Source organism: Nocardioides daeguensis, from assembly GCF_019192965.1.
Taxonomy (GTDB): Bacteria; Actinomycetota; Actinomycetes; order Propionibacteriales; family Nocardioidaceae; genus Nocardioides; species Nocardioides daeguensis.
This window is the reverse complement of sequence record NZ_JAHTKU010000014.1, coordinates 1-56,057: the sequence shown is the minus strand read 5'-3', so window position 1 is coordinate 56,057 and position 56,057 is coordinate 1. Positions and strand designations below refer to the sequence as shown.

Sequence of the window (56,057 nt, the reverse complement as noted above, 5' to 3'; positions counted from 1 at the left end):
CCGGGGCGGACTGGCGTTGGCCTGCACCACGTCGTCGAAGTTGCGGCACTGCCGGACGCGGACCCCGGGAAGCGGCGTGGTCCGCCCACCCAGTCGCACGACGACCTCGACCACCCGATCATCGCGCCGAGCGCGGCGCCCGGGACCGTCGTGTGCGCGGACCGCCGACCAGCCGTCCAGCGCGCCGCCACAGGCGAGGACGGCGGCCCAAGCGCGCTGCCGCCAGGTGAGGGGTCCCGTGTGGCTGACGTAGACACCAAGGTGGACGGCCACCCACTCCCGGCGGCGGACGCGACGCCGGACGTCTGCGGGAGTCTGGCCGCAGGCGAGCGCCTGGCGCCGAGCGATGACGCCGTCCTGGACGTCGAGAAGATGATGGAGGTCGTCCATGGGTGAACGCTCGCCTCCCGGCATCCTCGCGTCCACCGAGGATCGCGAGCCTGTGGACGGGACCGTGGGAGTCCGTCGGCGACCGCCCGCCGCGCCGAACGAAAGCGATCCGCGCAACCCGCTGCCGCTGATCGCTTTCGATCACCCGGTCAGCTCCCCCGCCAGCCCGTCCCGGCAGCCGGCCATCATCCGGTGGTGGTTCCACTCCAGCAGCCACCGCCCGCCGTACGACGCCAGCGCGAGCAGCCCGCGCACGGCGACCTCCTGCGCGAAGTCGAGCCGGGTGCCGGCGCCCTCGGGAGTCAGGGTGAACCGCGCGAACCCGTCGAGGTCGCCCCCGATCGCGACCTCCACCACCGGCGGCGTGCGGGAGACGGCGTCGAGGACCAGGTCGAGGGTGTAGGGCAGCGTCGAGCGGCAGCACACCCGGGCCGTGTCCGGCCCGAGCTTGGCGACGGCCCGCACCTGGGGCCACCAGCGCGGGTAGTGCTCGAGGTCGACCAGGGTCGCGGCCACGTCGTCCACCGGCGCGGCGACCAGCCAGGAGTCGGAGAAGGTGAAAGAGCGGAGCACGGACCCATCATGCGGGACAGCCGAAGAGCGCCATCGACGCGTGAGCGGGGACTACGGTGGCCCGGTGACCACGCCTGACACCGACGTCCTGCTCGCCCGGGCCCAGTCCTGGCTCGCCGAGGACCCCGATGCCCACACCCGGGACGAGCTGGTCCGGGTGATCGCGGCCGTCGAGGCCGGCGACGCGAACGCCCGGGCCGACCTCGCCGACCGCTTCCGCGGCACCCTCGAGTTCGGTACGGCGGGCCTGCGGGGCGCGCTCGGGGCCGGGTCGAACCGGATGAACCGGGTCGTGGTCATCCGCGCGGCGGCCGGCCTGGCGGCGTACCTCCTCGACACCGGCACCACCCCCGGCACCCCCGTCGTCATCGGGTACGACGCCCGGCACAACTCCGACGTGTTCGCCCGTGACACCGCCGAGGTGATGGCCGGCGCAGGCCTCACGCCGCTGCTGCTCCCCCGCCCGTTGCCGACGCCGCTGCTGGCGTTCGCGATCCGCGAGCTCGGCTGCGCCGCGGGGGTGATGGTGACGGCGAGCCACAACCCGCCGCAGGACAACGGCTACAAGGTCTACCTCGGCGACGGCAGCCAGATCGTGCCGCCCGCCGACACCGAGATCGCGGCGCGCATCGCCGCCGTCGGCAACCTGGAGTCGGTCCCCCGCCCACCACTGGAGACGACCGGCGGCCGGGTGCTCGACGACGGCATCGTCGACAGCTATCTCGACACCGTCGCCGCGATCGCCGGCGACGGCCCTCGCGACCTCGCGATCGTCTACACCCCGCTGCACGGCGTCGGCGGCGGTGCGCTGCCCGCGGTGCTGGAGACCGCCGGCTTCGCCGCCCCTCAGGTCGTCGCCGAGCAGGAGGCTCCGGACCCGGACTTCCCGACGGTCGCGTTCCCCAACCCGGAGGAGCCCGGTGCCATCGACCTCGCCGTCGCGCTGGCGGAGCGGACCGGCGCCGACCTGGTCATCGCGAACGACCCCGACGCGGACCGCTGCGCGGCCGCCGTACCGGGTCCCGGCGGCTGGCGGATGCTGCGCGGTGACGAGGTGGGCGCGCTGCTCGCCGACCATCTGCTGAGCGCCGGTCGCACCGGCGTCTACGCCACCTCGATCGTGTCGTCGTCCCTACTCGGCGCGATGGCGGCCGCGCACGGCCAGCGGTACGCCGAGACGCTGACCGGCTTCAAGTGGATCGGTCGGCAGCCGGAGCTCGTGTTCGGCTACGAGGAGGCCCTCGGCTACTGCGTCGACCCCGCGAACGTCTCGGACAAGGACGGCGTCTCCGCCGCACTGCTGCTGTGCGAGATCGCCGCCGAGGCCAAGGCCGCCGGCCGCAGCCTGCTCGACCTGCTCGACGACATCGCCGTCCGGTACGGCCTGTACGCCACCGACCAGCTGTCGGTCCGGGTCACCGACCTGGCGCAGATCGCGGCCGCGATGCAGCGACTGCGCAGCACGCCGCCGAGCACCCTCGGCGGCTCGCCCGTCACCGCGGCCGACGACCTCGCCGCCGGCTCGGCGGACCTGCCGCCGACCGACGGGCTGCGCTACCGCACCGAGGACGGCAGCCGGGTCGTCGTGCGCCCGAGCGGCACCGAGCCCAAGCTGAAGTGCTACCTCGAGGTGGTCGTCCCCGTGGTCGACGGCGACGTGACCGTCGCCCGGGCCGAGGCGGCCACCCGCCTCACCGCGCTACGCGCCGACATCGCCGCCGCAGCGGGGATCTGAGCGAGCCCTCGAGCCCGGCGCTCAGCTGATCGAGACGGCGTCGACCACGAAGACGAGCGTCTCGTTCGGCGCGATGCCGCCGCCGCCCTGCCCGTAGCCGAGGGCCGGGGGGACGACGAGCAGCCGGCGGGTGCCCTTCTGGACGCCGATCAGGCCCTGGTTCCAGCCGTCGATGACCGGCGCGTTGCCCAGGTCCTCCAGCGGGAAGGTCTCGCCGCGCTCGAAGGAGCTGTCGAGCACCTGCTTGTTCGACCAGGTCACCAGGTGGTAGTTGGTCTCGACGGTGTCGCCGGCCTTCGCGGCCGGGCCGGTGCCGGTGACCAGGTCCTTGCTCAGCAGGGTGGTCGGCGGCGCACAGTCGTCGGGGACGGTGATGGTCGGCACGGCACCGAAGTCGCCCTCGACCGTGATGTCGTCGGCGGTGCACTCCTCGCCGGCCGGGGCCACGGGGGCGTCGCTGCTGGGCGTCGTGGACGGGGTCGACGTCGAGTCCGACGCCTTCTCCTCCTCGGAGTCTCCGCACGCACTGGTGGCGAGCACGGACAGCGACAGGAGGGCAGCGGCGGCGAGCCGGACACGGGTCTGCATGGAGTGCAGCCTACGAACCGCTGGAAGCGGTCAGCCGAGGAGGGCCAGCACCAGGGTCGCGACGGCGAGTGCGCCGAGCAGCACGATCTCCGGCCACGCCCAGGCGTGCCGGGGTTTCGGCGTCGTGCCGGCGGCGCCCAGGTCGCGGGCGGACGCGATCCGGCGCTCGATCTTGTCCTCGATCAGCCAGGCGGTGGACCGTTGCGCCACCGGGGTGTCGTGGGCCGCCCGGCTGTCGTGACGGATGGCGCGCCGGGTGCGACCGAACCCGCTGCCGACGTAGCGCCGCTCCCCCACGCGGACGACGGTCACCTGGCTGACCTCCACGCTCGTGATGACGGCGAAGGGCACCCAGCGGGTGTGCAGGGCGTTGCGCAGCTCGAGCTCGTCACGGTGCAGTCGCAGGGCCGGCCGGATCAGGACGGCCCACACCAGCACGCCGAGCAGGAGACAGAACGGATAGGCCCACGGCGCGAAGCCCGCCTCCGGATCGAGCAGGCCGTAGGCGATGACGGCGGCCACGAGCAGGAGCCCGACGACGCCGATGACCAGTCCTCCGGAGCTGTACCGCTCGGGCTTGGCGACACCTTCGTTCTGCACAGTCCCCAACCCTATGCTGGGCAGATGCCGACCACTGCACCCACCGATCCCGCACCGGGACTCACGGCGTACTCCGAGGTGACGGCGAGCGAGGCCTCGCTGCGCCGGTTCCTGCACGGCCTGCCGGGTGTCGACCAGGTCGGCGCCGAGGCGCGCGCAGCCGGGCTCGGCACCCGCTCGATCAAGACGACCGCGAAGGCGTGGGCCCTCGACCTGGCGATCCGGATGGTCGACCTGACCACGCTGGAGGGCCAGGACACGCCCGGCAAGGTCCGGGCGCTCGCCAGCAAGGCGCTGCGACCCGACCCGGCCGACCCGTCGTGCCCGTCGGTCGCCGCGGTGTGCGTGTACGGCGACCTGGTCGGTGAGGTGAAGGCGATCGTCGGCGACCAGGTCAACGTGGCCGCGGTCGCCACGGCGTTCCCCAGCGGCCGGGCGTCGATGGCCGTCAAGCTCGCCGACACCCGCGACGCGGTCGCGGGCGGCGCCGACGAGATCGACATGGTCATCGACCGGGGCGCGTTCCTGGCCGGGCACTACCTCCAGGTGTTCGAGGAGATCGTCGCGACCCGCGAGGCCTGCGTCCGTCCCGACGGGTCGCACGCGCACCTCAAGGTGATCTTCGAGACCGGCGAGCTGCAGACCTACGACAACGTCCGCCGCGCGTCGTGGCTGGCGATGCTGGCCGGCGCCGACTTCATCAAGACCTCCACCGGCAAGGTGCAGCCGGCGGCGACCCTGCCTGTCACGCTGGTGATGTTGGAGGCGGTCCGCGACTTCCGCGAGGCGACCGGGGTCCAGATCGGCGTCAAGCCGGCGGGAGGCATCCGCACCGCCAAGGACGCGATCAAGTACCTCGTGATGGTCAACGAGGTCGCCGGCGACGACTGGCTCGACCCGGACTGGTTCCGCTTCGGCGCCTCGACGTTGCTCAACGACCTGCTCATGCAGCGCACGAAGATGACCACCGGCCGCTACAGCGGTCCCGACTACTTCACCCTGGACTGAGGGACCACGACATGGGTTTCGAGTACGCACCGGCTCCGGAGTCGCGGAGCATCGTCGACATCAAGGCGTCCTACGGCCTGTTCCTCGACGGCGAGTTCGTCGACGGGCGCGGGTCGTCGTTCAAGACGGTCAACCCCGCCACCGAGGAGACCCTCGCCGAGATCGCCGAGGCCTCCGACGCCGACGTCGACCTCGCGGTGCGGGCGGCCCGGCGAGCGTTCCGCGGCTGGTCGCGGATGTCGGGCAAGGAGCGGGCCAAGTACCTGTTCCGCATCGCCCGGATCATCCAGGAGCGCGGCCGCGAGCTGGCGGTGCTCGAGTCGATCGACAACGGCAAGCCGATCAAGGAGAGCCGCGACGTCGACGTACCGATCGTCGCCGCCCACTTCTTCTACTACGCCGGCTGGGCCGACAAGCTCGAGCACGCCGGCCTCGGCGCGAACCCGCAGCCGCTCGGCGTCGCGGGCCAGGTCATCCCTTGGAACTTCCCGCTGCTCATGCTGGCGTGGAAGGTCGCGCCGGCGCTGGCGTGCGGCAACACGGTCGTCCTCAAGCCGGCCGAGACCACCCCCCTGACGGCACTGCTGTTCGCGGAGATCTGCCAGCAGGCCGACCTGCCGCCGGGTGTCGTCAACATCGTCACCGGCGCGGGCGGCACCGGCCAGGCGCTGGTGTCCCACCCCGACGTCGACAAGGTCGCCTTCACCGGCTCGACCGAGGTCGGCAAGGCGATCGCGCGCGCGGTCGCCGGCACCGACAAGAAGGTGACCCTCGAGCTCGGCGGCAAGGCCGCCAACATCGTGTTCGACGACGCCCCCATGGACCAGGCCATCGAGGGCATCGTCGGCGGGATCTTCTTCAACCAGGGCCACGTCTGCTGCGCGGGCTCGCGACTGCTGGTGCAGGAGTCCGTCGCCGACGAGGTGCTCGCCCGGCTCAAGCGCCGGATGAGCACGCTGCGCGTGGGCGACCCGCTCGACAAGAACACCGACATCGGCGCGATCAACTCCCGCGAGCAGCTGGAACGGATCCGCGAGCTGTGCGAGATCGGCGAGGCCGAGGGCGCCGAGCGCTGGGCGCCGGCGTGCGACCTCCCGTCGTCCGGCTTCTGGTTCCCGCCGACGCTCTTCACCGGCGTCGCGCAGGCCCACCGGATCGCGCGCGAGGAGGTCTTCGGGCCGGTCCTGTCCGTGCTGACCTTCCGCACGCCCGCCGAGGCGGTCGAGAAGGCCAACAACACGCCGTACGGGCTCTCCGCCGGCGTGTGGACCGAGAAGGGGTCGCGGATCCTGCACATGGCCTCGCAGCTGCGGGCCGGCGTCGTGTGGGCCAACACGTTCAACAAGTTCGACCCGGCCAGCCCGTTCGGCGGCTACAAGGAGTCCGGCTACGGCCGCGAGGGCGGGCGCCAGGGCCTCGCCGCCTACCTGAAGGGGGCCGAGGCCTGATGGCTCGGATCGACGTGCGCAAGACCTACAAGCTCTACATCGGCGGCGCGTTCCCGCGCTCGGAGTCGGGCTATTCCTACGAGGTCACCGACAACAAGGGGAAGTTCGTGGCCAACGCGTCCCTCGCCTCCCGCAAGGACGTCCGCGACGCCGTGGTCGCGGCCCGCAAGGCATTCGGCCCCTGGTCGTCGCGGACGGCCTACAACCGCGGCCAGATCCTGTACCGGATCGCCGAGGTGATGGAGGACCGCCGCCCGCAGTTCGAGGAGGCCGTGCGGCAGTCCGAGGGCGGCTCCGCCGCACTCGCGCGGGGCCAGGTCGACGCCGCCGTCGACCGCCTCGTCTGGTACGCCGGCTGGGCCGACAAGCTCGCCCAGGTGATCGGCAACGCCAACCCCGTCGCCGGCCCGTTCTTCAACCACACCGCGCCCGAGCCGACCGGCGTGGTCGGCGTCCTCGCGCCGCAGGAGTCCTCGCTGCTCGGGCTGGTCTCCGTCGTCGCCCCCGTGATCGTCACCGGGAACACCGCGGTCGTCGTGTCGTCGTACGCGCGCCCGCTGCCGGCCGTGACGTTCTCCGAGGTGCTCGCGACCTCCGACGTCCCCGGCGGCGTGGTCAACATCCTCACCGGTGACGCCGCGGCGCTGGGCCCGTGGCTGGCCGCCCACATGGACGTCAACGCCATCGACCTGTGCGGTGTCGCGGGCTCTCCCGAGCTGGCGACCTCGCTCGAGGTGGCCGCCGCCGACAACCTCAAGCGGGTACGACGCGCCCCGGCGGCCGAGCCGGACTGGGCCCTCGACCCGGGGCTGTCCCCCATGACGGCGTTCGTCGAGCAGAAGACGGTGTGGCACCCGATCGGGATCTGAGCCGGCGCCGCACCTACCGGTGGCTCAGCGCCAGTCGAAGTACTCGCGATGGATGTTCCGCGCGCGGACACCGGAGGACCTCAGCCCGCGCTGGAGGTCGCGGAGCATGGCCTGGGGCCCGCACATGAAGACCGACAGCTCGGCAGGCGCTCCCTCGACGTCGGCCATGATCCGCGCGGTGCCGAGCCGTCCGTCGCTCGCCGAGTCGACCAGGTGGACGCGGACCAGCTCCTGGCCGGCCGCGATCGCGACGAGCTCGTCGGCGAATGGCGCGGGCGTCCCGGTGAACGCGTAGTAGAGGTCCACCCGCCCCTGCGGTGGGTTGGCCTCCAGCGCTCGCATCCAGCTGAGGAAGGGCGCCACCCCGACGCCTCCGGCGACCCAGACCTGGCGCGCGGTGCCCTTGGCGTGGTCGAAGCGGCCGTGCGGTCCACCGATGACGGCCGGCATCCCCGGCTCGAGGAGCTGCTCCAGCGACGAGGTGTAGTCGCCCAGCGCCTTCACCGTGATCCGCACGAGCCGCTCGTGCGGGGCGCTGGCGATGGTGAACGGGTGCCGGTGCCACCCGTCCTTGGCCTCGATGTAGACCAGCGCGAACTGGCCGGGGACGAAGGTCATCGCCTTGCCGAGCGGGCGAAGCGCGATCTCCACCAGCCCCTCTCCGGCCGCCCTGACCGCGTCGACCTCGTAGTCGTGCAGCGACCGGAAGAAGCGCGCCAGGAGCTCCCGGTAGAGGTAGAAGCCGAGGCCGATGCCGCCGATCGCCACGTAGGACCAGCGCAGCACCCCCGACTCCGGGAAGGGGGAGCCGTCGAGGAGTCCATGGACGAAGCCCGCCGCGACGAAGACCCCGGTCAGCCGGTGCACCTGCCGCCAGCGGTCGTAGCCACCGAAGACCCTGCGGACGTCGCGGACGACCGGAGCGTCCTTCAGCCCGCGGACGATGCCTCGCAACGGCCCGGGGACGACGGACTGCCACCGCGGCAGGATCGCCCACACCGCGAGCGCGATCATGCCGATCGCGCCGACGGTGCCGAGCGGTCCGCCCCAGCGCGAGTGGATCGGACTGGAGGAGAGCGGGATGTGCACAGCGAGCAGGAGCAGCCCGGTGATGGCCAGACGGCGGTGCCAGATGGCCGCGCGGTCGATCCCGTCGAACCACTGCTCGACCCAGGGCAGCGAGCTGATCAGCACCAACGCGACCGACAGGAGCAGGATCGAGACGGCTCCCACGAGCTGGCCGACATAGGCGCCCGCAGGAACGCTCGCGGGTCTCGCGAGCACCCACAGCGCGATGCATGCCACGACCGCGCCGGCGATCGAGACCGGTCCGACGTCGCGTGCCGCCAATGGAGGACGGATCTGCATGAGGGGACGCTACCGAACCCGGTGGGAGCGCGAGGCCTCCCGCGCGCGGCTACGGGAGCGTCGCCCGCATCACCCGCAGCGTGTTCCCGCCCATGATCGCGGCGATCTGCGTGCGGTCGTACCCGCGGTCCACGAGCTCCTGGGTGATCGCGGCCAGGTGCGTGGTGTCCCAACCGACCGTCGTGGCACCGTCGAAGTCGCTGCCGAGGGCGGCGGTCTGGATGCCGCCGACCTCCACGACGTGGTCGATGGCGTCGACCACTGCCTTCGTCGTGAGCGAGCAGACGGCGGCGTCCCAGTAGCCGACGCCGACGACGCCGCCGGTCGCGGCGACCCCGCGGATCTCCTCGTCGGTGAGGTTGCGGTTGACGTCGCAGGTGGCCTGGACGCCGCCGTGGCTGAGCACGACGGGCTTCGTGGCGAGCGAGAGCATCTCGGCGACGGCGTCGTGGCTGGCGTGGGCGATGTCGACGATGATGCCGCGACGCTCCATCTCGGCGAGCACCCGGCGGCCGAGGGCGGTCAGGCCGCCCTTCTTCTCGCCGTGCATGGAACCGGCGACCTCGTTGTCGAAGAAGTGGGTGAAGCCGGCCATCCGCATGCCGGCGTCGTAGAGCCTGTCGAGGTTGTCGAAGTCGCCCTCCAGGTTCTGCAGGCCCTCGACGGAGAACAGGGCGCCGGTGACCTGCTTGCCGTCCTCACGGTCGGCGATCAGCCGGTCGAGGTCGCGGCGGGAGCGGATCAGCCGGAGTGAGCCGTTCGAGCCGCGGGCGGCCTTCTCGAGCTTCTCGGCGTGGTAGAGCGAGCGCTGCAGGAGCGACGTCCAGGTCCGCGGCGGCTGCAGCTGGGCGAAGGTGAGCAGGGTGATGTTGTCGCTGTCGGCCGAGTTGCTGTCGTAGTTCTGCCCCTTCGGCGACTTCGACACCGAGGAGAACACCTGCAGCGCGACGTTCCCGTCCTCCAGCCGCGGCAGGTCCATGTGCCCGCGTCCCGACCGGTCGAGGATGTCGCGGTCCCACATCAGGGTGTCCGAGTGCATGTCGACGACCTGCAACGAGTCGTGCAGCTTCTGCGTCTCCGGGCTGACCTTCGGCAGGTCGGCCGGGTCGACCTTGTTCATCCCGTTCTCGACGATGCGCGGCGCGAACGTGAAGAACCCGATCGCGCCGAGGACCACGAGTCCCAGCAACGACAGCAACGTGATCCTGATCCAGCGGCGCGTGCGCCGTCCTCCCTCTCCCATGGACCGAAACCTACTGGTCGACTCGCACCGCCGGGGACCGTACGGCAGACTCGACCCCCATGACCGCTCGTGCCCGCGTGATCGTGCTCGCCGGCCCCTCCGGTTCCGGAAAGTCCCGGCTGGCCGGGCGGCTCGCGAAGGCCTACGGGTGGCCCACGCTGCACCTCGACGACTTCTACCACGACGGCGACAGGCCGGAGCTGCCGTTGATCAGCGAGGGCGCCAACGCCGGGCTGGTCGACTGGGACCACCCGGGCACCTGGAGCCACGAGGACGCCTTCGTCGCCCTCCAGGAGCTGTGCACCACAGGGAGGACCGAGGTACCGGCGTACTCGATCTCCGAGAGCCGGCGCACCGGCAGCAAGCGCCTCGACCTCGCCGGTGCCCGGCGGTTCTGCGCGGAGGGCATCTTCGCGACCGAGATCGTCGAGGAGTGCCGGCGGGCGGGCATCCTGGCGGAGGCGTACTGCATCACCCAGCACCCGGTGCTCACCTTCTGGCGTCGGCTCACCCGCGACCTGCGCGAGCACCGCAAGCCGCCGCTGGTGCTGGTCCGACGCGGACTCGCGCTGGCCCGCGCACAGCGGCAGATCGTGCGGCGGGCGACCGCGGTCGGCTGCCGGGTCGCGACCGGCGAGCGTGCCTTCGTCGAGCTCAGCGGGCTGCGCGGCGACCAGGAGGACGACCATGCGGTGGCCGGCTGACCTGGCGCCCGCCGCGCTGCGCCAGCCCGACCCGCGCAGCTGTGGCGCGGCGAGCGTGCTCGGCGCCCGCGCGCTGCTGACCGAGTGGCGCCCGGAGCACGCCGCGGCCGACATCACCGAGGAGCACCGCCTCCTCACCTCGTCACGCAGCCCGCGCGACCGCTTCCAGCTGCCGTGGCCGCGCGCCCTCGGCACCCCGCCGTGGGCGGTCGCCAACGCACTGCGAGCACTGTCCGGCGACCACGTCGCCACGGTGTTCGTGCGGCCCCGCCCCGCGATCGGGTACGACGTCCTGCGCGAGCAGCTGCGCGAGCGACCGGTCGCGGTCTACGTCGGCAGCCGCTGCCTGCCGCGGCACGTCGTGCTCGCGGTGCGCCCGCTGCCCGGCGGGGTCGAGGTGTTCGACCCCGCGAGCGGGCGCCTGGTCGAGGTCGCCGCCGACCGGTGGACCGGGCACCGGGTCGACGTCGCGGGCTGGGACTACTTCTGGTTCGTGGTCTGAGCGGCGTACCAGGGCTTGATGGTCTCGGTGATCAGCCGGTAGCGCTCGTCGTAGGGGATGAAGGCGGACTTCATCGCGTTGACGGTCAACCACTCGATCTCGGCCCAGCCATAGCCGAAGGTCTCGGCGAGCAGGCCGAACTCCCGGCTCAGCGTGGTGCGGCTCATCAGCCGGTTGTCGGTGTTGACGGTGACCCGGAACCGCAGCGACGCCAGCAGCCTGATCGGGTGCTCCGCCAGCGACGGTGCGGCGCCGGTCTGCACGTTGGAGGACGGGCACATCTCGAGCGGGATCCGCTTGTCCCTGATGTACGACGCCAGCCGGCCGAGCTGTGCGACGCCGGCGTCGTCGACCTTGATGTCGTCGACGATCCGCACGCCGTGGCCGAGCCGGTCTGCGCCGCACCACTGGACCGCCTCCCAGATCGACGGCAGGCCGAAGCCCTCGCCGGCGTGGATCGTGAAGTGGGAGTTCTGGCGCTGGAGGTACTCGAAGGCGTCGATGAACCGGGTGGGCGGGTAGCCCGCCTCGGGACCGGCGATGTCGAAGCCGACGACCCCGCGGTCGCGCCACGCGACGGCGAGCTCGGCGATCTCCATGGCGCGCGCGGCCTGGCGCATCGCGGTCAGCAGGTGCCGGACGTCGATCCTGCCGCCGGCCGCGGCCATGCCCTCCTCGAAGCCCCGCTGGACCGCGGCGACGACCTCCTCGAGGTCGAGGCCTCCGTCGACGTGGAGCTCGGGGGCGTAGCGGATCTCGGCGTACACGACGCCGTCGGCGGCGAGGTCCTCGACGCACTCACGGGCGACACGGGTCAGCGCCTCGGCGGTCTGCATGACGCCGACGGTGTGGGCGAAGGTCTCGAGGTAGCGCTCGAGAGAGCCCGAGTCGGCGGCCTCCGCGAACCAGTGCGCGAGCGCGGCGGTGTCGGTCGCCGGCAGGGCGTGGCCGACACCCGCGGCGAGCTCGATGATCGTGGCCGGCCGCAGGCCGCCGTCGAGGTGGTCGTGGAGCAGCACCTTGGGTGCCGCCCGCAGCAGGCTCTCCGACAGGCCGCGTGTAGGTTCCATGACCGAATCCTAGAGAGCACCAGGAGCAGGCATGCGGGTCTTCACCACCTTCGACGAGCTGATCGCCGCCAACGGCGAGGTCCTCGGCACAGGTGACTGGGTCGAGATCACCCAGGAGCGGGTCAACCAGTTCGCCGACGCCACCGGCGACCACCAGTGGATCCATGTCGACGTGGAGAAGGCGAAGGAGGGTCCGTTCGGGGGCACGATCGCGCACGGCTACCTCACCTTGTCGCTGATCCCGTGGCTCGGCGACGCCATCTTCAGCCTGGAGACCCCCGGCGCGAAGCTCAACTACGGCATCAACAAGGTGCGCTTCCCCCACCCGGTGCTGGTGGGCAAGCGGATCCGCCTGACCGTCACCCTGGCCGACGTCACCGCACTCGCCAGCGGCTACCAGGTCACCCTCAAGCACGTCATCGACATCGAGGGCGAGGACAAGCCGGCCGCGGTCGCCGAGACCGTGGTGCTGCTTCTGCCCTGATCGGGCGCCGGCTGTTGGCAACTGCTGCCATGTTGCGGACCTGCCGTCGTCAATAGCGTCGACGGCATGTCCACGACCACCTCCGCGCCTCTGGACGACGTCCTGGTCCTCGACCTCACCCGCGCCCTCGCCGGGCCGCATGCGGCGATGATGCTCGGCGACCTCGGCGCCCGCGTGATCAAGGTCGAGAGCCCGTCCGGCGACGACACCCGGACCTGGGGCCCCCCGTTCGTCGACCCGACGGCGGGGCGCCGCGAGTCGACGTACTTCCTCTCGGCGAACCGCAACAAGGAGTCGATCACCCTCGACCTGAAGGACCCCGCCGACCAGGACGTCCTCGCCCGGCTCATCGAGCGTGCCGACGTGCTGATGGAGAACTTCCGGGTCGGCGTCCTCGACCGGCTCGGCTTCCCGGTCGAGCGGCTGCACGAGCTCAACCCGCGGCTGGTCGTCCTGCAGATCACCGGCTTCGGCCACGACGGGCCCGAGGCGCAGCGCTCCGGTTTCGACCAGATCGCGCAGGGCGAGGGCGGCCTGATGTCGTTGACCGGCCTGAGCGAGCCCACCAAGGTGGGCGTCCCGATCGCCGACCTGCTGGCCGGCATGAACGGCGCCTTCGGCGTGGTCTCGGCCCTCTACGAACGCGGGCACACCGGCCGCGGCCGCGTGGTCCGCACGTCGCTGCTCGCCGGCATGGTCGGCGTGCACGCCTTCCAGGGCACCAAGTGGACCGTCGCCAAGGAGGTCCCCGGACTGGCCGGCGGCCACCACCCGTCGATCGCCCCCTACGGCATGTTCCCGACCGCGACCGCCCCCGTGCAGATCGCCTGCGGCTCGGAGAAGCTGTGGCAGGCGCTGTGTGCCGAGCTCGGCATCGACCCCGAGCGCGAGGGCATGGCGACCAACCCCGAGCGGGTCCAGAACCGCGACGCTGTGATCGCCCTCGTCGAGGAGCTGCTCTCGACCGTGTCCGCCGAGGAGATCCTGCACCGCCTCGACCGGGCCGGTGTCCCCGCCGGCAAGGTGCGCACCCTCGACGACGTCTACACGTGGGAGCAGACCCGCTCCCAGGGCCTGCTCATCGACGTCGAGCACGCCACGCTCGGCAACGTCCAGCTGCCCGGGCCGGCGCTGCGCTTCGACGACAACGCCTACGCCGGCGGCCGGGAGTACCACGTCGCGCCGCCCACCCTCGGGCAGCACAACGACTCCGTCAGGGCGTGGCTGGGCTTGTCCTGATCACGCGTCGGCGACGGCCAGCCGCGCCTTGAGCAGCGGGATGGCGGGGTGCCGCAGCCGGCCGTCGCGGCCGAGCTCGGCGAGGCAGGCCTCCAGCACCGCGGTGTCGTACGGCGCCAGCTCGCTGTAGTGCAGCACCGCGTCGGGCTGCGGGTCGGCGAGCAGCGCCTCGCGGACCGCCACGGCGACGTACTCCCCCATCTCGACCAGCGCCGGGCTCTCGGTGCCGGGCAGCAGGTCGCCGCCGTAGGCCTCGACGGCGGCGGCGACCTGGCCGCGGCGCAGCAGGCTGAGGACGTGGTCGACGTCGGTGGCGATCGGCATCAGCAGCCGGTAGGGCCGTGAGGCGAGCTGCCCGGCGAGGGCGGCGCGCAGGTGGGACACCTCGGCCTTGAGCGTGGAGAAGGTGACCGCGTGGTCGCCGTAGAGCATGGCGTGCAGCTGGTCGAGCGAGAGCCCGTCGGGGTGCAGCGCGAGCAGCGAGAGGATCTCGGTCTGCCGCCGGTTGAGCAGCAGCCGCTGACCGTCGACACGTGCCTCGGCGGTGCCCAGCAGGCTGAGCACCAGGCCCGGCTCGCTGGTCTCCTCCGGTGGTGGGGCGTCCTCGTAGAGGTGGGTCCGCGGCAGCGCGCCCTCGACCAGCCGGGCCAGCACGCGGGCGGTCGCGAGCCCGATCGGGTGGGTGCGCTCCCAGGTGGTGGAGATGTCGAGGACGCCGAGCTTGGCGCCGCTCACCGGGTCGTGCACGGGCGCGGCCCAGCACACCCAGTTGTGCACGATCGGGGCGTAGTGCTCGGCGCTGAACACCATCGAGGGCCGGTCCAGCCGGTTGGCGAGGTCGAGCGCGTTGGTGCCGACCGAGCGGTCGTCCCAGCGTCCACCGGGCACGAAGTTCACGGTCTCGGCCTTGCGGCGCATCACCCGGCCGCCGTAGGTCCACAGCACGCGGGTGTCGGGATCGGTGACGGCGAGGACGAGGTCGCCGTCCTCGGCGGTACGGCGCAGCTCGTCCTCGACCCGCTCGACGGCGATCTGGAGCGGCGAGCCCTGCCACAAGGAGCGAGTCTCCGACTCGTCGGCCAGGGGCGCCTGGTGCACGTCGCGGGCCACGCAGGCCCCCGAGCGGGTCCAGCTGTCAAGGATCTCGGGACGTACCTGGGTCAGGGCGCCGTCGCGCTCCTCGACCCACGTGGTCCAGGCAGCGAGCGCGCGCCGCCGCCGCTGGTCGAGCTCGTCCATGGCACGCAGACTACCCTCCACCTGTGACGCCGATCACGCGTGGATGCGGCCCCTCAGCGTTCCCAGCGGCTCCCCCGAACCACCCCAGCGGCCGGCCACGATCTCGGCGGCGATGCTGATCGCGGTCTCCTCCGGCGTGCGGGCGCCGAGGTCGAGACCGATCGGGCTGTGCAGGCGTCCCAGCTCGTCGTCGGCGAGCCCGGCCTCGCGGAGCCGTTCCATCCGGTCGTCGTGGGTGCGCCGCGAGCCCATCGCGCCGACGTAGCCCACCTCGGGCAGGCGCAGCGCCACCTCCAGCAGCGGGACGTCGAACTTCGGGTCGTGGGTGAGCACCGCGATCACCGTCCGGCCGTCGACCCGGCCGGCCTCCTGCTCGGCGGCGAGGTAGCGGTGCGGCCACTCGACGACGACCTCGTCGGCGCCCGGGAACCGGCTCGTCGTGGCGAACACCGGCCGGGCGTCGCAGACGGTGACGTGGTAGCCGAGGAAGCCGCCGACCCGCGCCACGGCGGCCGCGAAGTCGATGGCACCGAAGACCAGCATCCGCGGCGCCGGGGCGAAGGCCCACACGAAGACGCGCATCCCCTCGCCGCGGCGCTCGCCGTCGGGACCGTAGGTCAAGGTTCCGTTGTGGCCCGCGGCGAGCAGGCCGAGCGCGTCGTCGCGCACGGCGTCGTCGATCCGAGGGCTGCCGAGGCTGCCGGCCGGGTCTCCGTCGGGGTGCAGCACGACCCGCCGACCGACGTAGGCCTGGTCGGGGTGGTCGACGACGGTGGCGACCGCGACCGGCCGCCCTGCCTCGATGTCGGCGGCGATGGCACCGAGCTCGGGGAAGGTCTCGGTGTTCACCTTCTCGACGTAGACGTCGAGGATGCCGCCGCAGGTCAGGCCGACGGCGAAGGCGTCGTCGTCGGAGACGCCGTAGCGCTGCAGGGTGGGTGTGCCGGAGGTGGTGACCTCCCGGGCCAGGTCGTAGACCGCGCCCTCGACGCAACCGCCCGACACCGAGCCGACCGCGGACGCGTCGGGCCCGACCAGCATCGAGGCGCCCGGGGGTCGCGGGGCGGAGCGGAAGGTGGCGACGACGGTGCCCATGCCGACCGTCTCGCCGGCCGCCCACCAGGCGAGCAGCTGGGGCAGGACCTCACGCACGGCGTACCTCCTCCAACAGGTCGACGAAGGTCGCCAGCGAGTGGCCGGCGAGGAAGGCGTCGACGTGGGGCAGGACGGCGACGATGCCCTGCTGGACCGGGGCGTAGCCGTCCTTGCCGCGGTGCGGGTTGACCCACACGACCTTGTGGGCGAGCCGGTGCAGGCGGTCGACCTGCTCGGCCAGCAGCGCGGTGTCGCCGCGCTCCCAGCCGTCGCTGAAGATCACCACCACCGCGCCCCTGGCCATCCCGCGGCGGCCGTGCCGGTCGACGAAGGCCTTCAGCGTCTCGCCCAGGCGGGTGCCTCCCGACCAGTCCGGGACGACATCGCCCGCCGCCGCGATGGCCCGGTCGGGATCGCGCCGCTTGAGTGCGCGGGTCAGGTGGGTGAGCCGGGTGCCGAGGCTGAACACCTCGACGCCGGGGCCCGCGGTGACGACCCGGTGGGCGAGACGGAGCAGCGCGTCGGCGTACCCGCTCATCGAGCCGGACACGTCGACCAGCAGCACCACGCGGCGCGGCCGGGTCGCGCGCCGGCGGCGGTGGATCTCGGCCGGCTCGCCCATCCGCCGCAGGCTGGCGCGCAGGGTGCGGGAGGCGTCGACGTCGCCGCGGCGGTGCGGGGTACGGCGCGCGGTCGGCCGGGTGGGCAGCGTGACCCGGAGGGTGCTGAACATCGCCGCGAGCCGGATCCGGTCGGCCGGGTCCATGGTCGCGACGTCGCGGTGGCGCAGCACCTCGGTCGCGCTCGCCGCGGCCCGGACCGGGTCGTCGTCCTCGTCCGGACCGCCTCCTGCTGCCGACTGCTCGTCGGGCAGCAGGGACGCCGTCGGCTGCTGCCGCTCGGTGCGGGGCCGGATCGTGGGCGTGGTGTTGTCGCGGTCGAACCACTCCTCGAAGACCCGGTCGTGGCGCTCCAGGTCCTCCGGGGTCGCGCACAGCGTCGCGCGCCCGGCCGCGCGGGTCGCCGTCCGGTCGCCGATGCCGACGAGGGCGACCGCGTCGAGGTAGGCGCGGGTGCGGTCCTGGGTGACCGGTACGCCGGCCGCGCGCAGCGCGGTGGCGAAGCCGAGGAGGATCTCGTCGGGTTGGTGGACCAGGGCGGCGGTGCTCATCGCGAGAGCATCCGGTCCAGGGCGGCACGCACCCGCTCGGCGTCGTCGCGGTACTTCACCAGGGCGCCGAGGGTCCGCGCCGCGGTCTCGACGTCGAGGTCGGTCGTGCCGAGGTGCTGCAGGGCCCGCGCCCAGTCGAGGGTCTCCGCGACCCCGGGCGGCTTGAGCAGGTCGGTCCCGGCCCGCAGCTGCTGGACCACGTCGACCACCTGGCGGGCCAGGGTGGCGCTGACCTCGGGCGCCCGCGACCGGACGATCGCCACCTCGCGCTCCAGGCCCGGGTGGTCGATCCAGTGGTAGAGGCAGCGTCGCTTCAGCGCGTCGTGCAGCTCGCGGGTGCGGTTGGAGGTGAGCACGACGGTCGGCGGCGTCGCGGCCTGCACCGTGCCGAGCTCGGGGATGGTCACCTGGAAGGTCGAGAGCACCTCGAGCAGGAACGCCTCGAACTCGTCGTCGGCGCGGTCCACCTCGTCGATGAGCAGCACCGCCGGGCTCTGCTGCAGCGCGGCCAGCACCGGCCGCGCGAGGAGGAAGCGCTCGTCGTACAGGCTCTTCTCGGCCTCCTCGACGTCGCCCTTGGCGCTCCCCGAGAGCGCCTCCAGCGCCCGCAGGTGCAGGATCTGGCGCGGAAAGTCCCAGTCGTAGAGCGCCTGGGTCGCGTCGATGCCCTCGTAGCACTGCAGCCGGATCAGCGGCCGGTCCAGCGCCTGCGCGATCGCCTCCGCGAGCGCGGTCTTGCCCGTGCCCGGCTCGCCCTCGAGCAGCAGTGGACGCGCCATCTCCAGCGACAAGAACAGCACCGTCGCCAGCTCCTCGTCGGCCAGGTAGCCCGTCTCCTCCAGCCGGCGGGCGAGGTCGGCGACGCGGGTGTCCATGCACCCAGGCTAGGCCGCGGCCGTTGGCGCGAGGTTGGCAACTGTTGCCGAAGTCAACGCGGCGTGTAGAGCCACCGCAGGATCGTGCGACTGGTCAGGTAGCCGAGCACCGCGCCGGCGACGTAGCACGGGACCAGCACCCACGAGGGCGCGCCCAGGAGGTGGGGCACGAGGACGAGCAGCGCGGCGCCGAGGGAGTAGCCCGACATCGCGATCAGACCGGCCAATCACGGTGGCACGTTGCGCACGTCGGTTGCCGAGGAGCTCATCGCGCCATCATCGCCCGTCGACGTCCGCCCCCGTGGCGAGATCGCCGCACTCGACGAGCGCGACGTCGTGGGCGGCGAGGTAGGCCCGCGCGCCCCGGTCGCCGACGGCGCTCTCGGCGACGCCCGCCCAGTGGCCGCGGCCGAGGAGGACCGGGTGACCCGGCGTGCCGTCGTACGACGCCCGGGAGAGCGTCGTCGGCCCGTGACCGGCCGCCAGCACCCGCGCCACGACCGCCGCGGTGACGTCGGGCAGGTCGACGAGGTGGACCAGCGCGGCGTCCACCGGGGCGGTGTCGAGCGCGGCCAGCCCGGTCGCGAGCGAGGCCCCCATGCCGGAGGACCAGTCCTGCGAGCGCACCGCCGTCACCCGCGGCAGGCCGTCGAGCAGCGGGGCGGCCTCGTCGGCCCCGGCGCCGAGCACCACCACGACCTGCGCGCAGCCTCCGTCGAGCAGAACCTGCACCGATCGGGTCAACCAGGGTCCGTCGTCGCCACGGACCAGCGCCTTGGGCAAGCCCATCCGGGTGCCCGCGCCGGCGGCGAGGAGGAGTCCGGTTGCGGTCACGGATCGACCCTGCCACAAGAGGCCTGGGGATGGGCGGTTGCGGGTCCCCTGGCGCGAGCGGAGCCTGTGGCCCATGACAGATCTCGGATCGAGGAGGCACGATGAGCGTCGTGGAGACGTTGCAGGTCCCCGGGCCATGGACCATCGCCGAGCGCGATCAGCTGCCCGATGACGGGCACCGCTACGAGCTCGTCGACGGGACCCTGCTGGTGAACGCGGCGCCGGCTCCCGACCACCAAGAGGTCGGGCTCCGCCTGTGGCAGCTCCTCGACGCCGGTGCTCCGGTGGAGCTCCGGGTCCTCACGGCACCGCTGGACGTCGTGCTGGCCGACGACACCGTCGTCGAGCCCGATGTCGTGGTCGGACGGCGCGCCGACTTCACGGGCAAGAACCTGCCGGCGGTTCCCCTGCTGGTCGTCGAGGTGCTCTCGCCGAGCACCCAGGTGATCGACCGCAACATGAAGCTCGAGCGCTACCAGCGAGCCGGCATCCCGTCGTACTGGATCGTCGACCCGGAGGCGCTGCGCCTGGTCGCCCACGAGCTCGTCGACGGCAGGTACGTCGAGGTCGCCGACGTCTCCGGACCTGGGTCCTGGACCGCGGAACGCCCGTTCCCGGTCACGATCACGCCGGCCGCCCTGCTCCGCTGAACCCGACGGGCGCTGAGGAGTCAGTTGGCCACGGTCAGCAGCACGGCCGCGTCGGTGAGTGCCTCGAGGTCGTGACGCTGGGGCGGCAGCACGAGGTGGTCGCCGACACCGCCGCGCCAGGTCTCGGCGCCCGCATGGACCGCGACCTCGCCCTCGATCACCTGCAGGGTGGCCTCGTCGGGGGCGTCGTGCTCGCCGAGCCGTTCCCCCGCCCGCAGCGCGACCAGGGTCTGCCGCAGCCGGTGCTCGCGGCCGCCGTACACGGTGACGGCGGCGCGGCCGCTGGACGCCTCCCGCGCGGCGAGCAGCTGGCTCTCGGCCAACGCGGTCAGGCTCGTGGACTCCATGGCGTGCTCCTCCCTAGCCGCCCGTCGCGGCTGCGGTAGACGAGGTAGGGCCGGGTGAGGTAGCCGAGCGGCGCGCTGAACACGTGCACCAGCCGGGTGAACGGCCACAGCGCGAAGAGACCGAAGGCCACCAGCGCGTGCAGCCGGAACCCGATCGGCGCATCGGCCATCAGGGAGGCGTCGGGGGTGAACGCGAGGAACGAGCGGTACCAGACCGAGACACCCTCCCGGTAGTTGTACTCCCCGCCCAGGGTGAAGATCGACCCGGCGATCGTGTTCCACATGCCCAAGGCGATCACGGCGCCGAGGAAGGCGTACATCACCTTGTCCATCGGGGTGGTCGCGGAGAACACCGGCCCCACGGTGCGGCGCCGGTAGACCAGGATCGCCATGCCGGCCAGCGCCATCGCCCCGGCGACCAGCCCGCCCGCGACCGCGACCAGGTGGTAGGCGTGGTCGTCGATCCCGATCGCGTCGGTCCAGCTGCGCGGCACCAGCAGGCCGATCACGTGGCCGCCGACGACCCCGAGCATCCCGAAGTGGAACAGGGGCGAGCCGAGGCGCAGCAGCCGGTTCTCGTAGAGCTGCGAGGAGCGGGTGGTCCAGCCGAACTTGTCATAGCGGTAGCGCCACGCGTGTCCGAGCACGAACGTCGCCAGGCACAGGTAGGGCACGATCACCCACAAGAACACGTCCATCTCAGCTCCTCACGCTCAACGTCGCGGGCGCGATGAGGGCCGGCCCGTAGCCGTCCAGGCCGACCTCCTCGGCGGGCGGACCCTGCTCCACCAGGCGGCGCACGGCATCGGCCTCGTCGCCGCGCAGCTCGGGCAGGGTCGCGCACACGGCGTCCAGCGCGCCCGCCCACGGCGAGCCGGTCGAGCCGTCGTCGTTGCGCCAGGAGGTCAGGGCGAGCCGGAGCATCTCGACGCCGGCGCGGTGGTCGGTCAGCAGCCGCCGCGCGCGGTCGACGTCGACCGTGGCACCGAACTGCAGCACCGCGCACAGATGGTCCGGCAGCTCGCCGGTGGACTCGTCCCACGCGACGCCCGCCTCACGGTAGGCCTCCTTGAAGCGCACCAGCGCCTGTCCGCGGCGCCGGGTGTCGCCGTAGGCGAAGTAGGTCAGGTAGAGCGCGCACTTGCGGGTGTGGTCGAAGGTCGCGACGTACTCGGCCTGGAGCTCGGGGAGGGCACGGGTGCGCAGGTGGGTGACCAGGCCGGCCAGGTGGCGCTCGCCCGCGACCAGCGCCTCGACGTCGTCGAGCGAGTCGACCAGGCCGGCCGTCGGGTAGTCGAGCAGCACCGAGCAGGCCGCCCACACCGCACGGACGTCGACCCGCGCGCGGCGCCTCACGACTCGCCCTGCGTGGGTGCGTCGGGGCGAGGCGGGAAGAGCCCGTCGGGCAGCCCCTTGCCGTCCCAGTTGAGCAGGTTGACCCGAGAGCCCTTGTCGTCGGGTGCGGCCAGGGTGTCGCTGGTCTGTCGCGCCTGGAGCATCCGGAAGTTCTCCACCGCGACCGGCGTCGGGTAGCCGGACCCCTCGCCGAACAGGTCCTGCTGGCCGCCTCCGTACTCGGAGACCGGGCACTCGGTGACGAGCTCCTCGAGCGCGTGCGCCTGCTCGGCGTGCGCGGGTGGGATGACGTAGCGCTCGTCGTACTTGGCGATCGCGAGCAGGCGGAACATCTCGTAGAGCTGCTCCCCCGTCATCCCCACCGCGGCCGGGATCGCGTCGTCCACGTCGCGCCCGAGGTTGATGTCGCGCATGTAGGAGCGCATCGCCGCGAGCTTGCGCAGCACCCGGTCGACGGGGGCGGTGTCACCAGCGGTGAACAGGTTGGCGAGGTACTCGACGGGGATGCGCAGGGCGTCGATCGCGGCGAACAGGTTGCCGCGGTCCTCGGCGTCCTCGCCGGTGTCCTTGACGGCGTCGACCACCGGGGACAGGGGCGGGATGTACCAGACCATCGGCATGGTCCGGTACTCCGGGTGCAGCGGGAGGGCGACCTGGTACTCGTTGATCAGCCGCCAGACCGGCGACTTCCGTGCCGCCTCGATCCAGTCGGCCGGGATGCCGGCCTCGGCCGCGGCCCGGCGGACCTCGGGGTCGTGGGGGTCGAGGAAACAGGCCCGTTGGGCGTCGTACAGGGCGTGCTCGTCCTCGATGCTGGCTGCCTCCAGGACCTTGTCGGCGTCGTAGAGCACCAGCCCGAGGTAGCGCAGCCGGCCGACGCAGGTCTCCGAGCACACGGTCGGGATGCCGACCTCGACCCGGGGGTAGCAGAAGGTGCACTTCTCGGCCTTGCCGGTCTTGTGGTTGAAGTAGACCTTCTTGTAGGGACAGCCCGACACGCACATCCGCCAGCCCCGGCAGCGGTCCTGGTCGACGAGCACGATGCCGTCCTCGGAGCGCTTGTAGATCGCGCCGGACGGGCAGGAGGCGGCGCACGACGGGTTGAGGCAGTGCTCGCAGATCCGGGGCAGGTAGAACATGAAGGTCTGCTCGAACTCGAGCTTCACCTTGTCCTCGATGCCGCGCAGCATCACGTCGCGCGCGGCGTGCTCGTGCGAGCCGCCGAGGTCGTCGTCCCAGTTGGCCGACCACTCGACGTTCATGTCCGCGCCGGTGATCAGGCTCTTGGGGCGGGCCACCGGGAAGGTGTCGCTCTGCGGCGAGCTCAGCAGGTTGTCGTAGTCGTAGGTCCAGGGCTCGTAGTAGTCGTCGATCGAGGGCAGCTTCGGGTTGGAGAAGATGGTCAGCAGCTTCCTGATCCGCCCGCCGCTGCGCAGCGCGAGGCGTCCGTTGGGCTTGCGGACCCAGCCGCCCTGCCACTCCTCCTGGTCCTCGTAGGTGCGCGGGTAGCCCAGCCCGGGGCGGGTCTCCACGTTGTTGAACCAGACGTACTCGGTGCCGGTGCGGTTGGTCCAGGCCTGCTTGCAGGTGACCGAGCAGGTGTGGCAGCCGATGCACTTGTCGAGGTTCATCACCATCGCCATCTGGGCCATCACGCGCATCAGTACTCCACCTCCGCGCGGCGCTTGCGGATCATCGTGACCTCGTCCCGGTTGTTGCCGATGGGGCCGATGTAGTTGAAGAAGTAGGCCAGCTGGGCGTAGCCGCCGACGATGTGGTTGGGCTTCATCAGGATCCGGGTGAGGCTGTTGTGGATGCCGCCGCGCTTGCGGTCGCGCTCGGTGAGGGGTACGTCGATCAGCCGGTCCTGGGCGTGGTGCATGTAGACGGTGCCCTCCGGCATCCGGTGGCTGACGATCGCGCGGGCGGCGACCACGCCGTTGCGGTTGACCATCTCGATCCAGTCGTTGTCGCGGATGCCGACCTTCGCCGCGTCGCGGTCGGAGATCCACACGGACTGGCCGCCGCGGGACAGGGAGAGCATGAAGAGGTTGTCCTGGTACTCGCTGTGGATGGACCACTTGTTGTGCGGGGTCAGGTAGCGGACCGAGACGCCGAGCTCGTTCTCCTCGCCGATCGGTGCCTCTCCGAAGAGCGTCGTCATGTTCAGCGGTGGTCGGTAGACGGGCAGCATCTCCCCCATCCCGAGGAACCAGTCGTGGTCGAGGTAGAACTGCTGGCGGCCGGTCAGCGTGTGGAACGGCTTGTGCCGCTCGACGTTGATGGTGAACGGGCTGTAGCGGCGACCGCCCGACTCCGAGCCCGACCACTCCGGCGAGGTGATCACCGGCACCGGCGCCGCCTGGGTGTCGCGGAAGGTGATCTGCTTGCCCTCGTGCTCGGCCGCAAGGTCCGCCAGCTGCATACCGGTGCGCTTCTCCAGGAACCGGAACCCCTGGGTGGCGAGGTGCCCGTTGGAGACACCGGCCAGGTGCAGGATCGAGTCGGCCACCTGGACGTCGGTCTCCAGCCGCGGCTGGCCCGCGCCCGCGCCTTCGGTCGCGACGCCGTGGCGCTCGCGCAGCAGCTCGACCTCGCGGTGGACGTCGTACTGGACGCCCTTGGTGATCATCCCCGCCTTCTCGAGCAGCGGCCCGAGCGTGGTCAGCTTGTCGTGGACGGCCGTGTAGTCGCGCTCGGCCACCGCGATCACCGGCATCGTCTTGCCGGGGACCGGGTCGCACTCCCCCGTCCTCCAGTCCTTCACGACGCCGTGGACGGTGGCCATCGCCTCCGGGGTGTCGTGCCACAGCGGCTTCGCGACCACGTCGCGGCGGGTCCCGAGGTGGTCGACGGCGAGCTCGGAGAAGCGCTTCGCGATCGCCTTCCAGGCGTCCCAGTCCGACTTCGTCTGCCAGGGCGGGGCGATGGCGGGGTTGAAGGAGTGGACGAACGGGTGCATGTCGGTGGTCGACAGGTCGTGCTTCTCGTACCAGGTGGCGGCGGGGAGCACGACGTCGCTGAGCACGGTGCTGCTCGTCATCCGGAAGTCGATCGTGGTGAGCAGGTCGAGCCGGCCCTCGGCGGCGTGCTCGGGCCACACGACGTCCTTCGGGCGCAGCTCGGGCGGCGCCTCCTTGGCGGTCGCGGCGCTGTCGGTGCCGAGCAGGTGGCGCAGGAAGTACTCGTTGCCCTTCGCCGAGGAGCCGAGCAGGTTGGAGCGCCACAGCGAGAGCACCCGCGGGTGGTTGTCCTCGTGCTCGGGGTCCTCGACGGCGAAGCGGAGCCGGCCGGCCTGCAGCTCGCGCGCGACGTACGCCGGCGCCTCCATGCCCGCGGCCTGCGCCTCGTCGGCCAAGGTCAGGGAGCTGCGGTCGAAGGTGGGGTAGCTCGGGCTCCAGCCCAGCCGCACCGACTGGGCCAGCAGGTCCATCACGGTCTTCCCGGCGAACACGCCGGTGCCGGCGTCGAGGTCGTCGGCGCTGAAAGTGTCGTAGCGGTACTGGCTGGTGTTCACGTACCAGTACGCCGTCTGGTTCATGTGCCGCGGCGGGCGGTGCCAGTCGAGGGCGAAGGCGAGGTGCTGGAAGCCCATGATCGGGCGCACCTTCTCCTGGCCGACGTAGTGCGCCCATCCGCCGCCGTTGCGTCCCTGGCAGCCGGTGATCGTCGTCAGCACCAGCATCGCGCGGTAGATCTGGTCGGAGTGGAACCAGTGGTTGACGCCCGCGCCCATCAGGATCATCCCGCGGCCCTCGGTGTCGATCGCGTTCTGCGCCCACTCGCGCGCGAGCCGGCGGACCTGGGCGGCCGGCACGCCGGTGTGCTGCTCCTGCCAGGCCGGCGTGGCGACGCCGTCGGGGTCGTCGTCGCCCGCGGGCCAGGAGCCGGGCAGGCCGTCGCGGGCCACGCCGTACTGGGCGAGCATGAGGTCGAGCACCGTCGTGACCAGACGCTCCCCCACCCGGCGCACGGGGACGCCGCGGCGGTGGTGGCGCACCTTGCCGTCGGGGGCGTCGAAGCGCGGGAGCTCGACCTCGACGGCGTCGTGCCGCAGCTCGTACAGGGACAGCGCCGGGTCGAGGTCGCCGAGCTCGAGGTTCCAGCGCCCGAGGCCCTCCTCACCGAAGCGGTGGCCGATCGCGCCCTGCGGGATCCGCACCTCGCCACTCGCCGCGTCGAGGACGGCGGGCTTCCACATCGCGTTCTCCGCCCCGCCCTCGGGGTGGTCGATGTCGCCGGCGACGAGGAACTTGCCGGGGCGGAAGGCCCCGTCCCCGGTCGGCTCGAGACACACGAGGTGGGGCAGGTCGGTGTAGCGCTTGTTGTAGTCGGTGAAGAAGGGCACCTGCCGCTCGACGAAGTACTCCTTGAGCACGACGTGCCCCATCGCCATCGCCAGCGCCCCGTCGGTGCCCGGCGCGGGGCTGATCCACTCGTCGGCGAACTTCACGTTCTCGGCGTAGTCCGGCGCCACCGCGAGCACCTTCTGCCCCCGGTAGCGCGCCTCGGTCATCCAGTGCGCGTCCGGGGTCCGGGTCAGCGGGACGTTCGAGCCCCACATGATCAGGTAGCCCGCGTCCCACCAGTCGCCCGACTCGGGGACGTCGGTCTGGTCGCCGAACATCTGCGGCGAGGCGTTCGGCAGGTCGGCGTACCAGTCGTAGAAGGACAGCATGGGTGCGCCGATGAGCTCCAGGAAGCGCGCGCCCGAGGTGTAGGACACCGGCGACATCGCGGGGATCGGCGAGAAGCCGGCGATCCGGTCCGGTCCCCAGCGCTTGACCGTGTAGACGTGGGCGGCGGCGACGATCTCGGCGGCCTCCTCCCACGTGGCCCGCACCAGGCCGCCCTTGCCGCGCGCCCGCTTGTAGGCGCGCGCCTTGTCCGGGTCCTGCACGATCGAGCCCCAGGCGACCACGGGGTCGCCGTACTGCTCCTTGGCGGCGCGGAACATCTCCAGCAGCACGCCCCGGACGTAGGGGTAGCGGACCCGGGTCGGGCTGTAGGTGTACCAGGAGAACGCCGCCCCGCGCGGGCAACCGCGCGGCTCGTACTCGGGACGGTCCGGCCCGGCGCTCGGGTAGTCGGTCTGCTGCGCCTCCCAGGTGATGATCCCGTCCTTGACGTAGACCTTCCACGAGCACGACCCGGTGCAGTTGACGCCATGGGTGCTGCGCACGACCTTGTCGTGGCTCCAGCGGTCGCGGTAGAAGACGTCGCCCTCGCGTCCGCCCTGCTTGAACAGGGCGCGGTGGTCGTCGCTGACCTCGGCCTTGGTGAAGAACCGTCGCGCGCCGATCGCCGCCTGCTGCAGGCGGGACTCGAGGTCGGTCATCGAACCTGCTCCTGGTGCGCGGCGACGGTGCTTCTGACGACGGTGACGGTCAGCACGAGGGTGGCCGCCGCGGTGGCGGCGAGCAGCCACAGCCCGATCGCGTAGGAATCGGTCCGGCCGTAGACGTAGCCCATGACCAACGGCGGCACGAACCCGCCGAGACCGCCCGCCGCGCCGACCAGGCCGGTGACACCGCCGACCCGGCCGGGCTCGGTGACCTGGGCGATGAGGGCGAAGGTCGCACCGCTGCCCATGCCGAGGGCCGCTGCCATCGCGAGGAAGGCGATCGTGCCGCCGGACTGGAGCGGAGGCGTCCCCGCCGCGATCGCGGCGCAGAGCGCCACCACCGCGAAGTCGAGCGCGAGCACGCGGATCGCGCCGAGCCGGTCGGCCAGCCAGCCGCCGAGCGGCCGCATCGCCACCGCGACCACCACGAAGCCCGCCATCCGGTTGGCGGCGTCGGCGGCGGTGAGGCCGTGGGCGGTCTTGAGATAGGCCGGCAGGTAGACCGAGAAGGCGACATAGCCGCCGAAGGCCACGGCGTAGAGGACGCAGGCCTGCCAGGTGATCGGCATCCGCGCCGTGGCGGCCAGACGCTGGCCGAGCGGCGTCGTGGGGACCGTCCGGCCCGGGGCGTCGCGCAGGACCAGCCAGGCCAGGACGCCGTACGCCAGGAGCACGCCGGCGGTGATCAGGAAGGGCACGCGCTCGCCGACGTCCTCGTAGAGACGCACGGTGGTGAGCGCACTGATCGCCGTGCCGCCCATCCCGGCGCCGAAGATGCCGACCGCGAGGCCGCGCTTCTCCGGCGGGAACCAGGCGTTGACGAACGGCACGCCGACCGCGAACGCGGTGCCGCCGATGCCGAGGAAGAAGCCACCCACCAGCAGCAGGGCGTAGGAGTCGAGCGCGACGAAGGCGACGAAGACGATGGGCACGACCGTCGCGAGCGAGACGAGCGGGAACATGACCCGGCCGCCGAACCGGTCGGTCAGCGCGCCCACGATGATGCGACCCAACGAGCCGACGACGACGGGGACCGCGACGAGCAGCGAGACGTCGGACTCGCTGAGGGTGCCGAGCGTCCCGGTGTCACGGAACAGCGGTCCCAGCGGGCTGAGCAGCGCCCACGCCCAGAAGTTCACGACGAAGCCGAGCGTGGCGACCGCCAGCATCAGCCAGGGTCGGCCCGACACGACCGGTCCCGCGTCGACTCGTGCACGGACTGCATCGGTCATGCCGTCTCCTCGGTGGTCGTGGCCCCCAGGACTCCATCAGTACCGCATCGATGTGTCCCGCGTCACGCCTCGGTATCCGCTCGGCGCGCCGCCAGACCCCCGCGAGGCACCGAAAAGGCCGCAGGGCCCTCGCCGAAGCGAGGGCCCTGCGGGTGCTTGCTGGGTGAGCGGGACTCAGAAGTCCATGCCGCCCATGCCGCCGGTCGGGTCGCCACCAGCGGCGGCCTTCTCCGGCTTGTCGGCCACGACGGCCTCGGTGGTGAGGAACAGCGCGGCGATCGACGCGGCGTTCTGCAGCGCCGAGCGGGTGACCTTGGCCGGGTCGATGATGCCGTTGGCCAGCAGGTCGACGTACTCGCCGGTCGCGGCGTTGAGGCCCTGGCCGGCGGGAAGGTTCGCGACCTTCTCCGCGACGACGCCACCCTCGAGGCCGGCGTTGACGGCGATCTGCTTCAGCGGAGCCGACAGCGCCACCTTGACGATGTTGGCACCGGTGGCCTCGTCGCCCTCGAGCTCGAGCTTGTCGAACGCGTTGGCGCCGGCCTGGACCAGCGCGACACCACCGCCGGGCAGGATGCCCTCCTCGACGGCCGCCTTCGCGTTGCGGACGGCGTCCTCGATGCGGTGCTTGCGCTCCTTGAGCTCGACCTCGGTGGCCGCGCCGACCTTGATGACGGCCACGCCGCCGGCCAGCTTGGCGAGGCGCTCCTGCAGCTTCTCGCGGTCGTAGTCGGAGTCCGACTTCTCGATCTCGGCGCGGATCTGGTTGACCCGGCCCTCGATCTGGGCGGCGTCGCCGGCACCCTCGACGATGGTGGTCTCGTCCTTGGTGATGACGACCTTGCGGGCCTGGCCGAGCAGCTCGAGACCGGCGGTCTCCAGCTTGAGGCCGACCTCCTCGGAGATGACCTGGCCGCCGGTGAGGATCGCGATGTCCTGCAGCATGGCCTTGCGGCGGTCGCCGAAGCCCGGGGCCTTGACGGCGACGGACTTGAAGGTGCCGCGGATCTTGTTGACGACCAGGGTCGAGAGCGCCTCGCCGTCGACGTCCTCGGCGAGGATGACGAGCGGCTTGCCCGACTGCATGACCTTCTCCAGCAGCGGCAGCAGGTCCTTGACGTTGCTGATCTTGGAGTTGGCGATGAGCACGTAGGCGTCCTCGAGGACGGTCTCCATGCGCTCGGGGTCGGTGACGAAGTAGGCCGAGATGTAGCCCTTGTCGAAGCGCATGCCCTCGGTGAGCTCGAGGTCGATGCCGAAGGTGTTCGACTCCTCGACCGTGATCACGCCCTCCTTGCCGACCTTGTCCATCGCCTCGGCGATGGCGTCACCGACGGTGGCGTCGCCACCGGCGGAGATGGTGGCGGTGGCGGCGATCTGCTCGCGGGTCTCGACGTCCTTGGCCATGCCGAGCAGCTGCTCGGAGACGGCGGAGACGGCGGCCTCGATGCCACGCTTGAGACCCATCGGGTTCGCGCCGGCGGCCACGTTGCGCAGACCCTCGCGGACCAGCGCCTGGGCGAGGACGGTCGCGGTCGTCGTACCGTCACCGGCGACGTCGTCCGTCTTCTTCGCGACCTCCTTGACCAGCTCGGCGCCGATCTTCTCGTAGGGGTCCTCGAGCTCGATCTCCTTGGCGATGGAGACACCGTCGTTGGTGATCGTGGGGGCGCCCCACTTCTTCTCCAGCACGACGTTGCGGCCCTTGGGGCCCAGGGTGACCTTGACGGCGTCCGCGAGCGTGTTCATGCCACGCTCGAGACCGCGGCGGGCCTCCTCGTTGAAAGCAATCAGCTTCGACATAACTCCTGCGATTCCTTCGCGATGTCCGTTGTCACTCTCAAGGCGAGAGTGCCAGCATCATGTTTAGCACTCGACCATGGCGAGTGCAAGGAGAAGGGAAGGTCAAGACGCGGGTGCGCGGTGCCCGAACGGGACCCGCTCCGCGTGCCCCAGCGCCAGCAGCACCGACGGCAGCAGCGCCTGGGCGGTGCGCTTGTAGCCCAGCGCGCTCGGGTGGAACCGGTCCAGGCTGAACATCTCGTCGGGGTTGGTGATGAAGAACGGCCCCACCACGCGGGCGAGCGAGACCGCGTGTGCCCCGTTGCGCACGGCGACCTCGGCCTGCGCCGCCGCGAGCTGGCGCGACATCCGCGAGCCGAGCGAGCGCAGCGGCTGCGGGACCGGCCGGAGCGCACCGAGGTCGGGGCAGGTGCCGACGACGACCTCGGTCCCGGAGGCCCGCAGCCGCGCGACGGCCTCCTCCAGCTGCGCCGCCGACGTCGCCACCGGGATCCGATGGGTCACGTCGTTGCCGCCGACCACGATCACCGCGACGTCGGGGCGGTACCCCGACGGCAGCCCGTCGAGCTGCCCGGCCAGCGCCGAGGTCTCCGAGCCGACGACCGCCGCGGTCCGCAGCGCGACCGGGCGGCGCACCTCCCCGGCCAGGCCGCGCGCGATCCGGCCACCCAAGGTGTCCTTCGCGCGCTCGGCGCCGAGCCCCGCGGCGATCGAGTCACCGAGGACGAGCAGGTGCAGCGGCGGGCCGTCGTACGACTTGCGCTTCCAGACCTTGTCGGCGGGGATCGCCTGCTCCCCCAGCGGCTTGCCGATCCGGGCGCGGGCGATGGCGGCCTGCCGGCGGAGCAGCTCGCGCCCGCCCCCGGTCGTCACGCCGATGCCGGCGAGGGCGACGCCGGCGGCGACGAGGGCGGTACGGGTACGACTCATGGCTGCTTTGAACCAGACCGGCCTGAACGGATCGTGGCTTCGCGGTTTCGCCCCGGTGTCGGCAGCGCGCACCTACGATCCCCCCATGCTTCCGCGCCTCTCGGTCATCCTCGCCGCCTGCGCCGTACTGCTCGCCGGGTGCGCCGGGGAGACGGTGGCCGAGGAGGACAAGATCCTCATCCCGTCCACGTCCTCGCCGCTCGGGCCGTCGGACGGCGGGAACGGCGAGCCGTCGACCGAGGCGAAGCCCAGCAGGGACAAGAAGAAGGCCAACGTGGTCGTCGCCGCGCGCGTCGGCGTCCGGTTCACCGCACCGGCGGGCTGGGCTCCGTGGACGGCGAAGGACCTGCGGAGCGCGAGCCGTAGCGCCGAGCTCCAGGAGCTGCTCGACCGGATGGGGCTGACCCGCGAGCAGTTCGCCAGCTCGCTCGACGACTTCGACGCCTTCCTCGTCGGCTACGCCGGGAACCTGAACGTCTCGACGACCGGCGCGGCGAACGCCCTGCCGTCCGAGGCAGAGCTGCGCTCGCAGTACGCGACCGTGACGTCGTCCATCGACGCGGTCGAGGACGTCGACACCGCCGCCGGCCCGGGGCGCGTCCTCCACTACTCGATCACACTCGGCGTCCGCACGCAGTACGGCGCCGCGCTGACCCTCCTCACCGGCGGCCGGATCGTGAACCTGACGATCACGACGGCCGACCCGTCCGAGGCCAGGTCCCGGATGGCCAAGGTGCTGCCGACGATCCGCCGCGCTTGAGGCTCAGCCTGCGACGAGCACCGTCGGCTCGTGGCTGACGGGGAAGGCCACCGACGCCGCGATGAAGCAGTTGGCACTGGCCTCGCCGTGGATCTGCTGCGCGACCTCCGCCATCGACGCGTCCGCCACGCTCACCCTCGGCCGCAGCGTGACCGAGGTGAACCGGCCGCCCTGGCCGACCTGCGCCATGGTGCCGACCGGGCTGTCGTCGTACGCGACGACGACGACGCCGTGGTTGACCGCCGAATGGAGGTACGACAGCAGGTGGCACTGCGCCAGCGCGGCGAGGAGCAGCTCCTCCGGGTTCCAGCGGGCGGCGTCCCCACGGAAGGCCGGGTCGGCGGAGCCGAGCAGGTCGGGCTTGCCGGCCGCGGTGAGCAGGACGTCGCGGTCGTAGTCGCGGTAGCCGGAGGTACCGGTGCCGCGGTTGCCCTGCCAGGACAGGTCGAGCGCGTAGTGGTGGTCGGTCACCCCGCCATTGTGGCGACCGGGCGGGACGACGGCACGGAAAGGGAAGGCGAACCGGGAAGCCCTCTAGCAAGAACTTGTTCTCGTTGGCACTCTTTCCCTGTGACCTCCACCACAGAAGCCACGACAGCGACCACCGCGCGCCCGATCAACCTCGCCGACATCCTCGAGGCGATGGCCGACGCCGTCCCCGACCGCGTCGCCGTCCACACGGGCGAGCGGGTGTGGACGTTCGCGGAGATCGACGAGCGCTCCACACGCCTGGCCAACCACCTGGTGGGGCTCGGCATCCGGCCGGGCGAGCACGTCGCCGTGCACTCGACCAACCGGATCGAGTGGGTCGACGCGCTCTACGGCTGCCTCAAGGCGCGGGCGGTGCCGATCAACATCAACTACAAGTACCTGCGCGACGAGCTGGCCTACCTCTACGACAACGCCGACTGCGTCGCGGCGATCGTCGCCCCCGAGTACGTCGACGCGCTGGCCGAGCTCGACATCCCCACCCTGCAGCACACCCTCGTCCTCGGCGAGGGGTACGACGCCGCGCTCGCCGCCGCCCCTCCCGAGCGGACGGTCACGGGGCGGAGCGCGGACGACCACTACGTGCTCTACACCGGCGGCACCACCGGCTACCCGAAGGGCGTCGTGTGGCGCAACGAGGACCTGATCCGCGCCGCTCTCAACGCCGCCCGGTACGGCGCCCCGCTGGACTCCGTGGACCAGCTGGTCGCGGAGGCCGCGGCGGTCGAGAGCCCGATGGTGCTGCTGGCCTGCGGGCCGATGATGCACGGCGGCAGCCAGTGGATCCTCGGCAACGCCCACGTCGCCGGCCAGACCGTGGCGCTGTACACCGAGCCGCACTTCGACGCGGCGAAGATCCTCGATCTCGTCGAGAGGGCGAAGGTGGTCTCCCTGACCTTCCTCGGCGACGCGATGGGCCGCCCGGTGGCCGAGGCGATCCTCGCGGAGCCGGACCGCTGGGACCTCTCCAGCCTGGCGGCGGTCTCCAACGGAGCCGCTCCCCTGTCCGACGGCGTGCGCGAGGAGATCCGTCGCGCGCTGCCCGGCCGGTTCATCCTCGACACGTACGGCTCCTCGGAGTCCGGGGCGGCCGGCTCCCGGATGGACGACGGCACCGACGGCAGCCAGGCGGCGCCGCGGTTCACCGTCACCGACCAGGTCGAGGTGTTCGACGCCGGGTTCCGGCCCTGCCCGGTGGGCGTGGACGGCATGCTCGGCCGCTCCGGCCCGGTGCCGCTCGGCTACTACAAGGACCCGGTCAAGACCGCCGCGACGTTCCGGGAGATCGACGGGGTGCGCTGGGCGATCCCGGGCGACTTCGCGCGCCGCGAGGAGGACGGCTCGGTGACGGTCCTGGGTCGCGGCTCGGTCTGCATCAACACCGGCGGCGAGAAGGTCCACCCCGAGGAGGTCGAGGCGGTGCTGCTGCGCCACGACGACATCTTCGACGCGGTCGTCGTCGGCACGCCGCACGAGCGCTGGGGCCAGCAGGTCACCGCGCTGGTGCAGCGCCGCGAGGGCACCTCGCTGAGCGAGGACGACGTGCGCGAGCACTGCCGCGCGCTGATCTCCAACTACAAGGTCCCGAAGTCGGTCCTGTTCGTCGACGAGGTGCCCCGCACCCCGGTGAGCAAGGTCGACTATCCGGCCAGCGCCGCCCTGGCGGCCCAGCTGCTCGGCTGACTGCGCACCGCACCCCATGCGTTCTGGTCGCGAATTCCGCGGTACGGCGACCAATACGCATGGGGTGCGGTCGTGACTCAGCCGCCAGCGACCGCGGGGATCACCGAGACCTCGGCGCCGTCGGGCGTCGGGGTCGCCAGGTCCTGCTCGAAGCGCACGTCGTCGTTGTTGACGTAGACGTTGACGAAGCGGCGCAGCTTGCCGTCCTCGTCGAGGATCCGGCCCTTGATGCCCGCGTAGTTGCTGTCGAGGTCGTCGAGGATCTCCGCGAGGTTGGCGCCGGTGGCGCTCACCTCGGACTCGCCTCCGGTGTAGGTCCGCAAGATGGTGGGGATCCGGACGCTGACTGCCATGGTGCGCTCTCTTCTGCTGGGGCGGGGCGGGGGGCGGGGGCGGTCTCAGAGACCGGTCTGCTTGAACGCCGCGTAGGTCGGGGCGATGGTCGCGGCGGCGCCGACCTGGCCGGAGACCGCGTCGAGGGTCTTCAGGCCGTGGCCGGTGTTGATGATGACCGTCTCGAGGGTGGGGTCGAGCTGGCCGGTCTCGACGAGCTTCTTGGTGACCGCGGTCGTCGTCCCGCCGGCGGTCTCGGTGAAGATGCCCTCGGTCCGGGCGAGCAGCACGATGCCCTCGCGGATCTCCTCGTCGCTGACCTCCTCGACCGCACCGCCCGTGCGGCGAGCGATGTCGAGGACGTAGATGCCGTCGGCCGGGTTGCCGATGGCCAGGCTCTTGGCGATGGTGTCGGGCTTGACCGGGCGGATCGCGTCGACGCCGGCCTTGAACGCGGTCGCGACCGGGCCGCAGCCGGTGGCCTGGGCGCCGAAGATCCGGTACGGCTTGTCCTCGACGAGACCGAGCTTGATCAGTTCCTGGAACGCCTTGTCGACCTTGGTCAGCTGGGAGCCGGACGCGACCGGGATGACGACCTGGTCGGGCAGGCGCCAGCCGAGCTGCTCGGCGATCTCGTAGCCCAGGGTCTTGGAGCCCTCGGCGTAGTAGGGCCGCACGTTGACATTGACGAACGCCCAGCCCTCCTCCTCACCGGCGATCTCGGAGGCGAGCTTGTTGACGTCGTCGTAGTTGCCGTCGACGGCGACCAGGTTCTCGGTGAAGATCGCCGAGTTGACCTGCTTGGGCTGCTCGAGGTTGCTCGGGATGAACACGACCGTCTTGATCCCGGCGCGGGCACCGGCGGCGGCCACGGCGTTGGCGAGGTTGCCCGTCGAGGGGCAGGCGAAGACGGTGGAGCCGAGCTCGCGGGCCGCGCTCAGCGCACAGGCGACGACACGGTCCTTGAAGGAGTTCGTCGGGTTGGTCGAGTCGTCCTTGACCCACAGCTTGGCGATCCCGAGCTCGGCGGCCAGGTTCTTCGCGTCGAGCAGACGGGTGAAGCCGGGCTCGGTGTTGGGGCTGGTCTCGATGTCGTCCGGCACCGGCAGCAGCGCCTTGTAGCGCCAGATGTTGCGGGGACCGGCCTCGATCTGCGCACGGGTCACGGCCGGGAAGTCGTAGGAGATCTCGAGGGGCCCGAAGCACTCGGGACAGGCGTAGAACGGGCCCAGGGCGACCTGGTGGCCGCACTCGCGACAGGACAGGGTGGTGGCGTTGCCGAACGCGCCCTCGCGCAGCCCCGGCTTCGCGGTCGTCGTCTCCGACTCGATCACAACGGCGCTCATGGATTCCTCCTTCTCATCTGTCCCGGCGACTCTCGCGCGGGTCGGATTTGGCACCGTTTCCGCGACGCCGAGCCTGCGAGCAGGTGGTCGACGGGAGTTCGCGGCGGTTGCCGGGACTTCTCAGGGCCGTTCCCTCAGTCCCTCTGGATGAGCAGGCTCAGCCTAGGGGCGGGGCGCGTCGGCACCCAATCGGAGTCCCGCATGTCGAGACCGACGTCCGCGATGTGGGATGAGCTGGAAACGGGGGCGGTGGATCAGGACGCCGTGCGCGCGGCGCGGGCGTCCTCGGCCAGCCGGCCGAGCAGGTCGAGCACGCCCACCGGGCCGTGCACGACGACGTCGGAGAGCGCGACGAGGGCGCTCTGCTCGTCGGACGCCGAGCAGACCCGCAGCGTGGCCAGCCCGTCGCGCGCGAGCTCCTCGACGGCCTCGAACGCCTCGACGTCGCCCAGGTCGTCGCCGGCGAACAGGAAGCCCTCGGCCCCGAGCACCTCGGCGAGCCGGTGCACGACCATCCCCTTGTGGGAGCCGGCCGAGCGCACCTCGATCACCGAGCGGCCCGGCTCGAGGACCAGGCCGTGCCGGTCGGCGAGCTCCCGCAGCGGAGGCAGCAGCCGGTCGAAGGCGCCCTCGGGATCGGGCAGCCGCCGGGTGTGGACGGCGACGGCGAGGCCCTTGTCCTCGACGTAGGCGTCGGTGGCGCCGGCGCTGCGCAGCGCCCGCGGCAGGTCGCGCTCGAAGGTCGCCAGGCCCCGCGGCGGCCGGGTGCCCCGGATCCGGCGGTGGCTCGAGCTCCACCGCTCGTTGCCGTACTGCCCGAAGACGAAGAGCTCCTTGCCGACGGCGGCCAGCGCGTCGCCGACCTCCTCCAGGCCGCCGAGGTCGAGCGCCTGCCGGGCCGGGCGGCCGGTGATCACCGCGATCGCGGCGACCTCCTCGGCCAGCGCCGCCAGCACGGCCGGGGCGTCGGGGTGGATGTGGGCCTGTGCGGGGTCGTCGACGATCGGCGACAGGGTGCCGTCGAAGTCGAGGCCGACGACGGTCCGCGACGCGACCCGCACCAACGCGTCGTAGCGCTGTTCACCCTCGACGGACGAGAACCTCACGTCTCCATCCCATCACGCCGCCCGTGACGGCGGGTGGCCGGTCGGTGAACGGTTGTCCGGGCGCCAGGGACGAGCGCGGCGCCGACCTCATCGGATCAGTCCAGCTCGCCGGTGAGGATGACGGTCAGGTTGGTGTCGCTCATGTCGCTGTCGGTGTCGGCGGGCAGCACCCGCGCGATGCCGAGGTCGAGCGCGAGCAGCTGGGCCGGGGCCTTCTTGCCCTTCGGGAAGTAGACCGTGGTCGCCGGGACGGTGCCGTACCAGTTGTCGGCGGCCGCGACCTTCCAGCCGGCGGCCTTCACCTTCTCCGACACCCGGCCGGCGAGGCCGCGGATCGCGGTGTTGTTGAAGACCACCACCGCGTGCTCGCCGCGCACGACCGGCGGCGGTGCGGGCTTCTCCTGGCCCGTGGGCGGCGCGGCGGGGTCGGTGCCGGCATCGGCGCCGGCGTCGGCGGGCTCATCGGTGGCCTTCGCGGTCGGCGTCGCCGCCGCCTTGGTGGCCGAGATGTCGCGCTCGACCGGCTGGTCGCCACGGGTCGCGACGAACGCGATGGCCGCGAGCGCGACCGCGACGATGCTGAGCAGCACCACGGGCGAGGGCAGGACGGCGCCGCGTTCGTCTCGGGTGCGAGTGGGCCAGGTGGGGAAGGTCATGGCCGCCTCTTTCGGGTTCGGGTGGGCTGGTGGGTTCAGATCTCGAAGCCCAGGCGCCGCGCGGACCGCTGCCGCTGGCGCTGCGAGCGCAGCCGACGCAGCCGGCGCACGAGCAGCGGGTCGGCCTCGAGGGCCTCGGGCCGGTCGATCAGCGCGTTGAGCACCTGGTAGTAGCGGGTGGCGCTCATGTCGAACTGCTCACGCACGGCGCTCTCCTTGGCGCCGGCGTACTTCCACCACTGCCGCTCGAACTCGAGGATCGCGCGATCGCGGTCGCTGAGACCGCCGGGAGCGGCCGCCGCGGCGGCGTTCTCCCGAGTGCTGCGCTCGGCGGTCATGAGGTCTCCTCGACACATCAGGTGGGGAAGGTCGACAGGTGTACTGACTCGTACTGTAGCCCGCGAATCACAACGATGTCATTCGGCCGCGCCGTCACTCCCCTCCTCCGTCGCCCCCTAGGGTCGCGGGCATGACCGGCACCGCGGAGACGATCGGCTGGGGCATCCTGGCCACCGGGAAGATCGCGCGCTCGTTCGCGGCCGACCTGGCCCTGGTCCCCGGCGCCCGGCTGGCGGCCGTCGGCTCCCGCAACGAGGAGTCCGCCCGCGCCTTCGCCGCCGCGTACGGCGACGGCCGGACCCGCGCGCACGGGAGCTACGCGGCGCTGATGGCCGACCCCACGGTCGACGTCGTGTACGTCGCCACCCCGCACGCCCTGCACCTCGACGGCGCCCGGGCGGCGTTCGCCTCCGGCAAGCACGTGCTCTGCGAGAAGCCGCTCACGCTGCGCACCGCCGACGGCGAGGCGATGGTCCGGCTCGCCGTCGAGCACGACCGGTTCCTCATGGAGGCGATGTGGACCGCGTGCCACCCGGTCGTGCGGGAGCTGCGCCGCGAGCTGGCCACCGGTCGCTTCGGCACGCCCCGGCACCTCGCGGCCGAGCTCGGCTTCCGGGTCGACGTTCCCCCGAGCGACCGGATGCTCGCCCCCGAGCTCGGCGGCGGGGCGTTGCTCGACATGGGGATCTACCCCCTCACCCTCGCCCACCTCCTGCTCGGCGAGGCCGAGGAGCTGCGCGGCGTCGCCACCCTCGCCGACAGCGGCGTCGACCTCGACATCGCCATCGCGGGGCGCTACCCGCGCGGAGCGATGGCCAGCCTGCACGCGTCGATGACGTCCTGGTCGAGCCGCGCCGCCTCGATCGCGACCGACCTCGGCCGGGTCGAGCTGCACGGCGACTTCCACCACCCCCGGGCCGCGGTGTTCACGCCGGCCGGCCGCCCCGAGCAGGCCGTGGTCCTCACCGGCGAGGAACCGGTGGTGGGCCGCGGCTACGGCAACGAGATCGCCGAGGTGGGCCGTTGCCTGCGCGCGGGGCTGCGCGAGAGCCCACTGGTTCCCCACGCCCAGACGCTCACCGTGCTGCGACAGATGGACGCGCTACGGGCCGACCTCGAGATCCGCTACCCCGACGACCCGGCTGACTAGGGTGGGGACGTGGGCCATGACCTCGTGATCGTCGCCAACCGTCTTCCCGTCGACCGCGTCACCGACCACAACGGCAAGGCCAGGTGGCGCCGGTCCCCGGGCGGGCTGGTGTCCGCCATCGAGCCGGTGATGCGGGCCCACGACGGGGTCTGGGTCGGGTGGCCGGGCGGCACCCAGAAGTTCAAGCCGTTCAAGGTCGACGGCCTCGACCTGGTGCCGCTGGCGATGTCGGCCGACGAGATCGAGGAGCACTACGAGGGGTTCTCGAACGGCACGCTGTGGCCGCTGTACCACGACGTCGTGGCGAAGCCGGAGTTCCACCGCGAGTGGTGGGACACCTACGTCAAGGTCAACCGGCGTTTCGCCGAGCGTGCCGCCGAGCTTGCCAACGACGGCGCGACCGTGTGGGTCCACGACTACCAGCTGCAGCTGGTGCCACAGATGCTGCGCGAGCTGCGCCCGGACCTGCGGATCGGGTTCTACCTGCACATCCCGTTCCCGCCCGCCGAGCTGTTCCAGCAGCTGCCGTGGCGCCGCCAGATCCTCGAGGGCCTGCTCGGCGCCGACCTGGTCGGCTTCCAGCTGCCCGGCGCGGCGCAGAACTTCATCCGTCTCGTCCGTCAGCGCGTGGGCCACAAGACGCACCGCGACCTGGTCTACCTGCCCGACGGCCGCACCGTGCGCGCGCAGGCCTTCCCGATCTCGATCGACGCCGCCGGCTTCGAGGAGCTGGCCCGCTCCGAGGCCGTGGCCGAGCGGGCGGCGGCGATCCGCGACGCCCTGGGCAACCCGCGCAAGATCTTCCTCGGCATCGACCGGCTCGACTACACGAAGGGCATCCACGCCCGGCTCCGCGCGTTCGGCGAGCTGATCCGCGACGGCGCCCTCACCGTGGACGACGCGGTGTTCGTCCAGGTCGCCGTGCCGTCACGAGAACGCGTCGAGCACTACCGCAACCTGCGCGACGACATCGAGCTCCTCGTGGGCCGGATCAACGGCGACCTCGGCCGGATCGGCCGCCCCGCGGTGAGCTACCTGCACACGTCGTACCCGCGCGAGGAGATGGCCGCGCTCTACCGCGCCGCCGACATCATGGTCGTCACGCCGTACCGCGACGGCATGAACCTGGTCGCCAAGGAGTACGTCGCCTGCCGCATCCACGACGACGGCGCCCTCGTCCTCTCGGAGTTCGCCGGCGCGGCCGACGAGCTGCGCCAGGCCTGGCTGGTCAACCCCTACGACATGAACGGCATGAAGGCCGCGCTCCTCGAGGCCTACGCGGCCGACCCGAAGGAGCTGACGCGGCGGATGAAGGCGATGCGGCGTCAGATCGCCCAGCACGACGTCAAGGCGTGGGCCGACAGCTTCATGACCGAGCTCGAGGACGACAGCCACAGCCACACCAAGTCGGTGCGGCCCGCGACCCTGTCCTGAGCCCCCTCCTGAGCCCTGCCCTGAGCCCGGTCCCCCTCAGGACAGGACGCCGGGCGCGGCCCCCTCGTCGTCGATCCAGTCGCTGCCGTCGTCGAAGAGGTCGCGCTCCTCGTCGCCCTCCTCGCCCGTGCGCCGGCCCCGGCCGCCCGCAGCGCCCGCCGCTCCGGCACCCGAGCGCGCGCCGCGACCGCCGGCCGCACCCGCGGCACCACGACCACCCGCGCGACCACCCGCACGACCACCGGCACCGCGGCCGGCCTGGCTGCCCGGCGTACCGACCCCGGAACGACCGAGCGAGCCGGCACCCGCGGTGCGCGAGCTCGCGCCGATCCGCCCCACGGACTGTCCGGGCACGCCACCGCCCCCGAGCAGGCCGCGCACGGCGTTGGCGAGGCCCGGCATGCCGGCGACACCGGCGCCCACGGCACCCGCGGCGAACGGGTTGATCCCACCGCCACCTCCGCCGGCGCCGCCCGGGCCACCGCCCGGTCCACCACCCGGGGTCAGCACCGACGGCCCGACCGGCGGGCTGCCGGGCTCGAGGAAGTCGCCCGGGTTGCCGGGGTCCCAGGGGTCGAACGGGTCGGCCGGCGGCACCACGTGCGGCGGGTGGGTCGGGTCGCCCGGGTCGCCCGGGTCGTTGCCGGGCGGGGTCTGCGGACCCTCGGGCTCCCCGAGCGTCGGCGGCGTGCCGCGCCGGATCGGCAGGCCCGGAGAACCGCCGGGCGTGTTGCCCGCCGGCGGGAGGTCCTCGGGATAGACCGGCTCCCCGTGGATGTCGGCGAGCACCGCGGACGCGTCGCCGTAGGCCTCGTCGAGGTTCGCCAACGCAACCCGGGCCGACTCGTCGTGGTGGTCGTAGGTCGAGGCGGCCTGGTCGTGGGCGGTCTTGTCCTTGTCGTACTGCTTCTTCGCCGCGGCGTAGTCGTCGTCGGTCATGCCGGTCGGGTTGGGCTTCGTGGGTGCCGCGCCGGGGTCGACGTACTTGTTGTCGCGGATCTGCTCGACCGCCCGCAGGCGGCCGCTCGCCGTGTTCAGGACCCCACCGGCCGCCTTCATCTGCTCCGAACGCTCCCCGACCTGGACGCTGAGGGCGAGGAAGGCGGCGCTGCCGCGCTCGGCGGTGCCCTCGGGGTCGCCCTCGGCCCCGTCGCTGAAGCCGAGCTTCACCGTCGCCGCCGTGGTCTCGAGGATCCTCTTCAGCTTTCTGAGCCTCGCCGCGTGCAGGCCCCACGTGATGCCCGAGGCGTTGACCTGGTCGGAGTCGGACAGCGCCGTGACCGCCTCGGCCTTGCGGATGTGCTCACCGGCCATCGCTCAGCCCTCCTGCTCGTCGGGGTTGGTCTCGCTCGCCTGGGCGTTCGCGTTGTCGTAGACCGCCTGGTGGTAGGCGTCATCGGCGTTGCCGGTGTCGGCGTTGCCGAGCGCGGTGATCGCGTTCACTCGCGCGTTGAGCTCGGTCCGGGCGTCGGTGTCGACCTCGACGAAGCCGTCGCGGGCCGCGACGCAGGCGGCCTTGAAGTTCTCGAGGTCGGTCACGACCCCCACGAGGGTGTCGCGCATGACGGCATGGGCCTTGGCGTGGTGGAGGGCGACCAGCGGCGAGCGCTCGGCCGCACCGAAGGCGGACTTCGGGATGAAGGCGTCGGCGCTGAACTCCTCGGGGTCGATCATCGGCATCATCCGGTTGATCTCGTCGATCGCCTCCTGGATGGCCTGCTCGACGACGGCGATGCCCTTCGGCGAGGCCTTCACCGCCGCGGCTGTGAAGTCGGTGATGAACTGCGGCAACATCGGCGGCTGGTTCCTTCCCGAGAGGCGCGCGGGCACCGGCCGCGCAGCATGGTCTCCCGATGGCCTTCCCCCGCCCCCCGACCCTTACACCCCCCGACCCGAAGTTCCTCCACCCGCGACCGGCCGCCTACGCTGGCGGCTCCCCCTCTCGGAAAGGCCGGTGCCTTGAGACGTCGTACCCGGACCGGACTCCTCGCCGCCGGCGCCTGCCTCGCCCTGCTCCTCGGCGCCTGCCAGGACGGGGGCGACCCGTCGCCCTCGCCGAGCCGGTCGCCCGCTGCCGACGCGTCCACGGGCAGCGCCGCACCCAGCCCCACCGCCTCCGCGCCGTCACCGGCCGCCACCGGACGCACGATCGAGACACCGCTGGTGTCCTTCCGGCTCCCCAACGGGGACTGGGAGCTCGACGGCGACGGCCGGACCCAGGCCAGCTACCGGGAGACGCCGGACTACTGGACCATGGCGGTCTACGAGTCGAAGGTCATGGGCAACGCGACCGACGGGCTCGACGAGGTCGCCGAGGCGGTAGGCGTCGGCGACCGCACCGAGCTGGACCCGCCGCTCGTACGGGGCGACAACCGGGTGGTCGACGGCGTCGAGGGCATCACCGCCAGCACCACCACGGCCAACGAGTTCGACGCGACGCTGCGCATGACGCGCTACACCTGGGCCGCCGAGGTCGAGGGCAGCCTCGTCGAGCTGGTGCTGGACGGCAAGGCCGACGACCCACGCACGCCGCAGTGGTTCGACGCGGTGCTGGCGTCGGTCGCCTGGAAGTAGAACCCGTTCTCGGACGACAGCGGCGCGAGCCGGCGCTGCGCGGTAGTTTTCGCCCATGGATCTGGTGCCCCTGCGCTCCGTCCCGGGCGTCGGCCTGCTCCCCGCCCCGGACCAGGTCGTCGCTGCGGCGAGCAACGTCGCCCACAAGCTGCTCTACGGCGGCGTCGCCGACCTGCGGCCGATGCCGCGCACCCTGATCGACGACGGGACCCTGCGCGAGGTCTACCACTACCGCCCGGCGGGCCACGTCCAGGAGCACGGCGACCCGGTGCTGCTGGTGACACCGCTCGCGGCACCGGCGAGCTGCTACGACCTGCGGCGCGGGTGCTCGCTGGTCGAGCACTTCGTGACGGAGGGGCGGCCGACCTACCTGGTGGAGTACGGCGAGGTCTCCTTCCGTGACCGCAACCTCGGCATGGAGCACTGGGTCGACGAGGTCGTGCCGACCGCGATCCGCGAGGTGTCGAAGCACGCCGGCGGCCGTCCCGTGCACGTGATCGGCTGGTCGCTGGGCGGCATCTTCTCCCTGCTCACCCTCGCCGACCAGCGCTCCGGCGACCTGCCCGTCGCGTCGCTGACCGTCGTCGGCTCGCCGATCGACATCTCGCTCGTGCCGCTGCTGGCACCGTTCCGGCCGCTGCTCAACCTGTTCAACGGCAAGGGCCCGGTCACCAAGGGCTACCAGATGCTGGGCGGGGCGCCGAAGCCACTGGTGAAGTGGGCCTTCCAACTCACCGCGTTCCAGAAGCTGGTGACCAAGCCGATCGCGCTGGCGACCCACGTCGACGACCGCGAGTTCCTCGCGCAGGTCGAGGCGGTCGACCACTTCACGGCGAACATGATCGCCTACCCCGGGCGCACGTTCGGCCAGCTCTACCACCGCTTCGCCAAGGGCAACCAGCTCGCCAGCGGCACCTTCGAGCTCGACGACCGGACCATCGACCTGGGTGAGATCACCGTCCCGGTGCTGGTGTTCGGCGGTTCGACCGACGGCATCGCGCCGGTCCCGGCGGTGCGTGCCGTCGTACCGATCCTGACCAAGTCGCCCGAGGTCCGCTTCGAGGTCGTGCCCGGTGGCCACCTCGGCATGCTGACCGGCCGCGCCGCCCGGACCACCACCTGGCTGGTCATGGACGAGTGGATCTCCCAGTGGTCGACCGACAGCCGGGCGACCGCGCCGATCGGCACCAACCGGAAGCGGCGCCACTCCTCCGCGGCCTCGCGGGCGCTCGGGAAGTGAGCTCCCCGGGGACGCCCCTCCCCCGCAGCGTCCGGATCGGGTACGGCGCCGGGTCGGTCGCCACCGGCGCGTTCGGCACCGTGCCGGGCCTGATGCTGCTCCCCTACCTGACCGACAGCCTCGCCGTGCCCGCGCTGCTGGCGGGGGCGATCGTCTTCCTTCCGAAGGCGTGGGACGTCGTCCTCAACCCGGTGGCGGGCCGGATCAGCGACCGCACCGTCGACCCGCGCGGGCCGCGACGGCCGTGGCTGCTACGCGCCGGCCTCGTGCTGGGCGTCTGCTTCGCCGTCCTCTTCGCCGGCCCCGACCTCGGCTCGCAGGCGTTCGACGCGGCGTGGGTGCTGGTCGCCTTCCTGGCCTGCGCAACCGCCTACGCCTTCTTCCAGGTGCCCTACGTCGCGATGCCCGCCGAGATCACCGACTCCTACGCCGAGCGCACCCGGCTGATGACCTGGCGGGTGGCGATCCTGGCGTTCACGATCCTGCTCGCGGGGGCGAGTGCGCCGGCGATCCGGGACGCGGTCGGCGGCCGCGACGGCTACCGCGCGATGGGCGTCGTGATGGCGGCGATCATCGTCACCGGCGCGCTGCTGGCCTACCGCGGCACCCGCGGTGCCCGGGTCGGCGAGGTGGCGCCGGGACCGGGCACGCTGCGCGACCAGCTCCGCCTGGTCGCCGCCGCGCGGGACTTCCGGCTGCTGCTGGTCACCTTCGTCCTGCAGGCGCTCGCCACCGGCTGCATGCTCGCCGGCGTCGACTACCTCGCCGGCGACGTCCTCGAACGCGACGGCGCCGCGACGATCCTGTTCGTCTGCTTCGTCGGGCCGGCGCTGCTGCTGACGCCCGGGTGGGCGGCGCTCGGGCGGCGGATCGGCAAGAAGCAGGGGTACGTCGCCTCCTCGCTCGTGCTCGCCGCCGGCGCCGCGCTGGCCGTGCTCGCCGGGCACGTGCCGTCGGCCGTGGTGTTCGCGGCGGTGGGCCTGGTCGGCGTCGGGTACGCCGGCGCCCAGGTGTTCCCGATGGCGATGCTGCCGGACGCGGCAGCCGTCGACGCGCGGCGGACCGGCTCCTCGCGGGTGGGTGTCTACACGGGCGTGTGGACCGCCGGCGAGACCCTCGGCCTGGCGTTGGGCCCCGGCCTGTTCGCGGTGGCGCTGGCGCTGGGGTCCTACCGGTCCAGCGACAGCGGCGACGTGGCGCAGCCGGACTCCGCGGTCACCGCGATCACGCTCGGCTTCTCGGTGCTGCCGGCCCTGCTGGTGCTCGCGAGCCTGTGGTGGCTGCGTGGCTACGCTCTCGACGAGAGGGAGGTCGATCTCGTTGACGCCTGAGGAGATCCGCAAGCGACTGGTCGCGCTGCAGGAGGACGACCTACCCGTGCACGGCGGCCGGACCCTGGCCTACGTGTACGACGCCGGGCTGGCCGAGGTCGACGCGCTCGCCCGCGAGGCCGTGGCGGCGTTCGCCGGCAGCAACGGCCTGGACCCGACGGCGTTCCCGAGCCTGCTGGCGATGGAGAACGACCTCGTGGCCTTCGCCCGCGACCTGGTCGAGGGACCTGCCTCGATGGTCGGGACGCTGACGTCGGGCGGCACCGAGTCCTGCCTGCTGGCGGTGCTGGGCGCGCGCGACGCCCACCCGGAGATCGCCTCGCCGTCGATCGTCGTGCCCGACACGGTGCACGCGGCGTTCCACAAGGCCGGGCACTACTTCGGCCTCCGGGTGGTCGTGGTGCCGACCGGTCCCGACCACCGCGCCGACGCAGCGGCGATGGCGGCCGCCCTCGACGACACCACCGTGCTGGTGGTGGCCAGCGCGCCGTCGTACGCGGACGGCGTGGTGGACCCGGTCCCGCAGATCGCGGCGGCGGCGGCCGCCCGGGGCGTGCGCTGCCACGTCGACGCGTGCATCGGCGGCTGGGTGCTGCCGTACGCCGCCCGGCTGGGACGGCCGGTGACGCCGTGGACCTTCGCGGTCGAGGGCGTCACGTCGATCTCCACCGACCTGCACAAGTACGCCTACGCACCCAAGGGCGCGTCGCTGCTCCTGCACCGCACGCCCGCGCTGCGCCGCCCGCAGTACTTCGCCCACGCCGGCTGGCCCGGCTACACGATGCTCAACGCGACCCTGCAGTCGACGCGCTCGGGCGGCCCGACGGCCGGGGCGTGGGCGACGGTGCAGGCGATCGGCGACGCCGGGTACCTCCGGCTGGCCGAGCAGGCGCTGGCCGCCACCGACACGATCGCGGCAGGGATCTCGACCCTCGGCGGGCTCGCCCTGGTCGCCGCCCCGGAGTCGACGCTGGTGGCCGCGGTCGCCGACGGGCCGCTCGACGTGTTCACGGTCTGCGACGAGATGGCGGTGCGCGGGTGGTTCGTCCAGCCCCAGCTGTCGTACCGCGACCGGCCGCCGTCGCTGCACGTCGCGATCAGCGCCGCGACCGAGCCCGCCGCCTTCCTGGCCGCGCTGGAGGAGTCCGTCGCCGCAGCCCTGGGGGCCGGTCCGGTGCCGGTCGATCCCGGAGTCGCGGAGCTGCTGCGGGCGCTGGACCCGGTGACCCTCGGCGACGCCGAGCTCGACCTGCTGCTGGCCGCCGGCGGCCTGGCCGGGGACGGCGGCGAGATCGGCCTGCCCGAGCGGATGGCGTCGGTCAACGCGCTGCTCGACGTCGCGCCGCCGGCGCTGCGTGAGGCGGTCCTCGTGGCCTTCCTCGACCGGCTGGCCCGGCCGGTCGCTGCCGGGACATAGTCCCAACGGACTAACCGGTCCCGGCCGCGTTCCCGATTCGCGCACCCCGGGTCGCTCCGTAGAGTTCTCATTACCGACGCGGACCTCGACGTTCGTTGGAGGGAGCCCCACCGGGTCCGGCACCCCATTGCCGGGAGTGCCCCCGGAGGACCAACAGGGCTCGAGATCCGCGCCGGAGCTCGTCGCACGTCGGCGGGCGCCCCGAGGAGGGGGTGGGGCGCGCGCCGGCACCGCGACGACAGGGAGCAGCAACCACGGCCGGACCCTCGGAGGGGTGGGGTCTGGGGGGACCGCGACGCCTTTGGTGTCCTAGGGTTCGGCCGTGGGTGCAACCAGTCAGAGCTCGGCCGGCTCGTCACGACCAGGTTCTCTTGCGTCGCTCGTCGACCAGGGCCTGATGGCCGCCGACTGGGCCGACGCGCTGGCACCGGTGGAGGGCCGGGTCGCCGCGCTCGGGCAGTTCCTCCGCGCCGAGATCGCCGCGGGCCGCGCCTACCTGCCGGCCGGCGAGCACGTCTTCCGCGCCTTCCGGCGCCCGCTCGCCGATGTTCGCGTCCTCGTCGTGGGCCAGGACCCCTACCCCACGCCGGGCCACCCGATCGGACTCAGCTTCGCCGTCGACCGGGGCGTGCGCCCGATCCCGCGCAGCCTCGGGAACATCTACCAGGAGCTGGCCGACGACGTCGGCTTCGTCCCTCCCGGCCACGGCGACCTCACCGCCTGGGCCGACCAGGGCGTGATGCTGCTCAACCGGGTGCTCACCGTGCGCCCCGGCGAGCCCGGCTCGCACCGGGGCCAGGGCTGGGAGCACGTCACGGCGTGCGCGATCCAGGCCTTGGTACGACGGGCCGAGGCCGGCGCGCCGGTCGCCGCGATCCTGTGGGGCCGGGACGCGCAGACGCTCAGAGCGCACCTCGGCTCGATCCCGTCGGTCGAGTCCCCGCACCCCTCGCCGCTGTCGGCCTCGCGCGGGTTCTTCGGGTCGCGCCCGTTCAGCCGAGTCAACGCCCTGCTCGTGGAGCGCGGCGGTCGGCCCGTCGACTGGGCGTTGCCGGCCTGAGCCGCGGGCGTCCGGCCTTGCCGGGAGGAACCGCCGGGAATATAGTTGAAGTCTTAACTATTGGAGTGGACATGACGACGGACACCAGCACCCGGATGCCGGCCCTCTACATCGGGCACGGCGCTCCCCCGCTCCTCGACGACCCGCTGTGGTCGAGCCAGCTCGCGGCCTGGGCGGGCGACCTGCCGCGACCGAAGGCGATCCTGATCGTCAGCGCCCACTGGGAGTCCGCGCCGCTCTCGCTCACCGCGAGCGGCGCTCCCCTGGTCTACGACTTCGGCGGGTTCGCCCCTAAGTACTACAAGATGACCTACCGGACGCCCGACGCAACGGCGTTGGCCACGCGGGTGGCGGCGATGATGCCGCGCACCGAGCCGGTCCACCAGCACGCCTCGCGCGGCCTCGACCACGGCGCGTGGGTGCCGCTGAAGATCATGTACCCCGCGGCCGACATCCCCGTCCTGCAGATGTCGATGCCCACCCACGACCCGGGCCGGCTGATGGAGATCGGCCGCCGGCTCAAGCCGCTGCGCGACGAGGGCGTGCTCATCATCGGGTCCGGCTTCCTCACCCACGGCCTGCCGTTCCTGACGTCCTGGCAGATCGACGCCGACGCCCCGGGCTGGTCCTCGGACTTCGACGCGTGGGCCGGTGAGGCGATGGCCCGCGGCGACGTCGACGAGCTGGCGTCGTACCGCTCGAAGGCGCCGGGCATGCCCTTCGCGCACCCCACCGTCGAGCACTACACGCCGCTGTTCGTCACGCTCGGCGCCGCGACCGACCCGACCGAGCCCGGCGACCAGGTGATCGACGGGTTCTGGATGGGACTGTCGAAGCGCTCGCTTCAGGTTGCCTGAGCAGCAGAGCGCGAGGAACGAGCGCTCTGCGTGGGCGAAGGCAGATTGAGCAAGCGCAGCGACTGAGGAACGACGTCGCTGCAGCGCGTCGAAATCCGGTTGGTCACGACCAAGGGTCGGCTCCGGCGGTCTCGAGGCTCGTCGCTGGCGCTCCTCGCACCTCAACCAACGGATGCGAGTCGCCGACGCAGCCGGGCCACCTCGGCCTCGAGCTCGAGCACCTTGGCGATCCCGGCGAGGTTGAGCCCGTCCGCCAGCAGGTCGCGGATCCGGTGCAGCGTCTCGATGTCGGCGTGGCTGTAGAGGCGGGTGCCGCCGTCGCTCCTCGCGGGCTCCAGGAGGCCGCGCCGCTCGTACACGCGCAGGTTCTGGATCTCCATCGACGTCATCCGTGCCGCGACGGAGATGGCGAAGACCCCTCGCGTGTCGTCGGTTCGACCTCGGCCTTGATTCACGGGATCAGGTTATCTATAACGGTGATTGCAGATCAACGCACGACCGGCTCACCCCGGAGCCGGCGTATCCCGAAGGAGGAACCTGTCATGTTGCTGCGTACCACCGACCCGTTCCGTGACTTCGACCGGCTCGCCGGCCAGCTCCTCGGCGCCGGACTCGGTACGACGAACCGGCCGGCCGTCATGCCGATGGACGCCTGGCGCCAGGGCGAGCAGTTCGTCCTCGAGCTCGACATCCCCGGCGTCAGCAAGGAGAGCATCGACATCGACGTCGAGCGCAACGTGCTGACCGTCCGGGCCGAGCGGGTCGCCGGCAACGGGGACTGGCAGCGCCTGGCCTCCGAGCGCACCCACGGCCAGTTCTCGCGCCAGCTGGTCCTCGGCGACAACCTCGACCTCGAGCGGATCGAGGCGTCCTACGAGAACGGCGTGCTGCGCCTGGTCATCCCGGTGGCCGAGAAGGCCAAGCCGCGCAAGATCGAGATCGCCGGGGCCTCCCCGACGGCCGACCGCGAGGCGATCGAGGCGTGAGCATCGAGCTCGTCGAGTAGCCGCGGAGCGAGGAACGAGCGCAGCGGCGTGTCGAGACATCTCCCGACGTCTCGACACGCCCGAGCGGCTGCTCGCCGAGCGTCAGCGCTCAGCGCACGCGGAGCTTCCGCATCAGCTTGAGCGAGCTGAGCATCTGCTTGACGTACGCCTCGTAGGCCTGGCCCGGACGCGGGCCCATCACCTGCTTCTTCAGCACGGCGACGTTCTTCGCGTCGGTGTACTTGAGCAGGCCCTGGTCACCGTGGCGGGCGCCGATGCCGGACTTCTTCACCCCGCCCGAGGGCGAGCCCTTGGAGGCGTACGCCGTCGCGAGGGCGTCGTTGATGTTGACGTTGCCGGACTCGATCCGCTCCGCCACCGCCTCCGCGCGGGCGAGGTCGCCGCTCCACACCGAGGCGTTGAGGCCGTAGTCGGTGTCGTTGGCGAGGTGGATCGCCTCGTCGACGGTGCGGTAGGAGTACAGCGACACGACCGGGCCGAAGGTCTCGGTGTGACCGGCCAGCATGTCCTTGGTGACGCCCTCGAGCACGGTCGGCTCGAAGAAGGCGGGGCCGATGTCGGGCCGCGCGCGCCCACCGGTGAGGACCGTCGCGCCCTTGGCGACGGCGTCCTCGACGTGCGAGGCCACCCGGTCGCGGTGGTCGGGGCTGACCAGCGAGCCGATCTCGGGTCCGAAGTCGTACGCCGCCCCGATGTCCAGATGGGCGGCCCGCTCCACGAAGGCGGACTTCAGCTCGTCGTACCGGCTCTCGGGCAGGTAGATCCGCTCGATGTGCATGCAGATCTGGCCGGTGTTGCCGAAGACGCCGAAGGTGGTGCCCTCCACCCACTCCTCGACGTTGACGTCGTCGAGCACGATCATCGGGTTCTTGCCGCCGAGCTCGAGGCAGCAGCCGATCAGGTTGCGGCCGGCGCGCTCGCCGATCACCCGGCCGGTCGCGGTGGACCCGGTGAACATGACGTAGTCGGCGTTGTCGATCAGGGTCGGGCCGACGTCGGGACCCTCACCGCAGACGACCTGGAACAGGCCCTTCGGCAGGCCCGCCTCCTCGAGCAGCGAGATGCCGTAGAGCGGCGAGAGCGCCGTCTTGTTGTCGGGCTTCACCACGACGGCGTTGCCGGCGATGAGCGCGGGGATGGCGTCGGAGAGTCCCGTGGCGAACGGGAAGTTCCACGGCGCGATGATGCCGACGACGCCCTTGGGGACGCGCACCTCGGTCGAGCCGGACACGATCGGCACCGGACCGCCGTGCTTCTTCGGGGCGAGCAGCTTCTTGGCGCGCTTGAGGTAGTACGACATCACCATCGGCGGGTCGCACGTCTCCTCGATCGCCATCCGCCGGTTCTTGCCGCTCTCGACCTGGATCAGGTCGGCGGTGGTGTGGGCGTTGTCGACGAGCAGGGTGTGCGCGCGGTCGAAGACCTCGAGCCGTTTCGCGACCGGCCACTGCGCCCACAGCTGCTGCGCCGCGCGGGCCTGCGCGAAGGCGGCCTCGATGTCCTCGGGGGTCGACTGCGGGAGCTCGACGAGCACCTCGCCGGTGTAGACCTCGCTCAGCTTCCAGGTCGCGCCGGTGCGACCGGGAACCCGGGCGACGAGGCGCTGGAGCAGCTCGTCGGTGACGGAGGCCGGTCGCTGCGGTGTCGTACGCGTCACCAGTCCGCTCCGCCCAGGATGAGCTCGGCGGCCTTCTCGCCGATCATGTAGCACGGGGCGTTGGTGTTGCCGCCGGTGATGCTCGGCATGATCGAGGCGTCCGCGACGCGCAGGCCCTCGATGCCGCGGACCTTGAGGTCCGGGCCGACGACCGCGCGCTCGTCGACGCCCATCCGGCAGGTGCCGACGCCGTGGTAGACGGAGGTCGAGCGGTTCTTGAGCGCGACCCGCAGCTCCTTGCCGTTGGGGATGGACGGCCCCGGGTGGATCTCCTCCTTGACCGCACCTCCGAAGGCGGCCGAGGCCATGATCTCGCGGATCATCTCGGTGCCCTCGGCGAGCACCTCGACGTCGGCGGGGTCGGTGAAGAAGCCGTAGTCGATGAGCGGCGCGGCGGTCGGGTCGGACGACGCGAGGCGCAGGGTGCCGCGGCTCTTCGGGTAGATCAGCGTCGAGAAGACCGTGAGCGAGGGGCGGCCGTCGGGGATGTGCCGGATCGGCTCGTCCTGGTTGGGGCTCGGGTAGGCCCAGGGCAGCATGTGCAGCTGGAGGTCGGGCACGTCGGTGGCGGCCGACGTACGCACGAAGCCGACCGACTCGAAGACCGAGTTGTCGAGGAACGAGCCCCCGCGGGTCAGGTCGCGCGCCATGCCCTTGAAGAAGGTCCAGGCGTTGCCGCGGTACTTCACGCTCGGGACGTGGAACGAGAGCGGGTGGAACAGGTGGTCGTGCAGGTTGTCGCCGACCGGAAGGTCCGCGACGCAGTCGATGCCGACGCTGGCGAGGTGGTCGGCGTGCCCGATGCCGGAGAGCATCAGCAGCTGCGGGCTGTTGGCGAAGCCGGCGGAGAGGATGACCTCCTTGCCGGCCTTGATGAAGCGGCGCGTGCCGCCCCCCCTGCCCTGGTCGATGACCTCGACGCCGGTGGCGCGGCCGTTCTCGATGACGACCTTCGCGACGTGGACCTCGGTCTGGAACTCCAGCGTGCGCGGCGCGAGGTGGTGGACGTAGCCACGGGTCGAGGAGTAGCGCAGGCCCTCGGCAGCGTTCTGCTGCATCCGGGCGATGCCCTCCTGCTCGGCGGCGTTGTAGTCGTCGAGGACCTTCACGCCGAGCGTGTCGGCGGTGGCCTGGATGAACTGGAGGGTGGCCTCCTGCGGCGTCTTGTTGCGGGTGATCTTGATGGGGCCGCCGGCGCCGCGGTAGGCGTTCTCGCCGTCCTCGAAGTCCTCGTAGCGCTTGAACGCCGCGTTGACCTCGTCGGCGCTCCAGCCGGCGTTGCCCTCGGCCGCCCAGGAGTCGTAGTTGGCGCGGTTGCCGCGGACGTAGACCATGCCGTTGACCGAGCTCGAGCCGCCGCCGACCTTGCCGCGCGGCGCGGGCATCCGGCGGCCGTCGAGGCCGGGCTGGGGCACGGAGCGGTAGCCCCAGTCGAAGAGCCTCTCGAGCCGCGGCTCGGAGTGCATCGGGCCGATCATGCCGGGCTTCTTCGTGAAGTAGCCGTGCATGCCGGTGTCGTCGGACTTGCCGGCCTCGAGCAGGATCACGCTCGCGCCGGACTGGGCGAGCCGCCCGGCCACGACCGACCCGGAGCTGCCCGACCCGACCACCACGTAGTCAGCCTCGTTGCTGTACGGCGCGCGCTTCGCCATCCGATTCCCATCCTTCGCTCGTGTGACCGGGGTCATTCGGGGGGCCCGGCCGCCTCACTGTAACGCGTTCTAGTTTCGTCACGAAAGTGTTTCGTGTTCTCGTCTTGGCGAGGGGCGGCTGGGAGGATGGCCTCCGTGCGGATCCTGTCCATCCAGTCCTCGGTCGCCTACGGCCACGTCGGCAACTCCGCGGCGGTCTTCCCGCTGCAGCGCCTCGGCCACGAGGTGTGGCCGGTGTTCACCGTGCACTTCTCCAACCACACCGGGTACGGCGCCTGGCGCGGTCCGCTGCTCGACCCCGCCGACGTCGGCGAGGTGATCATGGGGATCGAGGAGCGCGGCGTGCTGCCGTCCTGCGACGCGGTGCTGTCGGGCTACCAGGGCTCCCCCGCCGTCGCGTCGGTGGTCGTGGACGCCGTCAAGCGGGTCAAGGCGGCCAACCCCGCGGCGACGTACACCTGCGACCCGGTGATGGGCAACGCGAAGTCGGGCTGCTTCGTCAACCCGGAGATCCCGCCGATCATCCGCTCCGAGGTGGTCCCGGTCGCCGACATCCTCACGCCCAACCAGTTCGAGCTGGGCTTCATCACCGGCCGCGACGAGCTGTCCGGGCCGTCCTCGCTCGAGGACATCCTCGCCGCCGCCGACGAGGTGCGTGCCCTCGGCCCCGCCACCGTGCTGGTCACCTCGGTCGAGCGCGCGGGCGCCCCCGACGGCGTGATCGAGATGATCGCCGTCACCGGCGACGGCGCGTGGATCGTGCAGACCCCGCGGCTGCCGATGAAGGCGAACGGCTCCGGGGACATCACTGCCGCGCTCTTCACCGCCCACCTGCACACGACCGGCTCGGCCGCGCTCGCCCTGGGCCGGACCGTCGCGTCGGTGTACGACGTGCTCGCGGCGACCCTGGCGTCCGGCGAGCGCGAGCTGCGGCTGATCGCGGCGCAGGACGCGATCGCCGTACCCGACGAGCGGTTCGAGGTCACCGCGCTGCGCTGAGCAGCGACGCTTGGCAGAACTCAGCAAGATCTCGGCAGCCGCGCGGGCACAATGCGTGTCGAGTCGAGGCAGAATGCAGGGGTGGATGTCAGTACTGAGCTTGCCGCCCTCAGCCGCACCATCGACGCGGGCGTCCTGGGGCAGCGGATCAAGACCGCGCGCATCGCGGCCGGCCTGACCCAGAGCGAGCTCGCCTCGCCGGAGGCCTCGGCCGCGTACCTGTCCCGCATCGAGTCCGGCGACCGCCGCCCCGAGCTCAAGCTGCTGCTGGTGTTCGCCGCCAAGGTGGGCATGACGCTGGAGCAGCTGCTCACCGGCGTGACCGGCGACCGGCAGGCCGAGCTGCGCACCCGGATCGACCGTGCGGCCTGGGCGCTCGAGCACGACGGCCCGGCCGCACTGGCCGAGCTGCGAGACATCACAGCCGCCCTCGACGGCTCGCCCGAGTCCGACACCTCGACCGAGGTCGCCCTGCTCACCGCGCTGGCCGCCCGCGCGGCCGGCGACCTGGACGACGCCATCATCCGGCTCGAGGACCTGGTCGAGGCCGGACCCACCGCACGACACTGGCTGGACGCCGCGGTCGCGCTGACATCGGCCTACGTCGCCGGGGGCGACGCCGGACGTGCCGTGCGGCTGGGCGAGCAGGCGCTGGCGACCCTGGACGCCGCGGGCATCGCCGGAGGCGACCACGCGCTCGCCCTGGCGACCGCGCTCAGCGCCGCCCACGTCGCGCAGGGCGACACGGACCGCGCGCTCCAAGCGCTGGGCCGGGTCCCGTCGGCTGCCGCCGCGCCTGACCTCGCCGCCGCCTACCACCGGGCCAGCAGTGCCGAGCTCGAGAACGCGAACGTCCACCTCGCCCGCACCTTCGCCGCGACGGCGCGCCGGATCGGCGACGACGTCGCGCGGCGCGTGAGGGCCGCGCGCCACCAGGCAGCGCGGGGCGAGCTGCTCCTCGCCGCCGACGAACCGGACGTGGCCAACGCACGAGCGGCCCTGGAGAGGGCCGTGGACATGCTCAGCGGCCACGGCTCCGCCGCCGAGCTGGCGGCCGTGCGCACGGCCCTCGCCCGTGCCGTCTTCCTCGACGGCGAGCCGGACGCCGCCGTGGCGATCCTGGGCGCCGACGCCGACGCCGATCTCTCCCCCGTCCTGGCCGCGACCCGCGACCTGCTCCTCGGCCAGATCCAACGGCGTGCCCGCAAGGCCAAGGCCGCGCACGAGAGCTTCGCCCGCGCAGCCGACGCCCTGCGCGGCGTCGCCGGCGACCGCTCAGCGGCCCAGCTGTGGTTCGAGCTCGGGTCGATCTTCGACGAGCTCGGCGACGCCGATGCCTCCCGTGACGCCTACCGTCGTGCCGCCGCGGCCACCGGGCTGGCCGCCACCGGCGCGGCGGCCCACCGGCGCGCGACCACCTGAGCCGCCCCGGTCCCCGGCGGGCAGGCCGAGGTCCGCGGGGCCCGCAGGCGGAGGATCCGTTCCGCCCGGATCCGACCGGTCACCCCCGTAGCATGGGGCCCATGGCGCCAGGGTCGATCCAGCCGTCCGGGCCGGTCGACCAGGTGCACCTCGGCCGACGGCTCCGCGGTGCGCGCAGGACGATCGGCAAGGCGGTTGCGGCGCTTGCCGAGGAGACCGGCCTGGCTCCCGAGCTGATCGAGGACATCGAGGCCGGTCGGGTCCTCCCCGACGAGCGAGCGCTGACGGTGCTCGCCCGGCACACGCAGACCTCACCCGACACGCTGGTCAGCGGCCCGGACGCCGCGGCGCTGGTCGACATCTTGGGCTACCTCGACAACGCCGAGCTCCTGCACTCCTCCCACGAGCGCACCGGCGAGCTCCTGCGTGCCGCCGACTGCGCACTCGACCGGCTGGCCGGCGGCGCGGCACCCGAGGTCGTGCGCACCGCCCGCCGTCTGCGCGCCACGGCGCTCGAACGGTCCGGGAACCTCGAGGGCGCCATCTCCGAGCTGCTCGTCGTGACCGCCGAGCCGCTCGCCGAGACGCAGTGGCTCACCGACCTGATCGCGCTGAGCAGGTGCTATCGGGAGTCGGGCCACCTCCACCGCGCGATCGACGTCGGCGAGAGCCGGCGGGAGGAGATCCACGCCCTCGGCCTCGCGGACAGCGCGGAGGCCATCCGGCTGACCGTCACCGTCGCCGGCGCCTACATCTTCCGCGCTGCCGAGGGCGACCTCGGCCATGCGACGCGGCTGTGCCTGCGGGCCGCCACGACACGCGCGGGGCAAGGCCGTGCGGGGGCCCGC

At 72.2% G+C, this 56,057-nt stretch carries 55 protein-coding genes and 1 riboswitch; of the genes, 24 read left to right on the top strand and 31 right to left on the bottom strand.

Annotation, left to right across the window (positions count from 1 at the left end; genetic code table 11):
• Positions 1-240: 240 nt before the first annotated feature.
• Entirely contained in the window at positions 241-396 is a 156-nt protein-coding gene (locus KU893_RS12165; protein ID WP_218234636.1) for a hypothetical protein, read from the top strand.
• A gap of 135 nt (positions 397-531) precedes the next feature.
• On the opposite strand, the gene KU893_RS12160 is transcribed toward KU893_RS12165, so the two are convergent.
• On the bottom strand, positions 532-963 hold the full coding sequence (locus KU893_RS12160) for an SRPBCC family protein (protein WP_218234635.1): 432 nt from the start codon (positions 961-963) through the stop codon (positions 532-534).
• A gap of 64 nt (positions 964-1,027) precedes the next feature.
• Here KU893_RS12160 and KU893_RS12155 point away from each other — a divergent pair, with 64 nt between their 5' ends.
• On the top strand, positions 1,028-2,698 hold the full coding sequence (locus tag KU893_RS12155; protein ID WP_218234634.1) for a phospho-sugar mutase: 1,671 nt from the start codon (positions 1,028-1,030) through the stop codon (positions 2,696-2,698).
• A gap of 21 nt (positions 2,699-2,719) precedes the next feature.
• Here KU893_RS12155 and KU893_RS12150 read toward each other — a convergent pair whose 3' ends face one another.
• Together KU893_RS12150 and KU893_RS12145 are read right to left on the bottom strand one after the other, a co-directional pair.
• On the bottom strand, positions 2,720-3,286 hold the full coding sequence (locus KU893_RS12150; RefSeq protein WP_218234633.1) for an FKBP-type peptidyl-prolyl cis-trans isomerase: 567 nt from the start codon (positions 3,284-3,286) through the stop codon (positions 2,720-2,722).
• Between the two features lie 30 nt (positions 3,287-3,316).
• On the bottom strand, positions 3,317-3,886 hold the full coding sequence (locus KU893_RS12145; protein WP_218234632.1) for a hypothetical protein: 570 nt from the start codon (positions 3,884-3,886) through the stop codon (positions 3,317-3,319).
• A 24-nt stretch (positions 3,887-3,910) separates the two neighbouring features.
• On the opposite strand from KU893_RS12145, the gene deoC reads away from it, so the two are divergent.
• Genes deoC through KU893_RS12130 form a run of 3 tightly spaced genes read left to right on the top strand, consistent with a single transcriptional unit; the run spans position 3,911 to position 7,211 of the window.
• A complete protein-coding gene (gene deoC / locus KU893_RS12140; protein WP_218234631.1) occupies positions 3,911-4,894 on the top strand; it encodes a deoxyribose-phosphate aldolase in 984 nt (327 codons plus the stop codon).
• 11 nt (positions 4,895-4,905) lie between these two features.
• Complete coding sequence (locus KU893_RS12135) at positions 4,906-6,342, top strand: aldehyde dehydrogenase family protein (RefSeq protein ID WP_218234630.1); 1,437 nt, start codon at positions 4,906-4,908, stop codon at positions 6,340-6,342.
• Positions 6,342-7,211, top strand: coding sequence for an aldehyde dehydrogenase family protein (locus KU893_RS12130; protein WP_218234629.1), 870 nt, complete (start codon positions 6,342-6,344; stop codon positions 7,209-7,211). Before KU893_RS12135 ends, KU893_RS12130 begins: the two co-directional genes overlap by 1 nt.
• Positions 7,212-7,235: 24 nt before the next feature.
• On the opposite strand, the gene KU893_RS12125 is transcribed toward KU893_RS12130, so the two are convergent.
• Entirely contained in the window at positions 7,236-8,579 is a 1,344-nt protein-coding gene (locus KU893_RS12125) for a ferredoxin reductase family protein (RefSeq protein ID WP_218234628.1), read from the bottom strand.
• Positions 8,580-8,628: 49 nt separating this feature from the next.
• Entirely contained in the window at positions 8,629-9,822 is a 1,194-nt protein-coding gene (locus tag KU893_RS12120) for a dipeptidase (RefSeq protein ID WP_218234627.1), read from the bottom strand.
• A gap of 59 nt (positions 9,823-9,881) precedes the next feature.
• Here KU893_RS12120 and KU893_RS12115 point away from each other — a divergent pair, with 59 nt between their 5' ends.
• Together KU893_RS12115 and KU893_RS12110 are read left to right on the top strand one after the other, a co-directional pair.
• Complete coding sequence (locus KU893_RS12115) at positions 9,882-10,526, top strand: ATP-binding protein (RefSeq protein WP_218234626.1); 645 nt, start codon at positions 9,882-9,884, stop codon at positions 10,524-10,526.
• Positions 10,510-11,028 (top strand): hypothetical protein, encoded by a 519-nt coding sequence (locus KU893_RS12110; RefSeq protein WP_218234625.1) that lies wholly within the window; start codon positions 10,510-10,512, stop codon positions 11,026-11,028. Before KU893_RS12115 ends, KU893_RS12110 begins: the two co-directional genes overlap by 17 nt.
• Here the strand turns inward: KU893_RS12110 and KU893_RS12105 are convergent.
• Positions 11,007-12,098, bottom strand: a complete 1,092-nt coding sequence (locus KU893_RS12105; protein WP_218234624.1) for an adenosine deaminase — start codon at positions 12,096-12,098, stop codon at positions 11,007-11,009. The genes KU893_RS12110 and KU893_RS12105 overlap by 22 nt on opposite strands.
• A 31-nt stretch (positions 12,099-12,129) precedes the next feature.
• Between KU893_RS12105 and KU893_RS12100 the strand changes: the two genes are divergently transcribed.
• Both KU893_RS12100 and KU893_RS12095 read left to right on the top strand, forming a co-directional pair.
• The gene (locus KU893_RS12100) at positions 12,130-12,582 is read left to right on the top strand and encodes a MaoC family dehydratase (RefSeq protein ID WP_218234623.1); all 453 of its coding nucleotides are present in this window, start codon (positions 12,130-12,132) and stop codon (positions 12,580-12,582) included.
• Between the two features lie 66 nt (positions 12,583-12,648).
• The gene (locus KU893_RS12095; protein WP_218234622.1) at positions 12,649-13,821 is read left to right on the top strand and encodes a CaiB/BaiF CoA transferase family protein; all 1,173 of its coding nucleotides are present in this window, start codon (positions 12,649-12,651) and stop codon (positions 13,819-13,821) included.
• On the opposite strand, the gene KU893_RS12090 is transcribed toward KU893_RS12095, so the two are convergent.
• Genes KU893_RS12090 through KU893_RS12065 form a run of 6 tightly spaced genes read right to left on the bottom strand, consistent with a single transcriptional unit; the run spans position 13,822 to position 19,035 of the window.
• Positions 13,822-15,060, bottom strand: coding sequence for a sigma-54-dependent transcriptional regulator family protein (locus KU893_RS12090; protein WP_218234621.1), 1,239 nt, complete (start codon positions 15,058-15,060; stop codon positions 13,822-13,824).
• A 33-nt stretch (positions 15,061-15,093) separates the two neighbouring features.
• Positions 15,094-16,212, bottom strand: a complete 1,119-nt coding sequence (locus KU893_RS12085) for an XdhC family protein (RefSeq protein ID WP_218234620.1) — start codon at positions 16,210-16,212, stop codon at positions 15,094-15,096.
• Positions 16,205-17,326 (bottom strand): vWA domain-containing protein, encoded by a 1,122-nt coding sequence (locus KU893_RS12080; RefSeq protein WP_218234619.1) that lies wholly within the window; start codon positions 17,324-17,326, stop codon positions 16,205-16,207. Before KU893_RS12080 ends, KU893_RS12085 begins: the two co-directional genes overlap by 8 nt.
• Positions 17,323-18,201, bottom strand: coding sequence for an AAA family ATPase (locus tag KU893_RS12075; RefSeq protein WP_218234618.1), 879 nt, complete (start codon positions 18,199-18,201; stop codon positions 17,323-17,325). The genes KU893_RS12080 and KU893_RS12075 overlap by 4 nt, the downstream gene beginning before the upstream one ends.
• 53 nt (positions 18,202-18,254) lie before the next feature.
• Positions 18,255-18,428, bottom strand: coding sequence for a hypothetical protein (locus KU893_RS12070; protein WP_218234617.1), 174 nt, complete (start codon positions 18,426-18,428; stop codon positions 18,255-18,257).
• Between the two features lie 49 nt (positions 18,429-18,477).
• The gene (locus KU893_RS12065; protein WP_257441616.1) at positions 18,478-19,035 is read right to left on the bottom strand and encodes a nucleotidyltransferase family protein; all 558 of its coding nucleotides are present in this window, start codon (positions 19,033-19,035) and stop codon (positions 18,478-18,480) included.
• Between the two features lie 101 nt (positions 19,036-19,136).
• Between KU893_RS12065 and KU893_RS12060 the strand changes: the two genes are divergently transcribed.
• Complete coding sequence (locus KU893_RS12060) at positions 19,137-19,685, top strand: Uma2 family endonuclease (RefSeq protein WP_218234615.1); 549 nt, start codon at positions 19,137-19,139, stop codon at positions 19,683-19,685.
• 20 nt (positions 19,686-19,705) lie between these two features.
• Here the strand turns inward: KU893_RS12060 and KU893_RS12055 are convergent, their stop codons facing one another.
• The 8 genes from KU893_RS12055 to KU893_RS12020 form a co-directional block, all read right to left on the bottom strand.
• Complete coding sequence (locus KU893_RS12055) at positions 19,706-20,032, bottom strand: cupin domain-containing protein (RefSeq protein ID WP_218234614.1); 327 nt, start codon at positions 20,030-20,032, stop codon at positions 19,706-19,708.
• Positions 20,014-20,730 carry a respiratory nitrate reductase subunit gamma gene (narI, locus tag KU893_RS12050; RefSeq protein WP_218234613.1) on the bottom strand — a complete coding sequence of 239 codons (717 nt, stop codon included), beginning with the start codon at positions 20,728-20,730 and terminating at the stop codon, positions 20,014-20,016. Before narI ends, KU893_RS12055 begins: the two co-directional genes overlap by 19 nt.
• A 1-nt stretch (position 20,731) precedes the next feature.
• On the bottom strand, positions 20,732-21,388 hold the full coding sequence (gene narJ, locus KU893_RS12045; protein ID WP_218234612.1) for a nitrate reductase molybdenum cofactor assembly chaperone: 657 nt from the start codon (positions 21,386-21,388) through the stop codon (positions 20,732-20,734).
• A complete protein-coding gene (gene narH, locus KU893_RS12040) occupies positions 21,385-23,049 on the bottom strand; it encodes a nitrate reductase subunit beta (protein ID WP_218234611.1) in 1,665 nt (554 codons plus the stop codon). Before narH ends, narJ begins: the two co-directional genes overlap by 4 nt.
• Positions 23,049-26,726 (bottom strand): nitrate reductase subunit alpha, encoded by a 3,678-nt coding sequence (locus KU893_RS12035; protein ID WP_218234610.1) that lies wholly within the window; start codon positions 26,724-26,726, stop codon positions 23,049-23,051. Before KU893_RS12035 ends, narH begins: the two co-directional genes overlap by 1 nt.
• A complete protein-coding gene (locus KU893_RS12030; RefSeq protein ID WP_218234609.1) occupies positions 26,723-27,964 on the bottom strand; it encodes a nitrate/nitrite transporter in 1,242 nt (413 codons plus the stop codon). The genes KU893_RS12035 and KU893_RS12030 overlap by 4 nt, the downstream gene beginning before the upstream one ends.
• Before the next feature lie 174 nt (positions 27,965-28,138).
• Entirely contained in the window at positions 28,139-29,767 is a 1,629-nt protein-coding gene (gene groL / locus KU893_RS12025; RefSeq protein ID WP_218234608.1) for a chaperonin GroEL, read from the bottom strand.
• 102 nt (positions 29,768-29,869) lie between these two features.
• Entirely contained in the window at positions 29,870-30,697 is an 828-nt protein-coding gene (locus KU893_RS12020) for an SGNH/GDSL hydrolase family protein (protein WP_218234607.1), read from the bottom strand.
• A gap of 85 nt (positions 30,698-30,782) precedes the next feature.
• On the opposite strand from KU893_RS12020, the gene KU893_RS12015 reads away from it, so the two are divergent.
• On the top strand, positions 30,783-31,457 hold the full coding sequence (locus tag KU893_RS12015; RefSeq protein WP_218234606.1) for a hypothetical protein: 675 nt from the start codon (positions 30,783-30,785) through the stop codon (positions 31,455-31,457).
• 3 nt (positions 31,458-31,460) lie between these two features.
• Here the strand turns inward: KU893_RS12015 and KU893_RS12010 are convergent, their stop codons facing one another.
• A complete protein-coding gene (locus KU893_RS12010) occupies positions 31,461-31,928 on the bottom strand; it encodes an OsmC family protein (RefSeq protein ID WP_218234605.1) in 468 nt (155 codons plus the stop codon).
• Between the two features lie 99 nt (positions 31,929-32,027).
• On the opposite strand from KU893_RS12010, the gene KU893_RS12005 reads away from it, so the two are divergent.
• Complete coding sequence (locus KU893_RS12005; protein WP_218234604.1) at positions 32,028-33,629, top strand: acyl-CoA synthetase; 1,602 nt, start codon at positions 32,028-32,030, stop codon at positions 33,627-33,629.
• A 77-nt stretch (positions 33,630-33,706) separates the two neighbouring features.
• On the opposite strand, the gene KU893_RS12000 is transcribed toward KU893_RS12005, so the two are convergent.
• The 5 genes from KU893_RS12000 to KU893_RS11980 form a co-directional block, all read right to left on the bottom strand.
• Complete coding sequence (locus tag KU893_RS12000; RefSeq protein ID WP_218234603.1) at positions 33,707-33,982, bottom strand: MoaD/ThiS family protein; 276 nt, start codon at positions 33,980-33,982, stop codon at positions 33,707-33,709.
• Between the two features lie 45 nt (positions 33,983-34,027).
• The gene (thrC, locus tag KU893_RS11995) at positions 34,028-35,308 is read right to left on the bottom strand and encodes a threonine synthase (RefSeq protein WP_218234602.1); all 1,281 of its coding nucleotides are present in this window, start codon (positions 35,306-35,308) and stop codon (positions 34,028-34,030) included.
• A gap of 10 nt (positions 35,309-35,318) precedes the next feature.
• Positions 35,319-35,462, bottom strand: a riboswitch (SAM riboswitch).
• Between the two features lie 100 nt (positions 35,463-35,562).
• A complete protein-coding gene (gene otsB / locus KU893_RS11990; RefSeq protein WP_218234601.1) occupies positions 35,563-36,414 on the bottom strand; it encodes a trehalose-phosphatase in 852 nt (283 codons plus the stop codon).
• Positions 36,415-36,509: 95 nt separating this feature from the next.
• A complete protein-coding gene (locus KU893_RS11985; RefSeq protein WP_218234600.1) occupies positions 36,510-37,070 on the bottom strand; it encodes a LytR C-terminal domain-containing protein in 561 nt (186 codons plus the stop codon).
• A 35-nt stretch (positions 37,071-37,105) separates the two neighbouring features.
• Complete coding sequence (locus tag KU893_RS11980) at positions 37,106-37,408, bottom strand: DUF3263 domain-containing protein (RefSeq protein ID WP_218234599.1); 303 nt, start codon at positions 37,406-37,408, stop codon at positions 37,106-37,108.
• A gap of 131 nt (positions 37,409-37,539) precedes the next feature.
• Between KU893_RS11980 and KU893_RS11975 the strand changes: the two genes are divergently transcribed.
• A complete protein-coding gene (locus tag KU893_RS11975; protein WP_218234598.1) occupies positions 37,540-38,559 on the top strand; it encodes a Gfo/Idh/MocA family protein in 1,020 nt (339 codons plus the stop codon).
• Positions 38,560-38,568: 9 nt separating this feature from the next.
• Positions 38,569-39,993 (top strand): alpha,alpha-trehalose-phosphate synthase (UDP-forming), encoded by a 1,425-nt coding sequence (locus KU893_RS11970; RefSeq protein ID WP_218234597.1) that lies wholly within the window; start codon positions 38,569-38,571, stop codon positions 39,991-39,993.
• Between the two features lie 36 nt (positions 39,994-40,029).
• Here KU893_RS11970 and KU893_RS11965 read toward each other — a convergent pair whose 3' ends face one another.
• Positions 40,030-41,307 (bottom strand): hypothetical protein, encoded by a 1,278-nt coding sequence (locus KU893_RS11965; protein WP_218234596.1) that lies wholly within the window; start codon positions 41,305-41,307, stop codon positions 40,030-40,032.
• Positions 41,308-41,310: 3 nt separating this feature from the next.
• Positions 41,311-41,787: a hypothetical protein gene (locus KU893_RS11960; RefSeq protein WP_218234595.1), complete on the bottom strand. Its 477-nt coding sequence runs from the start codon at positions 41,785-41,787 to the stop codon at positions 41,311-41,313.
• Positions 41,788-41,952: 165 nt separating this feature from the next.
• Here KU893_RS11960 and KU893_RS11955 point away from each other — a divergent pair, with 165 nt between their 5' ends.
• The 6 genes from KU893_RS11955 (at position 41,953) to KU893_RS11930 (ending at position 48,472) form a co-directional block, all read left to right on the top strand.
• On the top strand, positions 41,953-42,567 hold the full coding sequence (locus tag KU893_RS11955; protein WP_218234594.1) for a hypothetical protein: 615 nt from the start codon (positions 41,953-41,955) through the stop codon (positions 42,565-42,567).
• A gap of 55 nt (positions 42,568-42,622) precedes the next feature.
• A complete protein-coding gene (locus KU893_RS11950; protein ID WP_218234593.1) occupies positions 42,623-43,807 on the top strand; it encodes an alpha/beta fold hydrolase in 1,185 nt (394 codons plus the stop codon).
• Positions 43,804-45,138 carry an MFS transporter gene (locus tag KU893_RS11945; protein ID WP_218234592.1) on the top strand — a complete coding sequence of 445 codons (1,335 nt, stop codon included), beginning with the start codon at positions 43,804-43,806 and terminating at the stop codon, positions 45,136-45,138. Before KU893_RS11950 ends, KU893_RS11945 begins: the two co-directional genes overlap by 4 nt.
• Positions 45,128-46,555, top strand: a complete 1,428-nt coding sequence (locus KU893_RS11940; protein WP_218234591.1) for a pyridoxal phosphate-dependent decarboxylase family protein — start codon at positions 45,128-45,130, stop codon at positions 46,553-46,555. Before KU893_RS11945 ends, KU893_RS11940 begins: the two co-directional genes overlap by 11 nt.
• Before the next feature lie 397 nt (positions 46,556-46,952).
• Positions 46,953-47,615 (top strand): uracil-DNA glycosylase, encoded by a 663-nt coding sequence (locus KU893_RS11935; protein WP_218234655.1) that lies wholly within the window; start codon positions 46,953-46,955, stop codon positions 47,613-47,615.
• Positions 47,616-47,686: 71 nt separating this feature from the next.
• A complete protein-coding gene (locus KU893_RS11930) occupies positions 47,687-48,472 on the top strand; it encodes a dioxygenase family protein (RefSeq protein ID WP_246592540.1) in 786 nt (261 codons plus the stop codon).
• A gap of 161 nt (positions 48,473-48,633) precedes the next feature.
• Here KU893_RS11930 and KU893_RS11925 read toward each other — a convergent pair whose 3' ends face one another.
• Positions 48,634-48,927, bottom strand: coding sequence for a MerR family transcriptional regulator (locus KU893_RS11925; protein ID WP_257441612.1), 294 nt, complete (start codon positions 48,925-48,927; stop codon positions 48,634-48,636).
• 87 nt (positions 48,928-49,014) lie between these two features.
• On the opposite strand from KU893_RS11925, the gene KU893_RS11920 reads away from it, so the two are divergent.
• Positions 49,015-49,458 carry an Hsp20/alpha crystallin family protein gene (locus KU893_RS11920; RefSeq protein WP_218234590.1) on the top strand — a complete coding sequence of 148 codons (444 nt, stop codon included), beginning with the start codon at positions 49,015-49,017 and terminating at the stop codon, positions 49,456-49,458.
• A gap of 109 nt (positions 49,459-49,567) precedes the next feature.
• Here the strand turns inward: KU893_RS11920 and KU893_RS11915 are convergent, their stop codons facing one another.
• Both KU893_RS11915 and KU893_RS11910 read right to left on the bottom strand, forming a co-directional pair.
• On the bottom strand, positions 49,568-51,136 hold the full coding sequence (locus KU893_RS11915) for a succinic semialdehyde dehydrogenase (RefSeq protein ID WP_257441611.1): 1,569 nt from the start codon (positions 51,134-51,136) through the stop codon (positions 49,568-49,570).
• On the bottom strand, positions 51,133-52,788 hold the full coding sequence (locus KU893_RS11910; protein WP_218234589.1) for a GMC family oxidoreductase: 1,656 nt from the start codon (positions 52,786-52,788) through the stop codon (positions 51,133-51,135). Before KU893_RS11910 ends, KU893_RS11915 begins: the two co-directional genes overlap by 4 nt.
• A 126-nt stretch (positions 52,789-52,914) precedes the next feature.
• Here KU893_RS11910 and pdxY point away from each other — a divergent pair, with 126 nt between their 5' ends.
• The 3 genes from pdxY to KU893_RS11895 all read left to right on the top strand — a co-directional run.
• Positions 52,915-53,787: a pyridoxal kinase PdxY gene (gene pdxY, locus KU893_RS11905; RefSeq protein WP_344771653.1), complete on the top strand. Its 873-nt coding sequence runs from the start codon at positions 52,915-52,917 to the stop codon at positions 53,785-53,787.
• 81 nt (positions 53,788-53,868) lie between these two features.
• The gene (locus KU893_RS11900) at positions 53,869-55,209 is read left to right on the top strand and encodes a helix-turn-helix domain-containing protein (protein WP_218234587.1); all 1,341 of its coding nucleotides are present in this window, start codon (positions 53,869-53,871) and stop codon (positions 55,207-55,209) included.
• Between the two features lie 101 nt (positions 55,210-55,310).
• A partial coding sequence (locus tag KU893_RS11895; protein WP_218234586.1) for a helix-turn-helix domain-containing protein occupies positions 55,311-56,057 on the top strand: 747 nt, incomplete at its 3' end.

Excerpts from the sequence above, each read along its gene's own strand:
- KU893_RS12150 (WP_218234633.1), bottom strand. The coding sequence starts at position 3,286 with ATGCAGACCCGTGTCCGGCTCGCCGCCGCTGCCCTCCTGTCGCTGTCC.
- deoC (WP_218234631.1), top strand. The coding sequence starts at position 3,911 with ATGCCGACCACTGCACCCACCGATCCCGCACCGGGACTCACGGCGTAC.
- KU893_RS12135 (WP_218234630.1), top strand. The coding sequence starts at position 4,906 with ATGGGTTTCGAGTACGCACCGGCTCCGGAGTCGCGGAGCATCGTCGAC.
- KU893_RS12130 (WP_218234629.1), top strand. The coding sequence starts at position 6,342 with ATGGCTCGGATCGACGTGCGCAAGACCTACAAGCTCTACATCGGCGGC.
- KU893_RS12125 (WP_218234628.1), bottom strand. The coding sequence starts at position 8,579 with ATGCAGATCCGTCCTCCATTGGCGGCACGCGACGTCGGACCGGTCTCG.
- KU893_RS12120 (WP_218234627.1), bottom strand. The coding sequence starts at position 9,822 with ATGGGAGAGGGAGGACGGCGCACGCGCCGCTGGATCAGGATCACGTTG.
- KU893_RS12115 (WP_218234626.1), top strand. The coding sequence starts at position 9,882 with ATGACCGCTCGTGCCCGCGTGATCGTGCTCGCCGGCCCCTCCGGTTCC.
- KU893_RS12110 (WP_218234625.1), top strand. The coding sequence starts at position 10,510 with ATGCGGTGGCCGGCTGACCTGGCGCCCGCCGCGCTGCGCCAGCCCGAC.
- KU893_RS12105 (WP_218234624.1), bottom strand. The coding sequence starts at position 12,098 with ATGGAACCTACACGCGGCCTGTCGGAGAGCCTGCTGCGGGCGGCACCC.
- KU893_RS12100 (WP_218234623.1), top strand. The coding sequence starts at position 12,130 with ATGCGGGTCTTCACCACCTTCGACGAGCTGATCGCCGCCAACGGCGAG.
- KU893_RS12095 (WP_218234622.1), top strand. The coding sequence starts at position 12,649 with ATGTCCACGACCACCTCCGCGCCTCTGGACGACGTCCTGGTCCTCGAC.
- KU893_RS12090 (WP_218234621.1), bottom strand. The coding sequence starts at position 15,060 with ATGGACGAGCTCGACCAGCGGCGGCGGCGCGCGCTCGCTGCCTGGACC.
- KU893_RS12080 (WP_218234619.1), bottom strand. The coding sequence starts at position 17,326 with ATGAGCACCGCCGCCCTGGTCCACCAACCCGACGAGATCCTCCTCGGC.
- KU893_RS12075 (WP_218234618.1), bottom strand. The coding sequence starts at position 18,201 with ATGGACACCCGCGTCGCCGACCTCGCCCGCCGGCTGGAGGAGACGGGC.
- KU893_RS12060 (WP_218234615.1), top strand. The coding sequence starts at position 19,137 with ATGAGCGTCGTGGAGACGTTGCAGGTCCCCGGGCCATGGACCATCGCC.
- KU893_RS12055 (WP_218234614.1), bottom strand. The coding sequence starts at position 20,032 with ATGGAGTCCACGAGCCTGACCGCGTTGGCCGAGAGCCAGCTGCTCGCC.
- narI (WP_218234613.1), bottom strand. The coding sequence starts at position 20,730 with ATGGACGTGTTCTTGTGGGTGATCGTGCCCTACCTGTGCCTGGCGACG.
- narH (WP_218234611.1), bottom strand. The coding sequence starts at position 23,049 with ATGCGCGTGATGGCCCAGATGGCGATGGTGATGAACCTCGACAAGTGC.
- KU893_RS12035 (WP_218234610.1), bottom strand. The coding sequence starts at position 26,726 with ATGACCGACCTCGAGTCCCGCCTGCAGCAGGCGGCGATCGGCGCGCGA.
- KU893_RS12030 (WP_218234609.1), bottom strand. The coding sequence starts at position 27,964 with ATGACCGATGCAGTCCGTGCACGAGTCGACGCGGGACCGGTCGTGTCG.
- groL (WP_218234608.1), bottom strand. The coding sequence starts at position 29,767 with ATGTCGAAGCTGATTGCTTTCAACGAGGAGGCCCGCCGCGGTCTCGAG.
- KU893_RS12020 (WP_218234607.1), bottom strand. The coding sequence starts at position 30,697 with ATGAGTCGTACCCGTACCGCCCTCGTCGCCGCCGGCGTCGCCCTCGCC.
- KU893_RS12015 (WP_218234606.1), top strand. The coding sequence starts at position 30,783 with ATGCTTCCGCGCCTCTCGGTCATCCTCGCCGCCTGCGCCGTACTGCTC.
- KU893_RS12000 (WP_218234603.1), bottom strand. The coding sequence starts at position 33,982 with ATGGCAGTCAGCGTCCGGATCCCCACCATCTTGCGGACCTACACCGGA.
- thrC (WP_218234602.1), bottom strand. The coding sequence starts at position 35,308 with ATGAGCGCCGTTGTGATCGAGTCGGAGACGACGACCGCGAAGCCGGGG.
- KU893_RS11985 (WP_218234600.1), bottom strand. The coding sequence starts at position 37,070 with ATGACCTTCCCCACCTGGCCCACTCGCACCCGAGACGAACGCGGCGCC.
- KU893_RS11980 (WP_218234599.1), bottom strand. The coding sequence starts at position 37,408 with ATGACCGCCGAGCGCAGCACTCGGGAGAACGCCGCCGCGGCGGCCGCT.
- KU893_RS11975 (WP_218234598.1), top strand. The coding sequence starts at position 37,540 with ATGACCGGCACCGCGGAGACGATCGGCTGGGGCATCCTGGCCACCGGG.
- KU893_RS11965 (WP_218234596.1), bottom strand. The coding sequence starts at position 41,307 with ATGGCCGGTGAGCACATCCGCAAGGCCGAGGCGGTCACGGCGCTGTCC.
- KU893_RS11960 (WP_218234595.1), bottom strand. The coding sequence starts at position 41,787 with ATGTTGCCGCAGTTCATCACCGACTTCACAGCCGCGGCGGTGAAGGCC.
- KU893_RS11950 (WP_218234593.1), top strand. The coding sequence starts at position 42,623 with ATGGATCTGGTGCCCCTGCGCTCCGTCCCGGGCGTCGGCCTGCTCCCC.
- KU893_RS11935 (WP_218234655.1), top strand. The coding sequence starts at position 46,953 with ATGGCCGCCGACTGGGCCGACGCGCTGGCACCGGTGGAGGGCCGGGTC.
- KU893_RS11930 (WP_246592540.1), top strand. The coding sequence starts at position 47,687 with ATGACGACGGACACCAGCACCCGGATGCCGGCCCTCTACATCGGGCAC.
- KU893_RS11920 (WP_218234590.1), top strand. The coding sequence starts at position 49,015 with ATGTTGCTGCGTACCACCGACCCGTTCCGTGACTTCGACCGGCTCGCC.
- KU893_RS11910 (WP_218234589.1), bottom strand. The coding sequence starts at position 52,788 with ATGGCGAAGCGCGCGCCGTACAGCAACGAGGCTGACTACGTGGTGGTC.
- pdxY (WP_344771653.1), top strand. The coding sequence starts at position 52,915 with ATGGCCTCCGTGCGGATCCTGTCCATCCAGTCCTCGGTCGCCTACGGC.